Origin of the sequence: Nocardia stercoris (assembly GCF_003696265.1) — a bacterium.
Classification (GTDB): Bacteria; Actinomycetota; Actinomycetes; order Mycobacteriales; family Mycobacteriaceae; genus Nocardia; species Nocardia stercoris.
On record NZ_RFFH01000016.1, the window covers coordinates 115,344 to 156,659 of the forward strand.

At 70.3% G+C, this 41,316-nt stretch carries 31 protein-coding genes (1 of these 31 cut by a window edge); 19 read left to right on the forward strand and 12 right to left on the reverse strand.

From position 1 onward, the window contains the following. From lspA to EBN03_RS27380, 7 genes are all read left to right on the forward strand, one after another. Positions 1–50 carry the final stretch of a signal peptidase II gene (gene lspA, locus EBN03_RS27350; protein WP_233608685.1) on the forward strand. It extends 490 nt beyond the left edge of the window, so only the last 50 of its 540 coding nucleotides appear in the window; its start codon lies beyond the left edge, outside the window; the stop codon is at positions 48–50. A 38-nt stretch (positions 51–88) separates the two neighbouring features. After that, positions 89–997 carry an RluA family pseudouridine synthase gene (locus tag EBN03_RS27355; protein ID WP_122191057.1) on the forward strand — a complete coding sequence of 303 codons (909 nt, stop codon included), beginning with the start codon at positions 89–91 and terminating at the stop codon, positions 995–997. A gap of 22 nt (positions 998–1,019) precedes the next feature. Then, a complete protein-coding gene (locus EBN03_RS27360) occupies positions 1,020–1,766 on the forward strand; it encodes a hypothetical protein (protein ID WP_233608678.1) in 747 nt (248 codons plus the stop codon). Positions 1,767–2,029: 263 nt separating this feature from the next. Further along, on the forward strand, positions 2,030–4,423 hold the full coding sequence (locus tag EBN03_RS27365; protein ID WP_122191059.1) for an HAD-IC family P-type ATPase: 2,394 nt from the start codon (positions 2,030–2,032) through the stop codon (positions 4,421–4,423). Between the two features lie 85 nt (positions 4,424–4,508). Further along, positions 4,509–4,985 (forward strand): Uma2 family endonuclease, encoded by a 477-nt coding sequence (locus tag EBN03_RS27370; protein ID WP_122191013.1) that lies wholly within the window; start codon positions 4,509–4,511, stop codon positions 4,983–4,985. A gap of 92 nt (positions 4,986–5,077) precedes the next feature. Next, a complete protein-coding gene (rarD, locus tag EBN03_RS27375; protein WP_122191014.1) occupies positions 5,078–6,064 on the forward strand; it encodes an EamA family transporter RarD in 987 nt (328 codons plus the stop codon). 134 nt (positions 6,065–6,198) lie between these two features. Then, a complete protein-coding gene (locus EBN03_RS27380) occupies positions 6,199–7,836 on the forward strand; it encodes a phospholipase C (RefSeq protein WP_122191015.1) in 1,638 nt (545 codons plus the stop codon). A 36-nt stretch (positions 7,837–7,872) separates the two neighbouring features. Here EBN03_RS27380 and EBN03_RS27385 read toward each other — a convergent pair whose 3' ends face one another. The 6 genes from EBN03_RS27385 to dnaE all read right to left on the reverse strand — a co-directional run bounded on the left by EBN03_RS27385 (position 7,873) and on the right by dnaE (position 16,950). Then, complete coding sequence (locus EBN03_RS27385; protein WP_199742980.1) at positions 7,873–9,042, reverse strand: serine hydrolase domain-containing protein; 1,170 nt, start codon at positions 9,040–9,042, stop codon at positions 7,873–7,875. Positions 9,043–9,105: 63 nt separating this feature from the next. Then, a complete protein-coding gene (locus EBN03_RS27390; protein ID WP_122191017.1) occupies positions 9,106–10,503 on the reverse strand; it encodes an alpha/beta hydrolase family protein in 1,398 nt (465 codons plus the stop codon). Between the two features lie 48 nt (positions 10,504–10,551). Next, positions 10,552–11,892 (reverse strand): threonine ammonia-lyase IlvA, encoded by a 1,341-nt coding sequence (gene ilvA / locus EBN03_RS27395; RefSeq protein ID WP_122191018.1) that lies wholly within the window; start codon positions 11,890–11,892, stop codon positions 10,552–10,554. Positions 11,893–11,942: 50 nt separating this feature from the next. Further along, entirely contained in the window at positions 11,943–12,377 is a 435-nt protein-coding gene (locus EBN03_RS27400; protein WP_122191060.1) for a nitroreductase family deazaflavin-dependent oxidoreductase, read from the reverse strand. A gap of 144 nt (positions 12,378–12,521) precedes the next feature. Then, complete coding sequence (locus EBN03_RS34340) at positions 12,522–13,061, reverse strand: MspA family porin (RefSeq protein WP_325052101.1); 540 nt, start codon at positions 13,059–13,061, stop codon at positions 12,522–12,524. Positions 13,062–13,398: 337 nt separating this feature from the next. Further along, positions 13,399–16,950, reverse strand: coding sequence for a DNA polymerase III subunit alpha (gene dnaE, locus EBN03_RS27410; RefSeq protein WP_122191020.1), 3,552 nt, complete (start codon positions 16,948–16,950; stop codon positions 13,399–13,401). Positions 16,951–17,171: 221 nt separating this feature from the next. Here dnaE and EBN03_RS27415 point away from each other — a divergent pair, with 221 nt between their 5' ends. After that, a complete protein-coding gene (locus EBN03_RS27415; RefSeq protein WP_122191021.1) occupies positions 17,172–18,017 on the forward strand; it encodes an LLM class F420-dependent oxidoreductase in 846 nt (281 codons plus the stop codon). 264 nt (positions 18,018–18,281) lie between these two features. Continuing rightward, positions 18,282–20,054 carry a hypothetical protein gene (locus EBN03_RS27420; protein WP_122191022.1) on the forward strand — a complete coding sequence of 591 codons (1,773 nt, stop codon included), beginning with the start codon at positions 18,282–18,284 and terminating at the stop codon, positions 20,052–20,054. Between the two features lie 229 nt (positions 20,055–20,283). Here the strand turns inward: EBN03_RS27420 and treY are convergent, their stop codons facing one another. Both treY and glgX read right to left on the reverse strand, forming a co-directional pair. Then, on the reverse strand, positions 20,284–22,698 hold the full coding sequence (treY, locus tag EBN03_RS27425) for a malto-oligosyltrehalose synthase (protein WP_233608679.1): 2,415 nt from the start codon (positions 22,696–22,698) through the stop codon (positions 20,284–20,286). An 11-nt stretch (positions 22,699–22,709) separates the two neighbouring features. Next, a complete protein-coding gene (gene glgX / locus EBN03_RS27430; RefSeq protein WP_122191024.1) occupies positions 22,710–24,851 on the reverse strand; it encodes a glycogen debranching protein GlgX in 2,142 nt (713 codons plus the stop codon). Between the two features lie 97 nt (positions 24,852–24,948). Here glgX and EBN03_RS27435 point away from each other — a divergent pair, with 97 nt between their 5' ends. The 5 genes from EBN03_RS27435 (at position 24,949) to EBN03_RS27455 (ending at position 31,439) form a co-directional block, all read left to right on the forward strand. Further along, a complete protein-coding gene (locus tag EBN03_RS27435) occupies positions 24,949–26,229 on the forward strand; it encodes an adenosylmethionine--8-amino-7-oxononanoate transaminase (protein WP_233608680.1) in 1,281 nt (426 codons plus the stop codon). 177 nt (positions 26,230–26,406) lie between these two features. Beyond that, positions 26,407–27,393 (forward strand): hypothetical protein, encoded by a 987-nt coding sequence (locus EBN03_RS27440; protein ID WP_122191026.1) that lies wholly within the window; start codon positions 26,407–26,409, stop codon positions 27,391–27,393. A 348-nt stretch (positions 27,394–27,741) separates the two neighbouring features. Further along, on the forward strand, positions 27,742–28,917 hold the full coding sequence (locus tag EBN03_RS27445) for an 8-amino-7-oxononanoate synthase (RefSeq protein ID WP_122191027.1): 1,176 nt from the start codon (positions 27,742–27,744) through the stop codon (positions 28,915–28,917). A 49-nt stretch (positions 28,918–28,966) separates the two neighbouring features. After that, the gene (gene bioD / locus EBN03_RS27450; protein ID WP_122191028.1) at positions 28,967–29,647 is read left to right on the forward strand and encodes a dethiobiotin synthase; all 681 of its coding nucleotides are present in this window, start codon (positions 28,967–28,969) and stop codon (positions 29,645–29,647) included. A gap of 124 nt (positions 29,648–29,771) precedes the next feature. Continuing rightward, complete coding sequence (locus EBN03_RS27455; protein WP_158675751.1) at positions 29,772–31,439, forward strand: glycoside hydrolase family 5 protein; 1,668 nt, start codon at positions 29,772–29,774, stop codon at positions 31,437–31,439. 46 nt (positions 31,440–31,485) lie between these two features. Here the strand turns inward: EBN03_RS27455 and EBN03_RS27460 are convergent, their stop codons facing one another. Beyond that, on the reverse strand, positions 31,486–34,284 hold the full coding sequence (locus EBN03_RS27460; RefSeq protein ID WP_233608681.1) for an ATP-binding protein: 2,799 nt from the start codon (positions 34,282–34,284) through the stop codon (positions 31,486–31,488). A gap of 201 nt (positions 34,285–34,485) precedes the next feature. On the opposite strand from EBN03_RS27460, the gene EBN03_RS27465 reads away from it, so the two are divergent. Further along, positions 34,486–34,851 (forward strand): nuclear transport factor 2 family protein, encoded by a 366-nt coding sequence (locus tag EBN03_RS27465; protein WP_122191030.1) that lies wholly within the window; start codon positions 34,486–34,488, stop codon positions 34,849–34,851. 81 nt (positions 34,852–34,932) lie between these two features. Next, the gene (locus EBN03_RS27470; protein ID WP_199742981.1) at positions 34,933–36,360 is read left to right on the forward strand and encodes an MFS transporter; all 1,428 of its coding nucleotides are present in this window, start codon (positions 34,933–34,935) and stop codon (positions 36,358–36,360) included. A 77-nt stretch (positions 36,361–36,437) separates the two neighbouring features. On the opposite strand, the gene EBN03_RS27475 is transcribed toward EBN03_RS27470, so the two are convergent. Beyond that, positions 36,438–37,022, reverse strand: coding sequence for a TetR family transcriptional regulator (locus tag EBN03_RS27475; protein ID WP_122191032.1), 585 nt, complete (start codon positions 37,020–37,022; stop codon positions 36,438–36,440). Positions 37,023–37,122: 100 nt separating this feature from the next. Here EBN03_RS27475 and bioB point away from each other — a divergent pair, with 100 nt between their 5' ends. The 3 genes from bioB to EBN03_RS27490 are packed head-to-tail and all read left to right on the forward strand — an operon-like array spanning position 37,123 to position 39,084. Continuing rightward, the gene (gene bioB / locus EBN03_RS27480; RefSeq protein ID WP_122191033.1) at positions 37,123–38,136 is read left to right on the forward strand and encodes a biotin synthase BioB; all 1,014 of its coding nucleotides are present in this window, start codon (positions 37,123–37,125) and stop codon (positions 38,134–38,136) included. A 37-nt stretch (positions 38,137–38,173) separates the two neighbouring features. Further along, entirely contained in the window at positions 38,174–38,371 is a 198-nt protein-coding gene (bsaP, locus tag EBN03_RS27485) for a biotin synthase auxiliary protein BsaP (RefSeq protein WP_122191062.1), read from the forward strand. After that, entirely contained in the window at positions 38,371–39,084 is a 714-nt protein-coding gene (locus EBN03_RS27490) for a DUF2567 domain-containing protein (RefSeq protein WP_158675752.1), read from the forward strand. The genes bsaP and EBN03_RS27490 overlap by 1 nt, the downstream gene beginning before the upstream one ends. Positions 39,085–39,181: 97 nt before the next feature. Here EBN03_RS27490 and EBN03_RS27495 read toward each other — a convergent pair whose 3' ends face one another. Then, positions 39,182–39,826, reverse strand: a complete 645-nt coding sequence (locus EBN03_RS27495) for a DedA family protein (RefSeq protein ID WP_122191035.1) — start codon at positions 39,824–39,826, stop codon at positions 39,182–39,184. 266 nt (positions 39,827–40,092) lie between these two features. Beyond that, the gene (locus EBN03_RS27500; protein WP_122191036.1) at positions 40,093–41,085 is read right to left on the reverse strand and encodes an IS481 family transposase; all 993 of its coding nucleotides are present in this window, start codon (positions 41,083–41,085) and stop codon (positions 40,093–40,095) included. Positions 41,086–41,316 lie beyond the last annotated feature (231 nt).

A 41,316-nucleotide genomic window follows, 5' to 3' on the forward strand; every position in this document is an offset into this window, starting at 1 on the left:
GGTTCGAGCTCGACGGCAGCCGCACCCGCGACCGGGACGCGGCCGCGTGACCGGCATGCAACCGCACGCGACCCGGGAGACCCGGCAGATGCCCGTGCCCGACGGCCTGGACGGAATGCGGGTCGACGCCGGCCTGTCCCGCCTGCTCGGCCTGTCGCGGACCGCGGTCGCCGCCATGGCCGAGGAAGGCGCGGTGCTGATCGACGGCGCCGCCGCCGGCAAATCCGACCGGCTCACCGCCGGATCGTGGCTGGAGGTCGCGTTCCCGGAGCCGAAACGGGAGCTGACCGTCGAGGCGACCCCGGTCGAGGGGCTGAACATCCTCTACGCCGACGACGACATCGTGGCGGTCGACAAGCCTGTCGGGGTGGCCGCGCACACCGGTGTCGGCTGGACCGGCCCGACCGTGGTGGGCGGCCTGGCCGCCATGGGCTATCGCATCTCCACCTCGGGCGCGCACGAGCGGCAGGGCATCGTGCACCGGCTCGACGTCGGCACCTCCGGGGTGATGGTGGTCGCGCAGTCCGAGCACGCGTACACGGTGCTCAAGCGGGCCTTCAAGTACCGGACCGTGGACAAGCGATACCACGCGCTCGTGCAGGGGCACCCGGATCCGTCCAGCGGCACCATCGACGCGCCGATCGGCCGGGCCCGCGGCAACGACTGGAAGTTCGCGGTCACCGCAGACGGCCGGCCCAGTGTCACCCACTACGACACCGTCGAGGCCTTCCAGGCGGCGAGCCTGCTCGACGTCCACCTCGAGACCGGCCGCACCCACCAGATCCGCGTCCACTTCTCCGCGATCCGCCACCCCTGCTGTGGTGACGCCACCTACGGCGCCGACCCCACCCTGGCCCGCCGCCTCGGCCTGGAACGCCAGTGGCTGCACGCTCGCTCCCTGGGTTTCGCCCATCCGGCCGACGGCCGCTGGGTGGAGATCACCAGCGAGTATCCGGCCGACCTGCAGCACGCGCTGGACGTGCTGCGCAACGCATGACCGACCCCGGGCGCTGAGCGCCGTGGGTGACGAACCGGCGAAGTCGGCTGCGGTGGCGGGACGGCCCGGGCCGGAGTTGTTGCGCTACACCGGGATCGCGGCGGTGACCATCGCGGTCGTCGCCGGTGTGGTGGCGGGCGCCTTGCAGCCGCGGCCGGCGCAGCGGGTCGCGACCGACCGGCTGGGACCCGATTCGGGTGAGCCGGTCGCGGCCTACCTGGCGCGCAGCCGAGACTCGTTGCGGGGCACCGACTCTGCCCCGCACTGGGCGCTGCTGTCGGCGGCCTCCGGGCTGGATCCGGCGTCGATACCGGATCTCACCGGCGGACTTCGAGTTTCGCAGGTGCTGGTGCACGTGCCGCTGGATCGGGTGAGCACACCGGATATCTCGGTGATCGTGCCGGCCGATCCGGCACAGGCCGCGGCCGCCGAGCAGGTCGCCGCGGGCCATCTGCTCGCCGAATTGGGCCCGGCGGGGGATACCGGTCATGACCCTGTTCTGGAGCCGGATCCCGGTGTCGTGCGGGAACTTTCCATGTACCGGGTGGTCGCCGGGCGCTTGCGGGCTGGATGCGCGTGTGTGGTCGGACTGGTCGTGCGCGGTCCGCTCGATCGGCTGCGCGAGCTCGCCGGGCGGCCCGGTGCGCGAGCAGTTCAAGCGCTGCCGGCCGACGCGGGTGCCGGCAACTTCAGCGTCGTCCCGCTCCTGCCGGAGCAGTTGGACGCCGTGACGCCGGGTCCTGATGACGGCCCGGTACCGCCCGGCTGAGCTTGCGCTGAGCTGTGCGATGGGTGTAGCGGGGCCGGGTGGTCTGTGGGCGGGTGCTGCGGGTGCCGGGTGGTCTGCGGGGGTGCCGGCGTCCGTGAGCAGCTGCCGTGGGTGCGGGGCGATCCGATGGCGGGTGTCGGGCGACCTGTGAGCGGTGCCGCAGGTGCCGGTCGATCCGGCCGCGTCCAGTGCCGGCGGCCGTGGGCACTGACACGATCGGCCGTGTCCGCTTCCTCCGGTTCGCTCGAAGTACGCTGACATGCATGTCTATCGCCGAGGAGCAGATGTCGGGGCTGTCCGCGGCCGAAGTCGCGCGGCGGGTGGCGGACGGGGAGACCAACGCGCTGCCCGAACGGGTGGGCAGGTCGGTCGGCGATATCGTCCGCGCGAACGTGTTCACCAGGATCAACGCCATCCTGGCGGTGCTGTTCCTGCTGGTGCTGGCCACCGGGTCGCTCATCGACGGCATGTTCGGGCTGCTGATCGTCGGCAACAGCGTGATCGGCATCGTGCAGGAGGTGCGCGCGAAACGCACCCTGGACCGGCTGGCCATCGTCGGGCAGGCCAGGCCCGTGGTCCGGCGCGAGGGCCGCTCGCAGCAGATCCCGCCGGACCAGGTGGTGCTCGACGACCTGATCGAACTCGGGCCCGGCGATCAGATCGTGGTCGACGGCGAGGTAGTCGACACTGCCGCGCTGGAGGTCGACGAGTCGCTGCTCACCGGTGAGGCCGACCCGGTCGACAAGCAGGTCGGGGATCCGGTGATGTCGGGCAGTTTCGTGGTGTCCGGTTCGGGGGTGTACCGGGCCACCCGGGTGGGTAGCCAGGCGTATGCCGCGCAGGTCACCGCCGAGGCCGGCAAGTTCACGCTGGTGAACTCCGAACTGCGTTCGGGTATCAGCACGATCCTCAAGGTCATCACCTTTCTGCTGTTCCCGGCCGGGCTGGTGACCATCTACAACCAGCTGTTCGCCAGCCATCAGCCGTGGCGGGACGCGGTCAACGGCATGGTCGGCGCGCTGGTGCCGATGGTGCCCGAGGGGCTGGTCCTCATGACCTCGATCGCGTTCGCGGTCGGCGTGGTGCGGCTGGGCCGCCGCAACTGCCTGGTGCAGGAACTGCCCGCCATCGAGGGCCTGGCCCGGGTGGATGTGGTGTGCGCCGACAAGACCGGGACACTCACCGAGAACGGTATGCGGCTGAGCGAGGTGATCCCGGTCGGCGACGCCGACGAGGCGGAGCTGCGCCGGGCGCTGGCGGCGATCGCGGCCGCCGATCCGCGGCCCAACGCCAGTATCGCCGCGATCGCGGAGGCCTGTCCGAAGGCCCCGCACTGGCAGCCGACCGCGACCGCCCCGTTCTCCTCGGCGAAGAAGTGGAGCGGTATCTCGTTCGGCGTCGACGGCGACTGGCTGCTCGGCGCACCCGACGTCCTGCTGGACCCGGATTTCCCCGCCGCCGCGACCGCGCAGGAGCTGGGTGCCCGTGGCCTGCGAGTGTTGTTGCTGGCCAACGGGGATCGCCCGGTGGACGCGCCCGACGCGCCCGGCACGGTCACGCCGCAGGCGCTGGTGGTGCTGGAGCAGAAGGTGCGTCCCGACGCCGCTGCGACCATGAAATATTTTGCCTCCCAAGGTGTCTCGACCAAGGTCATCTCCGGTGACAACGCCGTGTCGGTGGGCGCGGTGGCGCAGTCGCTGGGCCTGCCCGGCGGCGATCACCCCGTCGACGCACGCGAACTGCCCACCGACACAGCCGAACTGGCGGACGAGCTGGACGCCGCGACGGTGTTCGGCCGGGTGCGGCCGGACCAGAAACGCGCCATGGTGTCGGCACTGCAGTCCCGCGGCCACACCGTCGCGATGACCGGCGACGGGGTCAACGACGTGCTCGCGCTCAAGGACGCCGATATCGGGGTCGCCATGGGTTCGGGCAGTCCGGCGACCCGGGCGGTCGCGCAGATCGTGCTGCTCGACGACCGGTTCGCCACCCTGCCGTCGGTGGTGGGCGAGGGCCGGCGGGTGATCGGCAATATCGAGCGGGTCTCCAACCTGTTCCTCACCAAGACGGTGTATTCGGTGGTGCTCGCCTTCCTGGTCGGCGTGGTGGGGATCGGGGCTCAGATCTGGCACGGGCGGCCGATCGGGTATCCGTTCCTGCCGCGGCACATGACGATCGCGGCCTGGTTCACCATCGGGCTGCCCGCCTTCGTGCTGTCGCTGGCGCCCAACGCCGAGCGGGCGCGCCGCGGGTTCGTGCGGCGGGTGCTGCGGCTGGCGGTGCCGTCGGGGGTGGTGATCGGCGTCATGACGTTCATCGCGTACCTGATCGCCTACCGGGGTGCCGACGAGAGTCAGGCGCAGCGGACCCAGGCCAGTACCAGCGCGCTGATCACGCTGTTGATCATTGCGGTGTGGGTGCTGGCGGTGGTCGCCCGGCCGTGGGTGTGGTGGAAGCTGATCCTGATCCTCGGGTCGGTGGCCGGGTATCTGGTGTTGTTCTCGGTGCCGTTCTTCCGGCATTTCTTCCAGCTGGATCCGACGAATGTGGCGATGACCGCGGTGGCGGTGGTCTGCGGCGGGGTGGGTGTGTTCGCGGTGGAGGTGGCGTGGCGGTTCGCGGAGCGGTTCGGGGCGGGGTCGGATACCTCACATTGAAATAGCTGGGCGTTAGCTAGCGATGGAATGATGGAAGTAGTTCCACACGCCGGTCCGCCGAATCGACCGGCCAGGAGGTTCCGTCATGATCGTGGATGCGACCGACACCCCGCGTCCGGCGCCGCTGCACACCCGGGTGATCGCCAGACTCGCCGCCGAGCTGGACCGGGTACTGCCGCCCGGACTCGAGGCGTTCCCGGAACTCGAGACCGAACTGCCCGGCCGATCGCCCGAGGTGCCCGACCTGGTGGTCACCGCCGCGCAGGTCGACGAACAGGCCCGGGTACGGGCCGACCAGGTGGTACTGGCCGTCGAAGTCGTCTCCACGGGCGCCGACGCCGTGCGCGACTACGCCGTGAAGGCGGGGGAATACGCCGCCAACGGCATCGCCCACTACTGGGTGCTCGATATCATCGACCCGGCCTCGCCCGGACTGACCGTCTACACCCTCGACGCGCTCGGCGAATACCGGATCGCGCCGCGCGCCACCGGGGTGGTGCAGCTGGCGGGCACGGTCCCGATGGTGCTCGATCTTCCCGCGCTGACCGCCCGTCGCGGCTGACCACCGAATACGAGGTCCGAAACCCGCTTGGCATTCGTTCGCCCGGCGAACTACCGTCGAACGGTGCGACGATCGACTGCGCGGGTACCGGAATGACGACCGAACCGGTGCAGGCGACCCCACCCGAACTACCCGCCGGTCCGGCCCCGGGCGATGCGCCCGTACGCGGTGGCCTCCGCGCGGGCAGCGGCGCCCTCCTGGCCACCGGCGCGTACTTCATCTGGGGCCTGTTCCCCGGCTTCTTCGGCCTGCTGAGCTTCGCCGACCCCTTCGAGGTCCTGGCCCAGCGCATGCTCTGGACCCTGGTCGTGGCCCTGGCCGCGCTCGCGATGCTGGGCCGGGTGCGGGAACTGTGGGCGATCCCCGCGCGCACCTGGCGGCTGGCCGCGGCCGCGTCAGCGGCGATCGCCGTCAACTGGGGTGTATACGTCTACGGCGTCGGTGCCGGGCATGTCGTGGAATGCGCGCTCGGCTACTTCGCCGGACCACTGGTCACCGTGCTACTGGGGCTGGTGGTGTTCCGGGAGCGGTTGAGCGCCGCGCGCTGGGCGGCGCTCGCGCTCGGCGCCGCCGCGGTGCTCGTGCTGACCGTCGACTACGGCCACCCGCCCTGGATCGCGCTGGCGCTGGCCTTCTCCTTCGCGCTCTACGGCCTGATCAAGAAGGTGATCGTGCTCGATCCGCTGCCGGGTCTGGCCGCCGAGGGGATCGTGGCCGCGCCGGTCGGCCTGGCCGTGGTGGTCGGTTTCGCGGTCACCGGGCACGCCGCGTTCGGGCACGGTATCGGTCACACCGCGCTGCTGATGGCCTGCGGTCCGGTCACACTGATCCCGCTCGTGCTGTTCGCTTCGGCGGCCCGGCGCACCCCGCTGTCGACGATGGGGATCCTGCAGTATCTGACTCCCGCGCTGCAGATGGCCTGGGGTGTGCTGGTGAACCACGAGCCGATGCCCGCCGCCCGGTGGGCCGGGTTCGGGCTGATCTGGGTGGCGCTGGTGGTGTTCTCCGCCGATGTGCTGCGCGCCGGCCGTGCCGTCCCGTCCGGCCGTTCCGGCGCGGAAACGGTTGCGGCCCGATAGCCGCACCGGATGGACGGTGTTCGTCGCTGGTCGTTCGTCCACTGTTCATCTGCGGGCCCAGCGCCGTCCGGCATGTACTGGGAGGGTCACGTCCGTGTGATCGCCGCGGCGGTCTCCGTCGACCAGGAGGTTGTATGTCCACCCCTTCGGCACGCCGCCGTTTCGGGCGCGGGGGTCTTCGCGCAGTACCGCTGCGAGGTCGTGCGACGGCCGCCGTCGCGACGCTGCTCACGCTCGCCGCCACATCGTGTTCCAGCTCGACGAGCACCTCGGCGGACTCCGACACCACGACACCGATCAAGCACGTCGTGGTCGTGTTCCAGGAGAACGTCAGCTTCGACCACTACTTCGGCACCTACCCGGTCGCCGCGAACACCGACGGCACGCCGTTCACCGCGGCACCGGGCACCCCGAAGGTGGACGGCCTGACCCCCGACCTGCTCAGCAAGAACCCGAACCGGGCCCAGCCGGTGCGGCTCGGCGGCCCGGGCCAGCAGATCACCTGCGACCAGGACCACGGCTACGCCGACGAGCAGGCCGCGTTCGACGGCGGCAAGATGGACAAGTTCGTCGAGCACACCGAGGTCGACAACAGCACCGCGGCCTGCCGAGCCCCGCTGTACGGCCCGGCCGGCCTGGTCATGAACTACTACGACGGCAACTCCGTGACCGGGCTGTGGAACTACGCCCAGCACTACGCGATGAGCGACAACTCCTACGGCACCACGTTCGGCCCGTCCGCGGTCGGCGCCCTGAACCTGGTGGCCGGCCAGACCCACGGCGTCACCCAGCAGGTCATGCCCGGCGGTAAGCCGTTCCCGCCGCACGACGTCGTCGACGGCACCCTGATCGACGACGCGCAGCCGTTCGGCGACGACTGCTCGAGCCGCGACCAGGTGCAGATGAGCGGCCGCAACATCGGCGACCTGCTCAACAAGAAGAACATCACCTGGGGTTTCTTCGAGGGCGGTTTCAAGCCGACCGACACCAAGGACGGCAAGGCCGTCTGCGGCCAGAACCACACGGTGGGGGTGGAACTCGGCGGCACCGGCAAGACAGGTGACCACCCGTTCGGCACCAAGGACGACTACATCCCGCACCACGAGCCGTTCCAGTACTACCCGTCGACGGCCAACCCGCATCACCTGCCGCCGAGCGCGGTGGACAAGATCGGGCAGACCGACCAGGCCAACCACCAGTACGACCTCACCGACTTCTGGGACGCCGCCAAGGCCGGGCACCTGCCCGCCGTCAGCTACCTGAAGGCCGCCGGCTACCAGGACGGTCACGCCGCCTACTCCGACCCGCTCGACGAGCAGCGTTTCCTGGTCGAGACGATCAACGGCCTGCAGAAGCTGCCGGAGTGGAAGGACACCGCGGTCGTCATCGCCTACGACGACTCCGACGGCTGGTACGACCACAAGGCGCCCGAGATCGTCGGCAGTTCCACCTCCGACCAGGACGAGCTCAACGGTCCCGGCGGGTGCGGGGACGCCAAGGCCGCCCCCGCCAAGTACCAGGGCCGCTGCGGTTACGGTCCGCGGCTGCCGCTGCTGGTGATCTCGCCGTACGCCAAGGCGAACTACGTCGACCACGCGCGCACCGACCAGACCTCGGTGCTGCGCTTCATCGAGGACAACTGGAAGACCGGCCGGATCGGCGACGCGTCCTACGACGCGAAAGCCGGTGCGCTGGACGGCATGTTCGACTTCAAGGCCCCGGCACAGCCGACGGTCACCCTCGACCCGAAGACCGGCGCCGTCGCCGGTTAGTCACGAATTCGGCCTGGTCCCTGAGCTTTTCGGGGATCAGGCCTGCTTCGCGAGATTGTGGGCCAGCGTGCCCAGCCGGGTCAGCCGCGCGTCACCCAACGGGGTGACCTTGCTGCCCAGCCGGTTCGTCACGAACGCCAGCGACATGCCGGTCGTGGGATCGGCGAACGCACCCGAACCGCCGAGCCCGAAATGCCCGAACGCCGAAATCGGGTCCGCCTTGGACGGTTTCATCGGCACCCCGTGATAGCCCATCGCCCACGGGATCCGGAACGCGAGCACATAGTCCGGGGTGAACACCCGGCGCCGCGACATCTCCCGCACGGTCTCGGGCCGCAGCAGCTGGACGTCGCCGAGCCGGCCGTCGTCGGCCAGCGCCGCGTACATCCGGGCCAGCGCCCGGGCGGAGAAGATCCCGTTCACGCCCGGCATCACCGAATCGTGCAGCAGCGGATCGGTGATCAGATCCGCGAAACCGCGCGGCATGGTCTCGGCGGCCGCCGCGAACCGGGTCCGGGTCAGCAGATCCGTACTCCGATCCCAGCTCATGCCGGCCACGGTCAGGCGCGGGAACGTGGTGGCGATCCGCGGACGCTCGGAATCCGGTACCCGGAACCAGAGTTCGGGCGCGTCGAGCGGTTCCGCGATCTCGGTGCGGACCACCTCGGTGAAGTCGCGGCCGGTGACCCGGTGGATCAGCTCGGCGACCAGATGCCCGTAGCTGATGCCGTGATAGCCGCTGGTGCGCAGGTGCCGCGGGTCGGGTGCGGCGGCGGCCAGGGCCGCGGTGATCGCCTCGTCGTCGAAGAACGTCTCGACCGGACCGGGCACCAGATCGCGCAACCGGTGCAGCCCGGCGCGGTGGGTGAGCAGGTCGGTCACCGTGATCCCGGCCTTGCCGGCCGCGGCGAATTCGGGCCAGTACTCCGCGACCGGTGTGTCGTAGTCGATCAGTCCGCGTTCGGCCAGCTGGTGCACCGCCGTCGAGGCGACCCCCTTGCCGGTGGAGAAGCCGAGCGCGACCGTGTCGGCCTCCCACCGCACGCCGGGGTGGGCGTATCCGGCCCACACGTCGACGACCGGTTCGCCGTGCAGGTAGACGCTGAGCGCGCCTCCGCCGTCGGCGGGTGTGCGGAACAGCCGGTCGAAAGTCGCCACCAGAGCGGCGAATCGACGGTCGACGTACTGTGTGTCCGGCTCGGTCATGGATATCCCCTCGTCACCTCGTTCCCAGGCCAGCATGCCAGCTGCGGCGGTCGCGCGGCGGATTCAGGGGGCCGGGGCGTGGGCGCGCAGCCAAGTGGTGACGTAGTCGAGGACCTCCGGCGCGATCGTGGTCTCGATGGTGGCGTACTCGGCCGGCAGTCCGCTGCCGGCGGGCTGCATCATATGGTTGAGCCCCGGGAAGACCTGCACGTCCGACGACGGCGCTCGCGCGAGCAACTGCTGGGCGAGCGGCGCGTTCTGCGCCGCGGAGACCTGGAGATCCTTACCGCCGTAGAAGGCCAGCACCGGCACTCGCAGCGCGGTCAGCGCGGGTCTCGGGTCGTAGCGGACCAGGGAGTCGAAATAGATACTGGCCAGCGGATCCAGCGCGGCGGCGGACTGCTGACGGTCCGGCGGCAGCGTGGCGTTGTGATCGCTCGTGTAGCGCCGGACCGCTTCGGTGTCCCCGGTGCGGATCAGGCTGTTCAGTGACATCACGAACCCGACCTGCGCGGCGATCGTGGCGGCGTCGGCGCCCTGGGCGGCGGCGATCCGCCGGTTCTGGTCGATCAGCACCTCCGAGCCGGAGGTGGCCGGCCCGGCCATCATGACCACGAACGCGACGTGCGATCCGGGCCGGGCGGCGACCAGCGGCGCGAGATATCCACCCTCGCTGTGCCCGAACAGGCCGATCCGGTCGGGCTGGATATCCGGCCTGGTCCGCAGCAGATCGACCGCGGCGGCGATGTCGTTCGCCAGATCGGTGTAGCTGGCCGAGGTCAGCGTCCCACCGCTGCGCCCGACCCCGCGCTTGTCGTAGCGCAGCACCGCGTAGCCGGCGCGGGTCAGCGTGTCGGCCAGCAGCAGGAACGGTTTGTGCCCGGCCACGGACTCGTCGCGGTCGAGCGGCCCGCTGCCGTCGATCAGCACTACCGCCGGATGACGGCCGGGCGTGGGCGGCACGGTGAGCGTGCCCGAGATCGGCACGGCCGGGTTGCTGTGGAACTCGACGTCCTCGCTGCGATACGGGAACGGCGGGTGCGGCTGCTGCGGCCGCGGCGGCAGCGCCACCGGACCGGGCTCGAGGGTCAGCGGCACCTCCTTGCCGCCCTGGGTGAGCGTGCCGGTGATCAGCTCCCGGCCGCTGTCGTAGCGGCCGTGGAACGCCGGCGACCCGGGCACCTCGGGGAGGGCGAAGGCGAGGGTCGCCGGATGCAGATCCACCTGTGCCACCGGGGTTTCGAACACGCCCTGGCTCGGGATGGTGATCGTGGGATGGGTGCCGGTGAAGTTCACGCCGACCAGGATCGGCTTGTCCGGCACGACCAGCGTCCCGTTCCACTGTCCGGTCGGCGCGCCCTTCGGCGGTCCCGCGGCCGGTTCCGCCGGACCCGTGCTCGAACAACCCGCAACGAGTGCGCCGACCACCGCGGTCGAGGCCAGAGCGAGGCTGGATCGCATCCCTCGATTATCCGCGCGTGCTGGGCGAATCCGGGGATTTGACCGGTGTCAGGTGAGGTAGCGGTAGGCCGGCGAGTCCGGATCCAGCCGCTCGCAGCCGATCGGGGAGCGGTCCAGCCGTTCCAGCAGATCGTCCAGTCCGGCGGGCGTGCCCAGCTGGATGCCGACCAGCGCCGCGCCGGTCTCCCGGTTGTTGCGCTTGACGTACTCGAACAGGGTGATGTCGTCGTCGGGGCCCAGCACCTCGTCGAGGAAGCGGCGCAGCGCACCGGGTTCCTGCGGGAAGTCCACCAGGAAATAGTGTTTCAGTCCCTGATGCACCAGCGAGCGTTCGATGATCTCGCCGTAGCGGGAGATGTCGTTGTTACCGCCGGACACCAGACAGACCACGGTCGACCCCGGCCGCACATCGGCATCGGCGAGCGCGGCGACGGCGAGCGCGCCGGCGGGCTCGGCGATGATGCCCTCGTTCTGGTACAGCTCCAGCATCGCGGTGCAGATCGCGCCCTCGTCGGCGAGCATCATGTGGAACGCGGTGCCCTCGGTGGCGGCCATCAGCGGTAGCGACGCGTGCGACACGACCCGCCCGCCGAAGCCCGCCACCGCCGCATAGGGCAGATCGCCGACCCGGCGCACGGCGGCACCGTCCACGAACGGGTCGATCGAGGGCAGGGTGACCGGGCCACCGGATACCAGCGCGGCGGTCATCGACGCGGCGCCGGCCGGTTCGACGCCGATGATCGCGGTGCGGGGGGAGCGCTGGCGCAGATAGGTACCGATCCCGGCGAGGCAGCCGCCGCCGCCCACCGGGACGATCACCAGGTCCGGCGCCTGCGGCAGCTGGTCGAGGATTTCGGCGGCGATAGTGCCCTGTCCGGCCGCGGTGCGCGGGTCGTCGAACGGCGGGACCATCGTGGCGCCGGTGGCGGCGACGTCCGCGGCAGCCGCGGCGGCCGCGGCGTCGTAGGTGTCGCCGACCGCGATCAGTTCCACGAATTCGCCGCCGTGGATCCGGATTCGGTCGCACTTCTGTTTCGGGGTGGTGGTCGGTACGTAGATGCGGCCGTAGATGCCCATGGCCCGGCAGGCGAACGCGACACCCTGCGCGTGGTTGCCGGCGCTGGCCGCGACCACACCCGCGGCCCGCTCCTCGGCGCTGAGCTGCACGATCAGGTTGTACGCACCGCGCAGTTTGTAGGAGCGGACCGCGGTGAGGTCCTCGCGCTTGAGATAGACCTCGGCGCCGGTGGCGGCCGACAGCCGCTCCGAACGCTGCAGGGGAGTTGGCTCGATGATGTCGGAAATCCGCTTGGCGGCAGCGTCGATCTCGTCCGCCGTCAGGGCGGGCAGGGCGGATGTGGTCGACGGGACTTCCAGCGGTTTCGGCACTCGGACATGCTACCGAGCGAGCGCTATCGAATTTCCGGCTGTGGGTCGACTCAGCGCGGCGTGAGGACGAATAGCGGGATCTGCCGATCGGTTCGCTTGGTGTACTCCGCGTAGTCCGGCCAGGCTTCGACGGCGCGGGCCCACCAGGTGTCCCGCTCGGCGCCGGTCACCTCGCGGGCGTCGTAGTCCTTGACCACGGTGCCGTCGCGCAGTTCGACATGCAGGTGGGCCTTCACGTTGTAGTACCACACGGGGTTCTTCGGCGCGCCGCCCAGCGACGCGACCACGGCGTACTCGCCGTTGTGCTCGACGCGCATGAGCGGGGTGCGGCGCAGCTTGCCGGTCTTGGCGCCGCGGGTGGTGAGCAGGACGATGGGTTTGCCCTGCATGATGTTGCCCTCGGTCCCGCCCGAGTTCTCGTACAGTTCGGCCTGGTCACGGGCCCAATCCGAGGTGCTGGGTGCGTACTCTCCGGTCAGTGGCATGACCTCCACAATGCTCCGCCGGGACGGATTATTCCGTCCGCGGCACGCGGTGGAGTGGGTCACGGTCCGGTCCCGGCGGAAAGTTCGCCTACCCGAATTCTCGATTCAGGGTAAGCTGCTCATATGGCTGTGGTTCCCCCTGTTTCACGTCTCGCCGGCGGGTCCCGCACGGTGGACGTGGCGGGCACGCGCTGGCCGCTGTTCAAACTCGAATCTCTGGCGCTGGCCGCCGCGGCCGGGCCGGCGGTGCTGGTGGCCACGGGTTCCGGGCAGGCGGGCGTGCTCGCCGCGGCAGGCGTGGCCACACTGCGCTGGATCGTCGCCCTGGTCCCGGCTCGCCGGTCCTGACCGCCACCCCAAGCTGAACGGCTGACCCCAGAGCATGATCGTGGATCGGGCCTTGGGGGTTTCGACGTCGGCCAGCACGAACGAACGCGCCTGCGCGTATCCGGCACAACCGTCGACGGTGTAGGTCTCGTCGGTCCACGCCACGCCGGCGTGCGGCCCGTACACCTTGTTGTACTGGAAGTAGATGTCGTTGCCGAAGTCGTCGGGCTGTTCCAGGTCGAGCATCGGCTCGACCAGGGCGGCGCCGGGCTCCAATGTCACACCGCTGCCGCCGTTCCCGTCGATCACCGCGCCGCCGGTCGCACCGGTGATCAGGGGCGAAAGGGCACTGAAAATCGTGCCCGTGTCGGGAGCGGTCGGACCGTTCGGGGAGTTCCCGAGCGGGAAGGCGCCCTGGAGATCCCGGACATCGAAACCGGGCCAGCGGGATCGAACCGTTGCCGCCGCCGTACGGCACCGTGGAGAACAGTCCGGCGGCGCCGTTGACGGTCAGATCGCTGAGTGCGACCTGGCAGCCCATGATGTAGCCGACGGTCATCGCGGAGGCGCCGTGCGTGCCCGTGCCCGGGGTGCCGGGGACCTGCTGGGCGCCGTTGTTGGGACCGATGATCCCGTCGGGAGTGTCGATGGTCGTGCTGACCGACCCGCTCACCCAGGCGGTGCGGGCGATGTGTCAGCTCGCCAGGCAGCCCGGGCCGAGCAGTGCCTTCAGATCACCCATCAGGGCCGAGGAGGGAGACACCCGCAGATTGTCGGTCACCCGCAGCACGGTGGTCTTGTCCCGGGCACCGACGTGGCGGATGTGGACGTCAGCGGTGCCGGGGTGGCTGGCCAGGACCCGCTTCAGCGCGCCCACCTTGTCCGGGGTGCACAGGCGGGTCGGGATCGTCACGGCCAGGGGCTTGTCCACACCGATCGAGGACAGGTCCGGGACCACGAGATCATTGGCGATCAGCGAGATCCGGTCGTCGCGGGCCGAGACCCGCGCCTTGACCAGGACCACCGCGTCCTCGACCACCTCGGCGCCGTACACCGAATACGACTGCGGGAAGAACAGCACCTCGATCCCACCGGTGAGGTCTTCCAATTGCACGGCGGCCCAAGCCAATCCGTTCTTGTTGATCCGGCGGGTGACCGAGGCGATGATGCCGCCGATGGTCACCTGCGCGCCGTCCTTCACATCACCTTCGAGAATGGCCGGGATCTGGGTGTCGGCCTGCGCGGCGATCACGTGCGCCACACCGTCGAGCGGATGCCCGGACACGTAGAGCCCCAGCATCTCTCGCTCCAGCGCCAGCTTGTGCTTGGTCTCCCACTCTTCGTCGGGAACCTTCACGTCGAAGACCGAGGCCATCGACTCGTCGCCGTCGTCGAGACCGCCGAACAGGTCGAACTGCCCGATCGCCTCGGCCTTCTTGGTCGACATGACCGCGTCGATGGCATCGGAGTGCACCAGCAGCAGGCCCTTGCGCGGGTGGCCCAGCGAGTCGAAAGCGCCTGCCTTGATGAGGGATTCGGCGACCTTCTTGGTGCAGGCGGTGGCGTCGATCTTGTTCAGGTAGTCGGAGAAGTCGGTGAACTTCGACTTCTCCTCCCGGGCGGCGATGATCGAGGCCACGACATTCGCGCCGACGTTGCGGACCGCACCCATGCCGAAGCGGATGTCGTTGCCCACCGAGGCGAATTCGAGCTGCGACTCGTTGACGTCCGGCGGCAGCACCTGGATGCCCAGCCGGCGGCAGTCGGCCAGATAGACCGCCGCCTTGTCCTTGTCGTCACCGACGGAGGTCAGCAGCCCGGCCATGTACTCGGCGGGGTAATTGGCCTTCAGGTACGCGGTCCAGAACGACACCAGGCCGTAGCCCGCCGCGTGCGACTTGTTGAACGCGTAGCCCGCGAACGGGAGGATCGTGTCCCACAGCGCCTGGATGGCCGGCTTGCTGAACCCGTTCTGCAGCATGCCCGCTTCGAAGCCCTCGAACTCCGCGGCCAGGACCTCGGCCTTCTTCTTACCCATGGCGCGGCGCAGAATGTCGGCTCGGCCCAGCGAGTAGCCGGCCACCTTCTGCGCGATCTGCATGATCTGTTCCTGATAGACGATCAGGCCGTAGGTGTCGCGCAGGATGTCCTTGAGGGGCTCCTCGAGCTCCGGATGGATCGGCTTGACCTCCTGCCGGCCGTTCTTGCGGTCGGCGTAGTCGTTGTGCGCGTTCATGCCCATCGGGCCCGGGCGGTACAGCGCCAGCACCGCGACGATGTCCTCGAAGCCGGTGGGGATCATGCGGCGCAACAGATCTCGCATGGCACCACCGTCGAGCTGGAACACGCCCAGGGTGTCGCCGCGGGCCAGCAGTTCGTAGGTGGCCGGGTCCTCCAGCGGCAAGGTGTCGAGGTCGAGTTCGATACCGCGGTTGGCCTTGATGTTCTCCAGGGCGTCGCCGATGACGGTGAGGTTGCGCAGGCCCAGGAAGTCCATCTTCAGCAGGCCGATGGCCTCGCACGACGGATAGTCCCAGCCGGTGATGATGGCGCCGTCCTGGGCTCGCTTCCAGACCGGGATCGCGTCGGTGAGCGGCTCAGACGACATGATGACCGCGCAGGCGTGCACGCCGGCGTTGCGGATCAGGCCCTCGAGCCCCTTGGCGGTCTCGTAGATCTTGGCCACGTCGGGATTGGTGTTGATCAGTTCCCGGACCTCGGCGGCTTCCTTGTACCGCTCGTGCTCGGGGTCGGTGATGCCCGACACCGAGATGTCCTTGGCCATGATCGGCGGCGGCAGCGCCTTGGTGATCTGGTCGGCGATCGCGAAACCGGGCTGGCCGAACAGTACGCGGGCCGAGTCCTTCAGCGCCGCTTTGGTTTTGATGGTGCCGAAGGTGATGACCTGGGCGACCCGGTCGCTGCCCCACTTCTCGGTGGCGTAACGGACCATCTCACCGCGGCGGCGGTCGTCGAAGTCGATATCGATATCGGGCATCGACACGCGCTCGGGGTTGAGGAACCGCTCGAAGAGCAGACCGTGCGGGATCGGGTCGATATTGGTGATGCCCATGGCGTAGGCGACCAGCGAACCGGCTGCCGAACCACGGCCCGGGCCGACGTTGATGCCGACCGAGCGGGCGTAGGTGATGAGGTCACCGACGACGAGGAAGTATGCGGGGAAACCCATTTCGTTGATCACGCCGAGCTCGTACTTCGCCCGGGTGACGTATTCCTGCGGCGGCCCGCTGGGGAACCGCCGGTCGAGGCCCTTCATGACCTCGTGCTCGAGCCAGGTGGCCTGGGTGTAGCCCTCTGGCACCGGGAAGATCGGCATCCGGTCGCGGTGGGCCCACACGTCGTCGTAGGACTGGACCCGCTCGCCGATGAGCACCGTGTTGTCGCAGGCGCCGGGGACTTCCGCGTCCCAGATGGCGCGCATCTCGGCGGCGGACTTCAGGTAGTAGCCGGAGCCGTCGAACTTGAACCGGTTCGGGTCGGACAGCGTCTTGCCGGTCTGGATGCACAGCAGCGCTTCGTGATTCGACGAATCGGATTCGAAGACGTAGTGGCAGTCGTTGGTGGCCAGCGGTGGGATGCCGAGCTTTTTGCTGACGTCGAGCAAGCCTTCGCGGACGCGGCGCTCGATGGACAGCCCGTGGTCCATGACCTCGAGGAAGAAGTTCTCGGGGCCGAAGATCTCCTGCCACTTGGCCGCGGCCTCGAGGGCCTCGCGCTCGTGGCCCAGGCGTAGCCGGGTCTGTACCTCGCCGGACGGGCAGCCGGTGGTGGCGATGATGCCGGCGGCGTGCTCGGCGATGATCTCGGCGTCCATACGCGCCCACTTGCCGAGCTGGCCCTCGATGGAGGCGAGCGAGCTCAGCTTGAACAGGTTGCGCAGTCCGGTGGCGTTCTCGGCGACCATGGTCATGTGGGTGTAGGCACCCGAACCGGAGACGTCGTCGCCCTTCTGCGACGGGTCGCCCCACAGCACGCGCTTGGTGTTGAACCGGGACTCCGGCGCGATATAGGCCTCGATGCCGATGATCGGCTTCACGCCGATCTTCTTGGCGGTGTTGTAGAACTCCGAAGCGCCGTACATGTTTCCGTGGTCGGACATGCCGACCGCCGTCATTTCCAGCCGTTGCGCCTCTTTGAACAACGGGGTGATCTTCGCGGCACCGTCGAGCATGGAGTACTCGGTGTGGTTGTGCAGGTGAACGAACGATCCGGACGACGCGCTCAAGACGGTCCTTCCTCCCAGAGGCCGGCGGGGGTTGGTCCAGCGATTCTATGCACGAGGTCCGACACGTTCCGCCGCCGCTGGTTCGCGCCGCGGAGCGTGCCTGATGATCGCGGCGTGTCGGTGGTGAACATCACGGCGCGTCCGAATAAGTGCCGCGCGGCGGCCCGGAGAATGGTAGAACGTATTCTAGTTTTACCAGCGGGACAGCCGAGGAGTGTCACATGCGGTACGGAGTGGTGTTGTTCACCAGCGATCGGGGCATCACGCCCGCCAATGCGGCCGCCGCCGCCGAGGAAGCCGGGTTCGACTCGTTCTACGTACCCGAGCACACCCACATCCCCACCGCCCGGACCGCGGCCCACCCGCGCACCGGCGACGAGACCCTGCCCGACGACCGCTACCTGCGCACCCTCGACCCGTGGGTGGCGCTCGGCACGGCCGCGGCCGTGACCAGCCGGATCACCCTGTCCACGGCGGTGGCGCTGCCCGCCGCGCACGACCCGATCATCCTGGCCAAGACCATCGCCACCCTCGACCACCTCAGCGGCGGCCGCGTCGAGCTCGGCGTCGGATTCGGCTGGAACACCGAGGAACTCGGTGACCACGGCGTGCCGGCGAACAAGCGCCGCACCGTCCTGGCCGAGAAGCTCGCCGCCATGCGCGAGATCTGGACCCAGGAGCAGGCCGAATACAACGGCCAGTTCGTGCAGTTCGGCCCGAGCTGGTCCTGGCCGAAGCCCGCCGGCCAGGTCCCGGTCATCCTCGGTGCGGCCGGCACCGAGCAGTCCTTCACCTGGCTGGCCCGCAACGCCTCCGGCTGGCTCACCACCCCCGCCGAGGCCGACATCGCGCCGAAGATCGAACTGCTGAACCGGGTCTGGAAGGACAACGGCCGCGAGGGCACGCCCCGGGTCGTCGCGCTGGCCGGCCGGCACGACGCCGCCCAGCTCGCACAGTGGTCCGAGGCGGGGGTGACCGAGGTGGTCTTCGGGCTGCCGGACCGCTCGGCGGACGACGTGAAGGGCTACCTGGCCAAGCTCGGCGGAAAGCTCGACCGCAGCATCTGAGCGGCACGGAGTGGCGCGGCGCAGGACTGCGCGGAACCGCCGAGGTACCCAGTTGGACCGGCGAATCACGCCGGGCCGCTGACCTTTCCATGCTCTCGGGGCCGACCAGCGGGACGTCCGGTCGGCGCCGTCACGGCGGCGGAAAGATGTTGGGGCTGGAGGGATTCCGGCAGCGGGGGAGGAATCGGGCGACCGGACTGCGGGTCGGCGGGGTGCGGCGCGATAGCGTGCCACTATGCGGATTGCGGACGGAGCCGGCCGGTTGTGAGCCTCGCACGGGTACCGCGGGTCGCGGTGGTGGCGGTGTCGGCGATCCTGCTGCAGCTGGTGGTGCGGGGGTGGGTGGCCGGGTCCGGGTACTTCTACTGGGACGACCTGATCATGACCGGGCGGGCGGCGACCTCCTCGCTGTGGTCCGCGGATCTGCTCTGGTACAGCCACGACGGGCATTTCATGCCGCTGGCGTACATGACGGTCTGGCTGGCGACGGCGATCGCGCCGCTGCGGTGGGGCTTGGCGGTGGCGTCGCTGGTGCTGTTGCAGGCCGCGGCCTCGCTGGCGGTGCTGCGGCTGCTCGTGGTGATGCTGGGATGGCGGTGGCGGCTGTCGATTCCGCTGGGGTTCTATCTGGCCGGGGTGCTGACGCTGCCCGCGTTCGCGTGGTGGTCGGCGGGATTGAACGCGTTGCCACTGCAGTTCGCGCTGGCCTGGGTGAGCGCGGACGCGCTGCGGCTCGTGCGGACCGGCCAGCGGCGGTACGTGGTGTCGGGTGTCGTGGCGCTGGCGGTGGCGCTGGGGTTCTTCGAGAAGGCCGCGGTGGTGCCGGTGGTCGCGGCCGCGGTGGTCGCGTTGCTGGCCCGGGTGCGGGGCGAGCCGGTGCGGCGGGCGCTGCGCCGGGGTGCGCTGCTGTGGGCGGGATCCGGTGTGGTGCTGGTGATGTGGGCGGTCTGCTACCTGCTGGTGGTCGATACGACCGAGAGCAACAGCGGTCCGGAGCAGGCGACCGGGCCCGAGCACGCGGGCGCGCTGCTGCACAGCGCGATCTCGCTCGGGATCGTGCCGGCCGCGGTGGGCGGCCCCTGGCACTGGGAACGCTGGATCCCCGCGACGCCGTGGGCCGACCCGCCGCACTGGGGCGTGGTGCTCGCCTGGATCGCGGTGGCAGCGGTTGTGGCGCTGTCGATCTCGCTGCGGCGGCGGGTGATCGCCGTATGGGTGGCGGCCGCGGCCTACATCCTGCTGACCCAGATTCCGGTGCTGGTGATCCGCAGCGGTCCGGGGACGACCGCCGAGCTGATGCAGTCGCTGCGCTATTTCGCCGACGACGCCGTCGTGCTGACCATCGCCGGCGCGCTGGTGTTGTGCGCTCCGGCCCGGCGGCAGGTGCCGCGCTACGGCAGACCCGTTGTGGCGGTGGCCATGTCGGTGTTCACCCTCGGCAGCCTGTGGTCGACCTACGGTTTCGCGCGCAGCTGGTCGAACGCTCCCGCCCGCGGCTATCTCACCACCGCGCGCGCGGAATTCGCCCACTGGGACGGTGACCCGCTGCTCCAGCAGGAGGTGCCGTGGAACGTGTTGAACCCCTTGGCCTTCCCGCAGAACCAAACCGACCGGGTCCTGGCCCCCATCGCGCCGCCCGGCCTGTTCGCCCGCACCACGCCCCGCCTGCGCATGCTCACCGACACCGGCACGATCGTCGATGCCCAGGTCTGGTGGAACCGCGGCATCGTGCCCGGTCCCGACCCCGACTGCGGCTACCGGGTCCGCGGCCCCGCCGCAGTGGAACTCCCACTCACCGGCCCGATGCTCATGCGCGCCTGGACCGCCCAGCTCAACTACCTCGCCGACCGCGAAGGCCGCGTCGCGGTCGCCTTCGAAGGCAGCGACGAAGTGCTCGCCGACGTCCACCCCGGCCTCAACCAGGTCTTCGTCCGCCTCCTCGGCAGCGGTTCTGCCCTCCGAATCCGCTCGCTCACACCGGATCTCGCCCTCTGCGTCGGCGTCGGGCCGGTGGGTGTCACCTCGTTCGATCGTTGAGTGGGCGGTGGGTCTGTGCGGCGCGGCCGTCCGAATCCGCTCGCTCACACCGGATCTCGCCTCTGCGTCGGCGCCGGGCCGGTCGGTGTCACGTCGTTCGATCGTTGAGTGGGCCGGGTCTGTGCGGCACGGCGCTCCGGATCCGCTCGTTCCCACCGGATCTCGGCCCAGTGGCGCCGTCCGGTCACCATCGTTCGACCGGATCTCGCCGTCCGTGTGACGGCTGCCGTCAGCGGACCAGGAGGGCGACGGGTAGGCGGGCGAAGAGTTTTTCCAGGCGGATGCGGCCCTGGAAGGTGTGTCCGGTGAGGCGGTCGGTCCAGATGCCCGGGGGGAGGTGCATCGTGGTGTCGCCCCAGCCGGTGTCGGCGAGGCCGACGCTGTGGCGGGTGACGGCGGCTACCACCTGGGGGGTCTCGCCGCGGCGGCCGCGGGCGAAGGCTACGACGCGGCGGGCGTGGTCGCCGCCGGCGAACAACGGGGTGTAGGTGCCGCCGACGAAGACGTCGGGGCGTTCCCGGCGCAGCCACAGCGCGTAGGCGACCACCCACATCTTCGCGACCCCAGTGGCATCCACATCCGGTGTGCCGGTGAGGGATTGGAGTACGGCGAGCCGGTGACCGAAGTCGACCGGGCGGCGGTTGTCGGGGTCGACCAGCGAGTCCTCCCACAGCTCGGTGCCCTGGTAGATGTCGGGGATCCCGGGGCCGCACAGCTGCAGCAGTTTCTGGGCCAGCGCGTCGGACCAGGCGTGCGGTGCGATCTGGCCGACCAGTTCGCTCAGCTCGGCGCCGACCGGCCCGTCGACCACCGCGTCCACCCAGCGGTGCAGTGCGACCTCGAACTCGGCATCCGGCTCCTCCCAAGAGGATTCGATTCCGGCCTCGCGAACCGCCTTCTCCGCGAACGCGTGCAGGCGCTCCCGCAGCCCGGGCACGCCCGCGGCCGGACGCCCGTCGGCGGGCCACACTCCGAGCATGTTCTGCAGCAGGAACAGTCCGGTGGCCGGGTCCGGCGGCGGCGTGATGTCGTGCCACGCCGTCACGGTCGCCGCCCAGGTGCCGGCCAGCTGCGACAGCACACTGATCCGGGCCCGCACGTCCTCACCGCGTTTGGTGTCGTGGGTGGAGAGCGTGGTCATGGTGGCCGGCCAGTGATGGGCGCGTTCGGCATTGGCGAGATGGAACTCCAGCACCGAGCGGCCGAACCGGGTGGGGTCCCCGCCCAGCTCCTGCAGCGACACCAGCCGCGCGGCCCGGTAGGACATGGTGTCCTCGACCGCCTTCGCCGCCACCGCCACCCCGACCTGATTCAGCCGGGTCGCGGCCTCGCCGTTCGCGGCCACGGCGGTGGTCAGCACCGACAGCGGGATGGTCAATTCGGTATTGCGCGTGGCGACTTCGGTCACCACCCGGCCCAGCACCCCGGCCAGCGGCCGGTAGTCGGTGCGGCCGACAGGCAGGTAGGACAGCACCTCGACGGTGGCGTTGGTCAGCGCCATGGTGTCGAAGTCCGCGGCCCGCGCGTCCCGTTTGATCGCGGCCACCAGCCGCCGCACCTCGGGCACCAGCAGCGTCTCGGCGACGGCGCGCTTGATCCGGTGTTCGGTGTCGTCGAACCAGGCCTGGTCGCTGCCGTGCCCGACCAGGTGCCGGGACAGTTCGGTCAGGCTCGCGGCGCCGGCCGGATCCACCAGCACTCCACCGATGTCGGCGAGGGTGTCGTAACCGGTGGTGCCGTCCACCGGCAGCGTGGCGTCCAGCGGTTCCTCGGGTGCGAGCATCCGCTCGACCACCAGCAGCCGATCGGGCCCGATCAGCCGCCGCAGCCGGGCAAGGTATCCGGCCGGATCGGCGAGCCCGTCGGGATGGTCGACCCGGACGCCGTCGATGAGGTCGTGTTCGCACCAGGCCGCCAGCTCGCGGTGGGTCAGCTCGAACACCGCCGGCTCCTCCTGGCGCACGGCCGCCAGGCCGTTCACGGCCAGGAACCGCCGGTAGGTGCCGACCCCGGCCCGCCAGTTGACCAGGCGATAGTGCTGTTTGTCGTGGATCCGTAGCGGATTCTCGCCGTCGGTGCCGGGCGCGATCGGGAAGCGCAGATCGTGCAGTGCCAGCATCGGTTCCGGCCCGGTGCGGTCGACGGTCAGGTTCGCCGGATCGTTCTCGCTCTGCAGCACCGGCAGTGCCAGCCGGCCGCCGGCACCGTTGCTGGGACTCCAGTCGATGTCGAAGAACGCCGCGAACGGTGACTGCCGGCCGTTGCGCAGCACGTCCCACCACCACGGGCTGTGCCGGGGTTCGCCGACTCCCAGGTGGTTGGGGACCAGGTCCACGATCAGGCCCATGCCGCGGCTGCGCACCTCGTCCGCGAGCGCCTTCAGCCCGGCCGGGCCGCCGAGCGCGGCCGACACGGTCGTCGGGTCGGTGACGTCGTAGCCGTGGGTGGAGCCCGGCATCGCGGTCAGGATCGGCGACAGGTACAGGTGCGAGACGCCGAGCTGCTGGAGGTATTCGGCGATCGACCTGGCGTCGTCGAAGGTGAGCAGGCCCGGTCGCAGCTGTAGCCGGTAGGTGCTGCTGATCGGGGTGTGCGCGGGCGTGGGCCCGGGGCGGGGCTCGGAGGTGGGGTGCGCTTCAGTCATCTCGGTATAGATCATGCGATATGGGCGGAACGGTCCCGGTGACGGCTCCTGAGTACGAGCAGGCATCGGGCGGGAACGGTGAGCGCGGCACCGGCCGCGTGGGTGGCCGGCGCGTGGCCGGTGGCGGCGGAGCAGTCGAGCGCTACTTCCCACTCCGGGGCGAATTCCGTTCCGGGAACGGTGAATTCGAGTGCCTCGTCGTGCGCGTTGAAGCAGAGCAGGAACGAGTCGTCGCGGACGCGTTCACCTTGCGGGCCGGGTTCGGCGATCGCGTCGCCGTTGAGGAACACCGTCAGCGACCGTGCGAAGCCCGATTCCCAGTCGGCCGCGGTCATCTCCGCGCCCGCCGGGGTCAGCCAGGCGATGTCCCCGCACGCGGGCTGCCCGGGTCCCGGATGGCCGTCGAAGAAGCGGCGGCGCCGGAACACCGGGTGCGCGGCGCGCAGCGCGAACACGGTGCGAGTGAAGGCGAGCAGGTCGGCGTGCGTGTCGGCGAGTGTCCAGTCGATCCAGGACAGCGGCGAATCCTGGCAGTAGGCGTTGTTGTTGCCCAGCTGGGTGCGCCCGAATTCGTCGCCGTGCAGCAGCATCGGCGTGCCCTGGGACAGGGCGAGGGTGGCGATCATGTTGCGGCTCTGGCGATCGCGCAGTTCCAGGATTCCCGGGTCGGTGGTCGGGCCTTCGGCGCCGCAGTTCCAGGAGCGGTTGTAGTTCTCGCCGTCGCGGTTGCCCTCACCGTTGGCCTCGTTGTGTTTCTCGTTGTAGGAGACCAGGTCTCGCAGGGTGAACCCGTCGTGCGCGGTGACGAAGTTGATGCTGGCGCTGGGCCGGCGGCCGGTGGCCTCGTACAGGTCGGAAGACCCGGTCAGCCGGGACGCGAATTCGCCCAGGGTGGAAGGCTGTCCGCGCCAGTAGTCGCGCACGGTGTCGCGGTACTGGCCGTTCCATTCCGTCCACAACGCCGGGAAGTTGCCGACCTGGTAGCCGCCCTCGCCGACGTCCCACGGTTCGGCGATCAGCTTGACCTGGCTGACCACCGGATCCTGTTGCACCAGATCGAAGAACGTGGCCAGCTTGTCGACGTCGTGCAGCTCGCGGGCCAGGGTGGCGGCCAGGTCGAACCGGAAGCCGTCGACGTGCATCTCCTGGATCCAGTACCGCAGCGAGTCCATGATCAGCTGCAGGGTGTGCGGATTGCGCACGTTGAGACTGTTGCCGGTGCCGGTGTAGTCGACGTAGTGGGCCGGATCGTCTTCGGACAGGCGGTAATACGCGGCATTGTCGATGCCCCGGAACGACAGCGTCGGGCCGAAGTGGTTGCCCTCGGCGGTGTGGTTGTACACGACGTCGAGGATCACCTCGATCCCTTCGGCGTGCAGGGCGCGGACCATGGCCTTGAACTCGCTCACCGCGCCGCCGGGCCGGGGGTCGGCGGCGTACTCGCCGTGCGGGGCGAGATAGCCGAAACTGTTGTAGCCCCAATAGTTTCGTAGTCCCTGGTCGAGCAGGACCCGGTCGTGCAGGAACTGGTGCACCGGCATCAGTTCGACGGCGGTGACGCCCAGGCTCTTCAGGTGCGCGATGACCGCCGGATGCGCGAGACCGGCGTAGGTGCCGCGTAATTCGGGCGGCACCCGGGGATGGGAGATCGTCATCCCCTTGACGTGCGCCTCGTAGATCACGGTCTCGTGGTACTGGTGCCGGGGCGCGCGGTCGCTGCCCCAGTCGAACCAGGGGTTCACCACGACCCCGGTCATGGTGTGCCCCAGCGAATCCCGGCCGTGTTCGTACAGGGACGGATCGTTGGCGAACGTGCCGCCGAAGGCCTTGCCGTACGGGTCGAGCAGGAGTTTGGCCGGGTCGCACCGCAACCCGCGCGCCGGATCGTAGGGGCCGTGCACCCGGTACCCGTAGCGTTGGCCGGGCACGACGGCCGGGATGTAGGCGTGCCACACCGATCCGTCGACCTCGTCGAGCGGGATCCGGGTCTCCGCGCCGAGCCGGTCGATCAGGCACAGCTCGACCCGTTCGGCCACCTCGGAGAAGACGGAGAAATTGGTGCCCACGCCGTCGTAGGTGGCGCCGAGCGGGTAGGCCGCGCCGGGCCACACGCCCAGCGGGGCCACTCGGCGAGGTCCCTCCGGCGCAACCATGGGTTCGACAGTAGCCGCAGCCCGGGAGGCGGTGGTCCGGCCGCGTCACGATGGTAACTTGAACGGTGTTCAGGAACGCCTCGCCCGAAGGAGCGCCGTGCCCCGCACCGCCGCCGAGATCACCGCGCTCGACGCCGCCCACGTCTGGCACCCCTACGGCGGTTTCCCGGCGACCACCGAGCCGCTCGTGGTCGCGTCGGCCGCCGGGACCAGGCTCACCCTCGCCGACGGCCGGGAACTGATCGACGGCATGAGCAGCTGGTGGGCCGCCGTCCACGGCTACCGGCACCCGGTGCTCGACGCGGCCCTGGTCGCGCAGTCCGAGCGGATGAGTCACGTCATGTTCGGCGGCCTCACCCACGAGCCCGCCGTGCGGCTGGCCGAACTACTGGTCGAGCTCACCCCCGCGGGCCTGGACAAAGTATTCCTCTGCGACTCCGGCTCGATCTCGGTGGAGGTCGCGGTCAAGATGTGCCTGCAGTACTGGCGGGCCCTGGGCCGGCCCGGCAAACACCGGCTGCTGACCTGGCGCGGCGGCTACCACGGCGACACCTTCACCCCGATGAGTGTGTGCGACCCCGAAGGCGGCATGCACGCGCTGTGGACCGACGTGCTCGCCGAGCAGATCTTCGCGCCGATGCCGCCGCACGACTACGACCCCGAGTACGTCGCGCTCCTCGAACAATTGATCGCCGCACACGCCGACGAGGTGGCCGCGGTCATCGTGGAGCCGATCGTGCAGGGCGCCGGCGGCATGCGCTTCCACCACCCCGACTACCTGCGGGACCTGCGCCGACTCTGCGACGCTCACGGCATCCTGCTGATCTTCGACGAGATCGCCACCGGATTCGGCCGCACCGGAACACTTTTCGCCGCCGACGCGGCGGGCGTCACCCCCGACGTGATGTGTGTCGGCAAGGCGCTGACCGGCGGCTACCTCACCCTCGCCGCCGCTGTCACCACCACCGCGATCGCCGAGACGATCAGCGCCGCGCACGGCGGTCTCATGCACGGCCCCACCTTCATGGGCAACCCGCTGGCCTGTGCGGTGGCGGTCGCCTCGACCGAACTGCTGCTCGCCCGGGACTGGCGGCGGGAAGTGGCCGATATCGAGGCCGGGCTGCGAGCCGGATTGGCGCCCGCGCGTGCGGTTCCCGGCGTCGCCGATGTCCGGGTGCTGGGCGCGATCGGAGTCGTCGAACTGGACGGGCCCGTCGACATGCGGTCCGCCACGCGCGCCGCGGTCGACGCCGGAGTGTGGTTGCGCCCGTTCCGCAATCTCGTCTACACGATGCCGCCGTTCATCAGCACGCCCGAGGACGTTGCCGCGATCGCGAACGCCGTGGTCGCGGCCGCCGCGAGCGAGCGGTCGCGCTGACCGCCGGACCGCGCCGCGATCCGGGTCGGGTCGCATCGAACCGCCCCGGCCACGACGGCTCACGCGGCTGTGCCGCACCCGAGTCGCGGGCGGTAAGCGGAACCGAGCACGCCCGCGGCGGATCGCCTGTGACACTTGGTCGGTGGAACGGATCGGCGGCGGCTACTCTGTGCCGTTATGACCAGCTTCACTCCGCCCGGACCGTATGACACCGGGCAGCTTCCGGTGGTCTACGGCTCGGCCATGCCGGACCAGTTCCCGACCGGGGTCGGTTTCAGTCCCGTCACCGTGGCGTCATCGGAAAACGCTGTCCTGCTCCGGGTTTCCGGCCTCCTGCTGGCAGTTGCCGGAGTGCTGCTGGCGATCGGATCCATGCTTCCGGTCTGGGTGGTCCAGATCGGCGGCCACGAGATCCGATCGCTGCCCTGGCGCGGCGACGTGGCCGGGGGTGTGACGCACCACAGTTCGCCCTCGCTGGGTGTGCAGCTGACCCTGCTGGCGGTGATCGCGCTCGGGATCGGCGTGCTGACCCTGGTACTGGCCGAACGGCCCTACGCTTGGTCGGCGCCCGTCGGTGTCGCGACCGGCGGGTTGCTGCTGGGGTTCGGGATCACCCAGGTCGGGCACGTGGTGAACAACCACTACTCGGGCCTGCATTTCCAGTACGGGTCGGGGTTGTGGCTGGTGGTGCTGGCCGCTATCGCGGCGCTGTTCGGTGCCCTCGCGGCACTGTCGGCGAACGGCGAGCGGACCATGCTCGAGGGTCGCGGCCCGTCCGACCTGCAGGCCGGATTCGGGTTGCTCGCCACCGCCGCGGCCACCGCCGTGGCCGCGGTCGGACTGCACCTGGACGGGCACAAGGGTTTTCACGGCAGCACGACCCTCACCTCGGTCATGACGGCGGCTCTGCTGGTCGGCCTGCTGTTCGCGGTGGCGCTCGCGGTGCTGCTGTTGCTCGGCCGCGCCGACCGGGCCGGCGTCCGCCCGCTCACCGCCCTGGTGGCGGCCTGGCTGCTCGGCTCCACCTCCACCCTGGCCTGGCCCGCCCTGTTCCACAGCCAACTGCCGACATTCCTGGCGCACAGCATCTGGGGACTGAGCGCGGTGGTGCTGACGGCGGCGTTCACCATGGTCGCCGCGGTGCGGGCGACTGCCCTGCGGTAGCCGAGCGTCCGTCCTGCGGTTGCCGGGCGAGCGTCCTGCAGTTGTCGGGCGACTGCCCTGCGCTAGCCGGGCGAGCGTCCTGCGGTAGCCGAGCGAGCGTCCTGCGGTTATCGGGCGACTGCCCTGCGCTAGCCGAGCGAGCGTCCTGCGGTAGCCGGGCGAGCGTCCTGAGGTAGCCGAGCGAGCGTCCTGCGGTTATCGGGCGAGCGTTAGGCGGTGGCTGAGCGTCCAATTTCGCTCGTGACCGGGGTACCGGGTGGCGTCCGGGGTTCGGGCGGATGTCGGCGCGGTCGCCTGTGCGGCAGTCTCCGGCGGCTCCTGAACGGCGTTCAAGTATGCTCGTGAACTGTGAATGTCGACCCATTGCGCTGGCTGGACGAGCGTGCCGCGGACCGGACGCGGGCCGGGCTGCGCCGGCAGTTGCGGGCACGGGTGCCCGGGGAGGCGCTGATCGATCTGGCCTCCAACGACTACCTGGGCCTGTCGCGGCATCCCGCGGTGGCCGCGGGGGCCGTCGAGGCGGTCCGGAAGTGGGGGACCGGGTCGACCGGGTCGCGGCTGGTGACCGGGACCACCGCCGATCACGAACAGCTCGAGACGGAACTGGCCGAATTCGTCGGCGCCGAAGCCGGATTGGTGTTCTCCTCCGGGTACGCCGCCAACCTCGGGGTGGTCACGGCACTGGCCGGGCGCGAGGCGCTGGTCGTCTCCGACGCCGGTAGTCACGCCTCGCTGGTCGACGCCTGCCGGTTGTCGCGGGCGCGGGTGGTGGTGACACCGCACCGGGACGTCGACGCGGTCGACCGGGCGCTGGCGCAGCGCACCGAGGAGCGGGCGTTGGTCCTCACCGACTCGGTGTTCAGCGCCGACGGTGACCTGGCCCCGCTCGACGCCCTGCACCGGGTCACCCGGGCGAACGGCGCGGTACTGATCGTGGACGAGGCGCACGGCATCGGGGTGCGCGGGGACGGCGGCCGCGGGCTGGTACAGGAAGTCGGCCTGGCCGGTGAACCGGATCTGGTGATCACCGCCACTCTCTCCAAAGCCCTTGCCACGCAAGGCGGAGCGGTGCTCGCCAGCGAGCGGGTGCGCGCTCATCTGATCGACGCGGCCCGCACCTTCATCTTCGACACCGGTCTGGCACCCGCGGCCGTCGGTGCGGCGCTGGCCGCGCTGCGGTTGCTGCGCGCCGAACCCGAGATGGCGGGCCGGGTGCTGGCCCGGGCCGGCGAGATCGCGGCGGTTGCCGGTGTGGCGCAACCGGAGTCGGCGGTGGTGTCGGTGGTGTTGGGCGAGCCACAGGTGGCCTACGACGCCGCCCAGGCGTGCCGGGCCCGCGGTTTGAGCGTCGGCTGTTTCCGCCCGCCGTCGGTGCCCGAGGGGACGTCCCGGTTGCGGCTGACCGCCCGCGCCGACCTGACCGACAGTGAGATGGAACAGATCACCGCGGTGCTCGGTGACGTGCTGGCGGCGACCCGGGTCCGGCATGCGCCCGAGTCGAACGGCCGCGAGGTGCGGGCGTGAGTGGACGGGTCTACTGCCGCCGGGGTGCGGTGATCGGAGAGGTGGCGGCATGAGCGTGCTGTTGGTGACCGGAACGTCGACCGATGTGGGCAAGACCGTGGTGACCGCCGCGCTGGCGGCGGCCGCGCGGGCCGCCGGCCGGTCCGTGGCGGTCTGCAAGCCGGCCCAGACCGGTGTGGCCCCGGGCGAACCCGGCGACCTCGCCGAGATCGAGCGGCTCGCCGGGGTGACCCGGACGCTCGAATTGGCCCGCTACCCGGAGCCGTTGGCGCCCGACACCGCCGCCCGGCGCTGCGGTGCGCCGCTGCTCACCCTGGCCGAGACCGTCGCCGGGATCGAGACCCTGGCCGACGCGGATCTGGTGCTGGTCGAGGGAGCGGGCGGATTGCTGGTCCGAGTGGGCGAATTCACGTTGCTGGAGCTGGCGCAGAAGCTGGGGGCGCCGGTGGTGGTGGTCGCCGCGGCGGGGCTGGGCACGCTCAATCACAGCGAGCTCACCACCCGCGCGCTGGCCGCGGCCGGGGTGCCGTGTGCGGGTCTGGTCATCGGATCATGGCCGCGCACACCGGATCTGGCGTCGGAGTGCAACCGCGACGATCTGCCCGCGGTGACCGGTGTCGAGTTGGCCGGTAGTGTGCCGGCCGGCGCCGGACGATTCGATCCGGAGCGGTTCGCGGCGTCGGCTGCCGGCTGGTTCGACTCCCGCTGGCTGGCCGATCTGCTGCGCTGAGCTGCGATTCACATGTTTCTGCGGATAACTGGTCATTCGTCCAGAACTGGCTGTTAACGTGAGCTGCGGCATGGCGATCCCGCCCGGTCGTCATGCCGCACCTTCGACCAAGAGCCGGGAAACGTTGAACCACACGAAGCTCCGACAGCGCCTGGCACTGCTCACGGCCGCTGTATCCACCCTCGCCGCACTGCCACTCGCCGGCGCCGCGCACGCGGCGCCCGCGCTCCCCGGCCACCAGGTCGACCACCTGCTGCACGCGGTCACCGGTCCCGACGCTCGCATCGCCGACGACACCGGCCGGGCCGTCCTGCTGCGCGGCGTCAACGTGAACGGGCTCGGCCAGTACTACCAGGAATGGCCGGATCTGCCCGCCACCGCCGGCCTCGCCGAAGACGACTTCGCGCGCATCGCCGCGACCGGCGCCAACGTGGTCCGGCTGATCATCACCTGGTCGCTGCTCGAACCGACCCGCGGCGTGATCGACCAGGGCTACCTGGACCGGATCGCCCAGGCAGTGGAATGGGCTCGGGCCCACGACATCTACGTCATCCTCGACATGCACCAGGACGCGTGGGGCCCGGCCGTCGACACCCCCGACGGGGTGTGGTGCCCGCCGTTCGGCAATCCCGCCGTCGGATTCGACGGGGCACCCGCCTGGGCCACGGCGCTGGTCGGCACCTCGGCGACCTGCCGGTTCGGCGAACGCGAACTGTCCGTCGCGGTTCAGACCTCGTTCCAGAACTTCTATCTGGACGCCGGCGGGGTGCAATCCGAACTGGTCAAGGTGTGGGGCGCGGTCGCGGCGCGCTTCGCCGCCGACCCGGCCGTCGCCGGCTACGACCTGCTGAACGAGCCCAACCCGGGACTCGCGATCGGGTACGACGACTACGTGCTGCTCGGAAACTATTACCAGCGAGCCATTTCCGCGATCCGCAGCGCGGAGGGCAAGGCGCCGCACGGCACCGGGCACATCGTGTTCTTCGAACCGTCGGTCATCACCGGCCCGCTGCCGGTGCCGGGACCGCAGGCGGGATTCACCGGCAGCGGCGCGGGCAGCGCCACGGGGAGCGCGGGCAGCTCCGACAGCGCGGGCAGCTCCGGCAGCGCGGGCAGTTCCGGCAGCGGAACCGGCAGCGCGGGCAGCTCCGTCAGCGGCATCGGCAGCGCGGGCGGCGGTGTCCACGACCCCAACTCGGTGTACGCGCCGCATCAGTACAACGAGTCCATCAGCCCGCTCGGCGGCACCCTCGCCCAGGGCTTCGCCGACACCGCCACGGCCGCAAAGGGATACGGCACCACGTTCTTCAACGGCGAATGGGGATTCTGGGACCACGACCAGGCGGTGATCGCCGACAAGGTGACCCGCTACGCCGCACTCGAGGACCGGTACCGCGTCGGCGGCACCTTCTGGGACTGGCGGCAGGCCTGCGGCGACCCGCACAACATCCAAATCCGTGGCACCCGCCCGAACTGCACCGCGGGCGAGGAAACCGGTCTGGAGCAGGACCCGGCCATCCTGACCGCGGTCTCCCGCGCCTATCCGCGGTCCGCGCCGGGGCTTCTCACCGGTATCACCGCCGACCCGGCAACCGGAACCCTGACCGTCACGGGCACCGCCGACCACGCCGGCCAGGCCGCCGACCTGTGGGCTCCGGCCCGCTGCGCGCACCCGGCCGTCACCGGCACGAATGTCACCGGTGCACAGGCGCAACCGGTGTCCGGTGGCTGGCGGGTCACCGCTGTCGTCCCGGGGACCGGCGCGTATACCGTCAGCATCGGCTGCGCCTGAGCACCCGGCTTGGACGGTTGCCGATCGGGCGGCGGGCTTCGACGGCTCAACCCAGTTCCGCGGCAAGGTCTTTCAGTTCGGTGCGGGAGGTGACTCCCAGCTTCGGATAGGCCTTGTACAGGTGGAAACCCACGGTGCGGTGGCTCAGGAACAGCTGGGCGGCGATATCGCGGTTGGACAGGCCGCGGGCGGCCAGGCGCACGATCTGCAGTTCCTGCGGGGTCAGGGTGGCGACCGGCCCGCGTGGGCGGGTGGCGCCGTCGGTGGCGCCGGTGGCGAGCAGTTCGGCGCGGGTGCGTTCGGCCCAGGGGCGCATACCGACCCGCTCGAATACCTCCAGGGCGGCGCTCAGGTGCGGGCGGGCTTCGGAGCGGCGGCGGGCCCGGCGCAGCCACTCGCCGTACAGCAGGGCGGTGCGTGCGTATTCCACTGGGCGGGTGTCGATATCGTGCAGGTCGAGCGCCTCGCGGTAGCACGCTTCGGCCGCGGCGTCGTCCAGTAGCGCGCGGCAGCGCAGCACCAGCGCGTCGACCCAGGGCCGGCGGACCGAGGCCGCCCACCGAATCAGGCGATCCATGCCCGCGGCGGCCCGTTCCGGCTCGCCGATCCGGACGGCGGCCTCCACCAGGTCGGGGACGGCGCGCAGCGCGCCCACCTGATGCCGATACGGTTCCTGGGCAAGGGGTTCCAGCCGCCGGACCGCCGATTCGGCTCGGCCCCAACCCAAGTCGAGCAGCCCGAGTGCCCAGTGTGCCCAGCTGGCGCCGGGCGCGGACCCACCCGCACCCGGAATCGACCCGGCCTCGGCGTGCCGGCGGCAGGCCTGTTCGTCGCCGGTGTCGGCGTGGAACCGGGCCAGCAGGCTGTCGATCTGGCCGACCCAGTGCCGCTGCCCGGTGTCGTGCGCGAGCGCCCGGGCCTCGGTCGCCAGGGTGATCCCGTCGATCAGGTAGCCGGCGAACAATTCGACCTCGGCGGCGAAGAACAGCACCGTCGGCAGCCGCCCGGCCGCGCCCGCGGCACGGTAGCCGGCGATCAGCTCGTTGGCCAGCACGAACGCGTCGTCGTCCTGGGCGCGTGCCAGCGCCGCGCCGCACGACATCAGCAACACCGACTCCGGGGCGCCACCGCGGGCCCGGACCTCGGCGACCATGTCGCGCAGCGCCGACGTGGGTTCGGCATTGCCCCAATCCATCAGGTGCCGTACGTATCCGACGGCCGGCAACAGCGGATCCTGCGGTGCCAGCGGCAGCGCCGCCAGCCGGTCCAGGGTCGAAACGAGTTGTGCCTCACCGAGATACCAGGCGGTGTGGACGGCCTGCATGAGCATGACCGCGGCCCGGCTCGGTTCGTCCGCCGCGACCCGGTCCGCGGCCTCGAACAGCTGGGTGTGCGCACCGGCGTAGTCGCCCTGCCAGAACCGGACCAGTCCGAGCAGGTGACCGCGCTCGGCGTGGACCAGCGGCTGCCCGGCGGTCTCGGTCGCGGGGGCGATCTCGGTGACGAGCTGCGCCGCGTGGTCGAGATCGCCTGCGAGCAAGGCGGATTCGGCGGCGAGTAGCCGACGTCGCTGGCGCGGCGGGGCCGTCGTGGACAGCTGGGCCGCGCGTTCGTAGGCGACGGCCGCGGCCTCGTGCCCGCTGCGGTCCCGGGCCCGGTCGGCCGTCTGTTCGAGCAGGGCCGCGACCTCGTCGTCCGGCCCGGTGGTGGCGGCGGCCAGGTGCCAGGCCCGGCGGTCGGCCTGGTCGGGGGTGTCCAGTGCGGCGGCCAGCGCCCGATGCACGGCGATCCGATCCACCAGCGGCGCCCGCTGATACACCGCGGCCCGGATCAGCGGATGCCGGAAGCTCACTGCCGCACCGGCATTCGCGGGGCCGGTGAGCAGCCCCGCTGATTCGGCGGGCGCCAGGTCCGCCACCGCCGCGCCCAGGTCGCGCGCCGCGCGCAGCACCACCGCGAGGTCGCCGGTGTCGTCGGCGGCGACGATCAGCAGCAGGGTGCGGGTCGCGGTGGGCAACCGGTCGACTCGATCGTGGAACGCGGCCAGCAGGCGGTCGGTCAGCGTGAGCGGCCCGGCCGGCGCATCGGGTGAATCAGCCAGTGCCAGAGGCAGTTCCCGCAGCGCCAGCGGATTGCCGCGCGCCTCGGTGAGCAGCCGGTAGCGCAGCGCGGGGGACAGCTGATGTCGATCGAGCAGGGCCGCGGCGGCTTCGGGAGCCAGTCCGTCGAGCCGGTGCTCGGGCAACCCGGGCGCGGTGAAACGATCGCTGTCGCGGGCCGCGAACAACAGCACCACACCCTCGGCGTAGAGCCGGCGGGCGGCGAAAAGCAGTGCATCGCACGAGGACCGGTCCAACCAGTGCGCGTCGTCGATCAGGCAGAGCAGCCCGGCGTCGCCCGCGTACTCGGCCAGCAGCGACAGCACCGCCAGGCCGATCAGCATCGGTTCCGCCGCGCCCGCACCGCTCACCGACGGCGACTCCACCGGTGTGCGCGCCGCCGCCGGGACCGGAAGGCCCAGCGCCGCCGACAACGCCCGATGCTGCGGCTCCGGCAACGCGGACAAGCCACCCAGCGCGGGCCGCAGCAGCAACTGCAGCCCGGCGAACGGCAGCTCGGCCTCGCTCTCGATACCCATCCCGCGCAGCACCCGCAGCTCACCGGCCGTGGCCGCGGCATCGTCCAGCAGCGCGGTCTTCCCGATCCCGGGGTCGCCGCGCAGTACGAGGGCGCCGCTGTGGCCGGCGCGGGCCCGGTCGAGGAGCTCGCCGATCCGGGCGTGCTCGACGTCGCGGCCGTAGAGCAGATCGGTCATGGGGTCGCGCCAGCGGCCGGCGCACGGCATGCGGTGATCATCGACCCCATCTTGGCGGTCAGGTCCCGCTGCGGGCAATCCATCCGGTGCTCGGATCGCGCCCGGTCCTTACCTGCCCCCAGTACCGGTAGCGAGTACCTAAGCATGACGGATTCGGCCGCCCGACCTGCTCCGTAACGTCTGTACCAGCGAAAACAACACCGCTACCGCACGATTCGAAGGAGCAGGACAATGAGCGACCGCACCGAACTGGTTCAGCGTTACCTGGCCGCCTGGAACGCGACCGTCCCCGCCGAGCGGGACGCACTGATCGCCGAAACCTTCACCGAGAACGCCGGATACACCGACCCGATGGGTTCGGTCCGCGGCCACGCGGCGCTCGCCGCCACCATCGCCGCCGTCCAGGAGCAGTTCGCGGGCCTGGAGTTCACCCTCGGCGGTCCCGTCGACGCCCACCACGAGCTGGTCCGCTTCACCTGGCACCTCGGCCGCCCCGGCGGCGCCCCGCTGGTCGTCGGCTTCGACGTCGCCGAGGTCGCCGAGGACGGCCGCATCGCCGCAGTCCACGGCTTCCTGGACCAGGTCCCGGCCGCCTGAGTGGCCGGGCCGCCCGGCTCGGGGCCGGAGCCCGGCGCTCACGGCATCCACATTTCCAGCAATACGGAAGGTCTCACCGTCATGTCCACTGATCTCCTTGCCGAAGAACGGGTTTCGGCCCCGCCCCCGACCAGGGCGGCCGGGTGGGGGAGCCTCGTCATCCTGTTGGCTGGCACCTTCATGTCCACGCTCGACTACTTCATCGTCAATGTGGCCGTCCCGGACGCGCAGGCCGATCTGCATGCCGGTGCGGCCGCCATCCAGTGGGTGGTCGCGGCGTTCGGGCTCGCGGTCGCCGCGGGGCTGATCACCGGTGGCCGGCTCGGTGACCTGTACGGCCGGCGGCGCCTGTTCGGCATCGGCACCGCCGTGTTCACGGCCGCGTCGGCGGCATGCGCGCTCTCGGGTAACGCCTCGGAGCTGATCGCGGCCCGGGTGGGCCAGGGCATCGGGATGGCGCTGCTGGCACCGCAGGTGCTGGGCATCATCGCCGCCACGTTCACCGGGCCGCGGCAGGCGAAAGCCTATGCGGCGTACGGGTTCGTGATGGGTGTGGCGGGCGTGTTCGGGCAGCTGATCGGCGGGGTGGTGATCCGGGCCGATCTGTTCGGGCTCGGCTGGCGCAACATCTTCTGGATCAACGTCCCGATCGGGATCGTCGCGGTGGCACTGCTGCGGCCGATGGTGCCGGAATCGAAGGGCGACCGGGGGACCGGACTGGATCTGCCCGGTGTGGGCCTGGTGGTGGCCGCGCTGGTCTCGACCGTGTTGCCGCTGATCCAGGGTCGGCAGGACGGGTGGCCGCTGTGGACGTTCCTGTTGCTGGCCGCGGCGGTGCTGCTGCTGGCCGTGTTCGCCGCCTACCAGCGGTGGCTGAGCGGCCGGGGCGGGGAGCCGCTGGTGGATCCGGCCCTGTTCGCGCAGCCGGGTTTCTCGGCCGGTCTCGGTGTCGCGCTGGCCTACCAGATGGCGATGGGTTCGTTCTTCCTCTACCTGGCGCTGTATCTGCAACAGGGACGCGGACTTTCGGCGCTGGATTCGGGCCTGCTGTTCCTCGGACTCGGTGTCGCCTACCTGGCCACCTCGATGGCCGCGACGGCGGTGACGGCGCGGCTGGGCCGGCAGGTGATCGCGGTCGGCGCGGTGCTACAGGGGCTCGGCTACCTGGTGCTGCTGCTCGCGGTGCACGACATCGGGCTGCACGGCTCGGTGCTGTGGACCCTGCCCGGCACCGTATTGGCCGGGGCCGGAATGGGATTGGCTTTCGTTCCGACACCCGGTGTGGTGCTGGCGAACGTCGGCCCGCAGCATGCGGCTGCCGCGGCGGGGGTGCTGTCCACCGCTCAGCAGGTCGGTGGCGCGCTGGGCATCGCGATCGTCGGGATCGAGTTCTACGCGGGCACCGACCTGGCCGGCGGGTTCGTCGCCAGCCTGCTGCCGATGGCCGGGTTCTGCTTGCTGGCAGCGGGTTTGGTGCAGCTGCTGCCGCGCCGGGCGGCCCGGGCCTGAGCAATCGACAGCGAATCGCCGCACTCTCCACGGAGGTGCGGCGATTCGCTGTTCGCCGAGGCGGTGAGCCGCCGCGTCTAGCGGACCCGGCTACCCAGCAGGTGTCGCACGCCGCCGAGGAACAGCTGCAGACCGAAGTCGAAACGTTCTGTGGCACTGATGGTGTCGAACAGCGGGGACTTGTCCTGCGGGAGTGCGCCGGCGGAGTCCATCTGCATCCGGGCCTGCTCGTCGACGGTCTCGCCCAGCACGTAGTAGAGCAGCGTGTACGCGGACAGGTCCGCCTCCTCGCGGGTCATACCACCGCGAATCAGCGCTCCCGCCAAGCGTTCCCGGCCCTTGCTGGTGGTCAGCCGGGAGGCGTAGGTGGCCGAGACCAGTTCGGCGCCGTCGCGGTAGGCGAGCAGGCAGGACCGCAGCCGGTGCGACAGCTCGGTGATCTGGCCCTCCCAGTCGGTGGCGGCGACCGGCTCGTCCATCGGGGCGAGGACCCGGTCGGCGACCGCGCCGAGTAGGCCCTGCTTGTTCGGGAAGTGCCAGTACAGCGCGCCGGGCTGGACGTGCAGGGACGTCGCGAGGCGCCGCATCGTCAGATCGGCCAGGCCGTACTGGTCGAGAATGGCGATGGCGCCGTCCACCACGTCGGTGCGGTGCAGCTGCACGGGCAACCCCCCAATGTGCTTCGACTCACTGTTGCCGCTACCCTAGCCTGAACACCGTTCAAGTTCCACGGCCACACCCGGGCCGGACGAAGGGAATCCCATGACCCAGGCGCCCGTGCGGAGCGACATTCTGGCCATCGCCCGCGAGCAGGTGCTCGAACAGGGCGTCGGTCTCACTCAGGACCAGACCCTCGAAATCCTGCGCCTGGCGGACGACCAGCTCGAAGAGCTGCTGGCGCTCGCCCACGAAGTACGCATGAAGTGGTGTGGTCCCGAGGTCGAGGTCGAGGGCATCATCTCGCTCAAGACCGGCGGCTGCCCCGAGGACTGTCACTTCTGCTCCCAGTCCGGCCTGTTCCAGTCCCCGGTGCGCGCCGCCTGGCTCGACATCCCCAGCCTGGTCGAGGCCGCCAAGCAGACCGCCAAGACTGGCGCCACCGAATTCTGCATCGTCGCCGCCGTGCGCGGCCCGGACGAGCGGCTGATGGCGCAGGTCGCCGCCGGCGTCGAGGCGATTCGCGCCGAGGTCGACATCCAGGTCGCCTGCTCGCTGGGCATGCTGAACCAGGAGCAGGTCGACGCGCTGGCCGCCATGGGCGTGCACCGCTACAACCACAACCTCGAGACCGCCAAGTCGCACTTCCCGAACGTGGTCACCACCCACTCCTACGAGGAGCGCTGGGACACGCTGCGCATGGTCCGCGACGCCGGCATGGAGGTGTGCTCGGGCGGCATCCTCGGCATGGGTGAAAGCCTGGAGCAGCGCGCCGAATTCGCCGCGCAGCTGGCCGAATTGCAGCCCGACGAGGTGCCGCTGAACTTCCTCAACCCGCGCCCGGGCACCCCGTTCGGTGACCTCGAGGTGCTGCCCGCCGCCGACGCGCTGCGCGCCATCGCCGCGTTCCGCCTCGCCCTGCCGCGCACCATCCTGCGCTTCGCGGGTGGCCGCGAGATCACCCTGGGCGACCTGGGTGCCAAGCAGGGCATGCTCGGCGGCATCAACGCCGTCATCGTCGGCAACTACCTCACCACCCTGGGCCGTCCGGCCGAGGCCGACATCGATCTGCTCGGTGAGCTGTCGATGCCGATCAAGGCGCTCAACGAAACCCTCTGAGCGATCGGTGAGTTCAGTGCAGGGTAAGGTCTGCGACGTGCCCAGTTTCAATCCGTTCACCGGTCAGCCGGCCGGATCCGGCGACGCGCTGCCCGCCGCGGCCGCGCTGGGGCTGGAACCGCCGCGCTACTGCGCCGAATGCGGACGCCGGATGATCGTCCAGGTCAGTCCGGACGGCTGGTGGGCAAAATGCTCCCGGCACGGAGTCATCGACTCCAAGTCCCTGGAACGGTGATGCCCTACGACAAGCGCGCGACGACCCGCACCCGGCAGGTGCGGGTCGTCGTGTGTGTGATGGTCGCGGTGCTCGCCGCGAGCCTGCTGGGCGGTGCCGTGTGGGGTCTGCTGGCGCCGGTCGAGCACGTGGTGGTCGTCGATTCGGCGCAGGGTCTCGGCACGGTGCTGTCGGGGGAGAGCGCGCACGAGTTCGACGCGGTGGCGCTGTTCGTCTGCGTCGGCCTGGTCACCGGCCTGTTGACCGCGATCGCGGCCTGGCGGCTGCGCGGATTCCGCGGGCCGCTGCTCGCCGCCGGCGTGATCGTGGCCTCACTGCTCGGGTCGCAGGTGATGAGCTGGTTCGGCGGCCTGGTCGCCGGGTGGCGGCATCCGCATCACGCGCATCCGCCGGTGCACACCGTGGTGGCGCTGCCCGCGAGCATCGACGGGTGGCCCGATCTGCTGCGCTACATCGGTGAACATCTGGTCGGCCGCGGCACGGAGGCCGGCACCGGGGCCGCGGTACTGATCCAGCCGTTGTTCGCGGCGCTGGCCGTACTGGTGGCGGCGATCGTGAACACCGCACCGGACCTGGGCACCGGTCTGGACCATGTCGGGACCGGCGCGTTCGTGTACTACCCACCGCCGCAGCCGTATCAGCCGCAGCTTCGGCAGCCGCTGCCGCCCGCCGCGGGGCCGGTCGTCGACGGCGCCGGTCAGCCACCGAGCTGAACATCGGTCGCCACGAGCTGGGTGACGTTCGCGCTGCGCTCGGCGCGCCTGGTGGCAGCGTCGCCGCGTGCCCGGATCCGGTCCCGCTCGGCCGGATCTACTGCTTCGGGTGCGTGGCCTGGTAATCCGCTTCTTCGGCCTTCTCGTGCCGGCTCTCGCGGATCTTCCACGCGATCAGCGCGAGCACCACGACGACGGCCACCGCGATCGCCATCCCGCGCCCGACGGTCTTGGCCACGTGCTCGTAGGACAGTCCCGCCGCGTGCCCGATCAGCACGAACGTCACACCCCAGACGATGCCGCCGGTCGCGTTGAACGACAAGAACTTCGGATACGGCATGCGGGCGGTGCCGGCGAGCGCGGGCATCACCGCCCGGAAGAACGCCGTGAACCGCCCGAGGAACACCGCCCAGCCACCCCGCCGCGACAGAAAGTCCTGCGCCCGGTCGAGCCGCGCACGATGCCGATCCAAGAACGGCGCCGCCAGCAACCTGGTCCCGAAATGCTTCCCGACCTCGTACCCGACACTGTCCCCCACGATCGCGGCGACCACCACCAGCACGATCATCAACCACAGGTCCACATGCCCCTGACTGGCCGCCACCCCACCCAGCACCGCCGCGGTCTCCCCGGGGATCACGAACCCGACGAAGATCGCATCCTCGGCGAACACGAGCAGAAATACAGTCAGGTACACCCAGACCGGCGAGATATCCAGAATCCGGTGCATCAGCGAGTCCATGCCCGCCACGCTACCGGGAGCGCCCTCACCTACCCGTCCCGGTCTTTTCGCCGAGCGCGCTGTGGTGCACGTTTTCGCGGCAGAATCTGTACACCAGCGCGCGCTCGGCGCCTGGGCGCGATCCGGCCACCGGGAAGCGAGGGCGAGGTAGTGGCTCGTGCGCCGACTCCGCTATCGGCGATGGCGTCGATCTGGACACCGACACCAAGACCGATAGCTCGACGACCTCGAATCGGTGGCTACGGCACCAAGTTTCGACACACCGCCTAGTTGTACTGACCTGAGAGGTTAGGAACGCGGCTGGCTGGCGGGTGTCCACCGAGTGCGGTGTGGCCGCGGTGGTGATTGTAAGTGTGCAGCCACTCGGCGAATGTGGCCCGACGCTCGGCCTCTGACCGGTAGGGGCGGGCGTAAGCCCATTCCTCGAGCAAAGTGCGGTTGAACCGTTCGACCTTGCCGTTGGTCTGCGGTCGGTAAGGCCGGGTCCGTTTGTGGGTGATCCCACCCGCGGCGAGCTCGGACCGCCAGAGCTGTGAGATGTAGCAGGAACCGTTGTCGGTGAGGACTCGTTCGACGGTGATCCCGTTGGCGGCGAAGTACTTCCGTGCCCGCTGCCAGAACGCGACAGCGGTTTCCTTGCGTTCGTCGGGCAGGATCTCGCTGTAGGCCAGGCGGGAGTGGTCGTCCACAGCATTGTGGATGTAGCTATTGCCGACATGGCTGGCACCGTTGCGGCGCAACACTTTTCCGGGTGTCCGGGTGCGGTTGCGTGATCCGGCGCGGCGGCCGAGGACGCGGTGGCCGCCGCCGTCGGGGATGTTGCCGAGTTTCTTGATGTCGACGTGGACCAGGTCACCGGGAGCTGCGTGTTCGTAGCGGCGGACCGGTGTGGCGGTGGCTCGGTCGAGCCACCGCAGCCGGGTCATCCGGTAGCGGGCCAGGACGCGGTGCACGGTCGAGGGATGCAGTCCGAGCAGGTAGGCGATGCGGGCCGGTCCCCACCGGCGCAGGAGCCGCACTTTGATGATGCGGCGTTCGGTGCGGGTGGGTGTGCGGTTCGGGCTGTGGTGCGGGCGGCTGGACCGGTCACTCATGCAGCCCGCGCCGGCGGTGCGGTAGCGGTCGGCCCACCGTTTAGCGGTGGTGGCCGAGACCTGGAATCGTTCGGCCGCTCGGCGTAGTGGCCAGCCGTCCTCGACGACGCACCGGGCGAGCCGTAACCGGCCCAGTTCCGATAGTGGGGCGTTACGGTGGGACACGAAGACCTCCGGAGTGGGTGTGTTCCTAGACAGCTCGCACTTCACTCGGAGGTCTTCGTCATGTCACCTCGCCACGCCGTCACCAACGTCCATGGTCAGTACACCTAGGCAGTGTTTCGAAGTGAATGATGGGTTGGCACCGCTGTGCGGTGCCAACCCATCAGCATGTTCAGCGAAAGTTGCTGTCCACGTTGGCATGTAGGCGAGGTCTCCGGTAGTTGGTTCAGCTGT

Coding starts and splice junctions, on each gene's coding strand:
- EBN03_RS27355 (WP_122191057.1), top strand. CDS start 89: ATGCCCGTGCCCGACGGCCTGGACGGAATGCGGGTCGACGCCGGCCTG.
- EBN03_RS27365 (WP_122191059.1), top strand. CDS start 2,030: ATGTCTATCGCCGAGGAGCAGATGTCGGGGCTGTCCGCGGCCGAAGTC.
- EBN03_RS27370 (WP_122191013.1), top strand. CDS start 4,509: ATGATCGTGGATGCGACCGACACCCCGCGTCCGGCGCCGCTGCACACC.
- rarD (WP_122191014.1), top strand. CDS start 5,078: ATGACGACCGAACCGGTGCAGGCGACCCCACCCGAACTACCCGCCGGT.
- EBN03_RS27380 (WP_122191015.1), top strand. CDS start 6,199: ATGTCCACCCCTTCGGCACGCCGCCGTTTCGGGCGCGGGGGTCTTCGC.
- EBN03_RS27385 (WP_199742980.1), bottom strand. CDS start 9,042: ATGACCGAGCCGGACACACAGTACGTCGACCGTCGATTCGCCGCTCTG.
- EBN03_RS27390 (WP_122191017.1), bottom strand. CDS start 10,503: ATGCGATCCAGCCTCGCTCTGGCCTCGACCGCGGTGGTCGGCGCACTC.
- EBN03_RS27400 (WP_122191060.1), bottom strand. CDS start 12,377: ATGCCACTGACCGGAGAGTACGCACCCAGCACCTCGGATTGGGCCCGT.
- EBN03_RS27415 (WP_122191021.1), top strand. CDS start 17,172: ATGCGGTACGGAGTGGTGTTGTTCACCAGCGATCGGGGCATCACGCCC.
- treY (WP_233608679.1), bottom strand. CDS start 22,698: ATGACTGAAGCGCACCCCACCTCCGAGCCCCGCCCCGGGCCCACGCCC.
- glgX (WP_122191024.1), bottom strand. CDS start 24,851: ATGGTTGCGCCGGAGGGACCTCGCCGAGTGGCCCCGCTGGGCGTGTGG.
- EBN03_RS27440 (WP_122191026.1), top strand. CDS start 26,407: ATGACCAGCTTCACTCCGCCCGGACCGTATGACACCGGGCAGCTTCCG.
- bioD (WP_122191028.1), top strand. CDS start 28,967: ATGAGCGTGCTGTTGGTGACCGGAACGTCGACCGATGTGGGCAAGACC.
- EBN03_RS27460 (WP_233608681.1), bottom strand. CDS start 34,284: ATGCCGTGCGCCGGCCGCTGGCGCGACCCCATGACCGATCTGCTCTAC.
- EBN03_RS27465 (WP_122191030.1), top strand. CDS start 34,486: ATGAGCGACCGCACCGAACTGGTTCAGCGTTACCTGGCCGCCTGGAAC.
- EBN03_RS27470 (WP_199742981.1), top strand. CDS start 34,933: ATGTCCACTGATCTCCTTGCCGAAGAACGGGTTTCGGCCCCGCCCCCG.
- bioB (WP_122191033.1), top strand. CDS start 37,123: ATGACCCAGGCGCCCGTGCGGAGCGACATTCTGGCCATCGCCCGCGAG.
- EBN03_RS27490 (WP_158675752.1), top strand. CDS start 38,371: ATGCCCTACGACAAGCGCGCGACGACCCGCACCCGGCAGGTGCGGGTC.
- EBN03_RS27495 (WP_122191035.1), bottom strand. CDS start 39,826: ATGGACTCGCTGATGCACCGGATTCTGGATATCTCGCCGGTCTGGGTG.